Here is a 57,671-nt window from a genome sequence, read left to right as displayed (position 1 = left end):
CAAAACTAATTTTTGCGGTTGTTTGTGGGCTTTGTTGTTCACTATCATTTGCGATAAAAAAACTATCGAACCATTGCGCAGATTGATAAACAGAGTCTGAAACCGTTTCATGCAATCCTTGCATCCAGTGATCATCTTTTTCTTCAGCAGGGGCTTTTACTTCTTGCGAAGTATAAGCTTGTGCTGAATTTGCAAATGCAAAGTAAAATAACACTAGGCAAAAAAGCCAATAACACTTGTTTTTACAATACATTTTCATCAAATTTTACTTTACCTCATCATTTAGCATATCAGTTGGTGATTTTTTTTCTATAAACTTTATAATGAAATCAATTAAATTATAGGGGTTTTTTATGGGCGGTATAAGTATTTGGCAATTATTAATTATTGCAGTGATTGTTGTGTTGTTATTTGGCACCAAAAAATTACGTAATTTGGGCACTGATTTAGGTTCAGCAATCAAAGGTTTTAAAGGCGCTGTAACTGATGAACCAGAAAAAAAAGAAGCGGCTACAGAAGAAGATTCAGTTAATGGCGATAGCTTAGGCGATAAAACAGCACAAAATAGCAAGGTGTCTGAAAAAGAGAAAGACCAAGTCTAATGTTTGACATAGGTTTTTGGGAACTATTATTAATCGCTATTATTGGCTTAGTCGTACTAGGCCCCGAACGATTGCCTGTTGCAATTCGTACTGTGCGTACCTGGATATCTAGCGTTCGCACCTTTAGTGAGGGCGTTAAAAACGAGCTTACTGAAGAACTGCGTATCCAAGAATTGCATACGAATTTAAAAAAAGCGGAACAATCCGGCATGAAAGGTCTGTCGCCAGAAATTGAAGCTTCAGTGAAATCGTTAAAAGAAGCGGCAGAAATGGTAAATAATCCTTATAAAATAGCTGAAAAATCAATTGATTCTTCTGAAAAAATTGAACAACCAGCTGATAATAAAAATGAAAAGCAGAGCAAATGAGTTCAGCCGTTAAGCAAAATTACACATTATTTGATCATTTGTTAGAACTGAGAACACGATTATTGCATGCTGTGTTAGGTGTGTTAGTTGTTTTTTGTTCACTGATTTACTTTGCGCAAGATATCTACCAATATGTTGCGCAACCGCTTTTGGCCGTTATGCCTGAGGGGACGCAAATGATCGCTACTGACGTAGCATCTCCGTTCTTTACGCCATTTAAACTGACCATAGTATTATCTATATTTATCGCAATGCCGTTCATTCTGTATCAAGTATGGTCTTTTATTGCCCCTGGTTTGTATAAAAATGAAAAGCGTTTAATTGCACCCTTAATGTTTGGCAGTACCTTATTGTTTTATGGTGGTATTGCGTTTGCGTACTACATAGTATTTCCGGTTGCTTTTGCATTCTTTTCATCGGTCGCACCTGACGGCGTTACCATAGCAACTGATATAAGTAGTTATTTAGATTTTGTTTTAAAACTGTTTTTTGCCTTTGGCGCGGCATTTGAAATTCCAATTGTTATTATATTGCTATGCTGGACAGGAGTTACCAGCCCGGCTAGCTTACGTACTAAGCGCCCATATATTGTGGTTGGCGCATTTATTGTTGGTATGTTGTTAACCCCACCAGATATTATTTCTCAAACTATGTTGGCAGTACCTATGCTGTTGTTATTTGAGTTAGGTATTATTATCGCCTCTTTTTATTACAAAGAAGATGACGAAGACAAAGAATCAGAATCAAAGGATGAACAATCATGAAATATAATTCTCTCTTAACCCTCGCTATTTTGGCATTGTTATCATTGACGTCACAAGCAGGCACTAGCCATAACAGTTTGGAAAAATGTGCAAAAATTGAAGATAATTTAGTACGCCTAGCTTGTTTTGACGACTTAGCTCAGCAAGTTGAAGTTTCAGCACCCGTAAATATAGTTACAAAGTCTAGTCATAAAGTCGCAACAGCTAAAGTAAAAACCATTACAGCACCAACGACGAAAAAAGCAGAAAATTTTGGTGCAGAACATTTAAAAGCAGCTGAGGTCGCTGAAGAAGATCTACAGATTGTGTTTACTATTGAGCAGCTCAGTAAAGTTCATTACGGTAAATGGCTTTTCACTTTCACCAATGGTCAACAATGGAAACAGGCTGACAGTGAGTATCTTAAACTTAAGGTTGGCGATAGCGTAATGCTGACTAAAGGTTTTTTGAATGCGGTTTATTTGAAGAAAAATGAGCCCGATTCAAATAAAAAAATTCGCGTTAAGCGTCTGAAATAATAAGTTTATAATTTCTTGATTGATATAGGTGTTAACTTAACCAACGCACGCTTTGATAAAGACCGTGCGGAGGTTTTAGCGCGATCTAAGCAAGCAAACATTAGTGCATTGTTAGTTACAGGTACCAATATAGAAGAAAGTAAACAAGCAATTGCTTTATGTCAGCATTATCCTCATTATTTATATAGTACTGTGGGCATTCACCCACATGATGCCGATAATGCTGCGAAAAATTTTCAAGAACAATTAGCTGATTTAGCAACAAATAACTGCGTTAAAGCTATTGGGGAGTGCGGTTTAGACTTTAATCGAAATTTCTCTAGTGAAGTAAATCAGAAAGATGTTTTTAGTCAGCAAGTAGCATTAGCAGAGCAACTTCAATTGCCGTTATTTTTACATCAACGAGATGCCTTTGAGCCTTGGTTTGAAATTCTAAAACCATATTTTGCCCGTATTCCAGCCATGGTTTCTCATTGTTTTACTGGCAACCAGCGAGAATTACAGCAATGTTTAGATGCTGACATGTATATCGGTATTACTGGTTGGCTATGTGATGAACGTAGGGGTCAACAGCTGCGTGATATCGTACCGCTTATTCCACTTGAGCGACTGATGGTCGAAACAGATGCGCCTTATTTAACACCACGAAACATTCGCCCTAAACCTAAAAGTAGCCGAAATGAACCCAGCTATTTACCTTATATTGTCACCGTATTAGCCGAATTAATGGGTTATAGCGAGCAGGAAATCATTAAGCAAACTACGCTCAATAGTGAAATCGTTTTTGATTTAAGAGCTAACAATGCGTAATTTACTTATCGCCATTATGGGCTTGTTGATGACATTTTTAATGTCTACAGTGGTAAATGCCCAAGGTATTCCTGTGATGGCAAAGCCAAGCTTACTATTACAGTTGCACATACAACATATATTTATCGGTAGTAGCCTAATTTTGTCTTTGATGTGCTTTACTTGGGCAAGAGCTTCACGCAGCTACAATATGGGAATTTTAGCGTTGTTTTTTGCTATAAAGTCACTGGGTATTTTAGTGGCTGGCGACATTTCACTTTTTGCATTATTTACTAACAATATTCATCTACTTAATACTGAGGGCGTGCTACTGGCGAACTTGTCAAACATGCTGTTTTTTATCTTTACGATTAAGTTGTTTTCTCTAAAAAATCATGAATCAAAAAGCTATCAATTATTACTGCGTTTAGCAATTATCATGACGATTTCCGTGCCTTTAAGCTTTGTACTTAGTCACAGTCATACTTGGTTATTAACGCAAATACCGATCAGTATTAGTTTGTTGGCGCTACTTTATGTCAGCAGAACGGTTAAAAAAAGCGACGGCCGATTACCAAAAATATACTCATATATTTTATTGGTGCAATTGAGCTTTAATGTTATCGCTTATTTACTGTATTTCGGGAGTTTTTCTGCTCAGATCATTAATTACTTGGACATGCTGGCTTTTTGGTTTATGACCATTATGGCGACCTATTTGATGGGACATACATACTATTGCCATTTACGTGATGAAAAGCTAGCTCAACAACAGGCTTTGGATAGCGCAATAAGCTCTAATAGAGCACAGCAAAAGTTATCTGCCTTGCAGGATGAAAGCCAAGAGCAACTAGAGAGCAGAGTGCAAGAAAGAACCTTAGAGTTGAAGATTGCCTTACAAGAATTAGAAACAGTCAATCAAGAATTAAAAGAGAAGAATACGCTTGATGAATTATCAGGGCTTTATAATCGTCGTTACTATGATCAAAAAATATTGGCAGAATTTAGACGTAGTCGCCGTAATTTGACACCACTAAGCCTAATTTTGGTTGATATTGACCATTTTAAAAGAGTGAATGATAACTATGGCCATTTAACAGGTGATAAATGCATTGTTGAAGTGGCGAGTTTACTGAAATCCTTATTGCGCCGGAGTACTGATGTGGGTTGCCGCTACGGTGGCGAGGAGTTCTGCTTGATCCTGCCTGAAACCGATGAAAACGGCGCATTAGCTTTGGCGCAAGAAATTTGTCAAAGTGTGCGTCAGCAAAAGATTTCCAATAATGAAAGCGTAATAGAATTAACTGTAAGTTGCGGTGTAACAACGTATCAGCAAGAGAAAGAAGTGACGCCTGAAATTATTTTCGAGAATGTAGATAAAGCACTATATAAAGCGAAACAAGCTGGTCGAGATCAAGTACAAGTAAGTAAATTTAAATTATTATAGGAAATCAGTATGAACAACGTCTTTGGCCAATATCCCGCCCGCCGTATGCGCCGTATGCGCTCAGATGACTTTTCAAGACGTTTAATGTCTGAACATCAACTCAGTGTTAATGATCTGATTTACCCTGTTTTTGTGCTTGAAGGTGAAAACCAGTGCGAAGAGATTGAATCTATGCCAGGTGTTGAACGTAAAAGTATTGATCTGCTGCTAATCGAGTGCCAAGAGTTGGTTGATTTAGGCGTTCCAGCAATTGCTATTTTCCCGGTTACACCGGTTGATAAAAAATCACTTTTGGCTGAAGAAGCTTATAACATTGATGGTTTAGCTCAGCGTGCTGTGCGCGCGGTAAAGGCAAAATTTCCAAGCTTAGGTGTGATCACTGATGTTGCCTTAGACCCATTCACCACCCACGGTCAAGATGGCATTATTGATGATAACGGTTATGTGCTAAATGATGTAACCAAGGATATTTTAGTCAAACAAGCCTTATCTCATGCACAAGCTGGCGCTGACATCGTTGCTCCTTCCGATATGATGGATGGTCGTATAGGCGCAATTCGCCAAGAACTAGAACATCATCATTTTGTTAATACTAAAATACTGGCTTATTCTGCCAAATTTGCCTCTAGTTACTATGGCCCGTTTCGTGACGCTGTCGGCTCCGCAGGCAATATTAAAGGCGGCAATAAATTCTCTTATCAAATGGATCCGGCCAATAGTAATGAAGCATTGCATGAAGTCGCGCAAGATATTCACGAAGGTGCAGATATGGTGATGGTTAAACCAGGTATGCCATATCTGGATATTGTTCGCCGGGTAAAAGATAATTTTCAAGTGCCGACTTATGCCTACCAAGTCAGTGGTGAATATGCCATGCATATGGCGGCAATTCAAAATGGCTGGTTAGCTGAAAAACCTTGTGTAATGGAAGGTTTGTTAGCGTTTAAACGAGCGGGTGCTGACGGCATTTTAACCTACTTTGCTAAGCAGGTAGCCCGTTGGTTAAAAGAAGAACAAAAAGCGTAAATAGTGCTTAAATATTTGTAGATGTAGTGAATTAACAACATATTGCCGCGCTGCAAAGCACGGCTTTTTTATGTCAGCGTTTTAAACTTTATTGTCGACTTGCTACTAGGCGAGAAACTATTTAATCGTTGGAAATCTGAATTTTATTATTTTTGACACTGTGTTGCTACGCTAATTAATTACTTTTCACATTCTATGTTCAAGCGATACCCTAGTCGGGCAATATGAGCATTTTCTTGCTTTAATTCATCATGAATAAGGGCGTGCTGCATTAGCCAAGCTTTCGGTAAACCCAGGTATATAGTTTTATCATTTAGTGAGATTCGATAGTCTGGTAATTCATCGTCTTTGCGGCGACGGCACAATTTTATTGCTAAGCGTAGAATAATTAATAACTTCTTGGCAGTCTCATCGTCTATAGCTGATTGTTGCTCAATAAGTGCCAAGTTGATGTCTCCCTTATAAAGCGAGACAAAACTGACCAGTAGCTGCCTATCTGATTGACTAAAACCCGCCAAATCTGCATGAGTAAGAATATAGGCACTATGCTGTTGATGATATTTGTATTCAAGTAACAGGCCTATTTCATGTAAGTCACCGCTGGCTAGTAGTAGCGCAAATGCGTTATCGTCAGATAAATTCCAAGTTGATTTTAGTTGGGTAAATATAGTATTAATTTGCCGCTTTACACTATCTGCATGTTGTTGATCAATATGAAAACGTTGGCTTAAAGCGCGAATAGTGCGTTGGCGGATATTAGTGGTATGGCTATCGGGTAACATCTCGTACAGTAAGCCTTCACGTAATGCACCACTAGAAAGAGTTAACTCTTGGATAGAAAATTGCTGAAATAAGGCAATTAAAATAGCTAACCCACTGGCAATAACCGGGCTTCTTTCTGTTGATAAACCCGGTAAATTAACATTGTTAATATCATCAAAAGTGAGTAATTGTGCTCTAACTTGATAGAGAAAGTCTAACGAAAGCACACTGGGCTTATGCTGATAATTTAACATTTCGGCTAATGCTTGCATGGTACCTGAGCCACCAAGAACACATTGCCAACCAATATCACAAAAATCTTTTTTTATTAAGGCAATAGCTAGTTCAGCAGCGGATATTGCACGGTTAAAGTTTTCAGCCGTGAGTGTGCCATTGGGAAAATATTGTTGATTATAAGTAACACAACCCATGTTAAGGCTATGGGCTTTTTTAACAGTAAAGCCTCTGCCAACAATAACTTCTGTGCTGGCACCACCAATATCTAAAACTAAGCGTTTATTGGCACTAAAACTGGTGTGGGCAACGCCAAGGTAAATATGTTCAGCTTCAGCAATACCGCTTAATAGGGTAACTTTATGGCCTAATATGAGCTCAGCTTTAGCGATAAAATCTGCGCGATTTTGCGCTAATCTTAAAGTAGCGGTGGCGACAATTCGAATATTTTTTTCAGGGATATCTTGCAGGCGCTCGGCAAAAAAACTTAAACATTCTAAGCCTTTTGCCATGGCTTGCTCAGACAATATGTTTGCTTCACTCAAGCCAGCAGCAAGGCGTACTTTACGCTTGATTTTGTCAACAACTTGCACACTATCGGCAAGTTGTCGAGTGATTAACATATGGAAACTATTAGAGCCTAAATCGACCACGGCATACAGAGGTGATAAAGTCTCCATTGAAGTGGTCGTCATGAACTAACTGTTCCTTTGAGGCCTGCTATTGCCTGCACTACGGCTGCGGTTTTGGCCACCATTATGAGGCTTATGACGACGCGGGCGCGGCTTAGGTCTTGGTAAATCGGTCAATAGCGCTTCATGATCATACTTACTTACAGGTAAGGCATGTTCAATATAGCTTTCAATGGCCGGTAAATTAAAGACATATTGCTCACAAGCTAAGCTAATCGCATGTCCAGTAGCGCCGGCTCGGCCTGTACGGCCAATACGATGAACATAATCTTCACAATCATCAGGTAAATCGTAGTTAAATACATGCGTAACGGCTTGGATGTGTAAACCACGTGCCGCAACATCAGTCGCCACTAAAACATCTAACTGGCCAGCGGTAAATTGCTCTAATATTTTCAAACGTTTCTTTTGAATAACATCACCGGTCAGCATGCCAACACGAATATTATCGGCTTCAAGGTGTGCATATATTTTTTCACAAACATGCTTAGTATTGGCAAAAATAATCGCTTTATCAGGCCAATCTTCTTCAATCAGTGTTTGTAATAAAGACATTTTATCTTCGTTAGAAGGATAGAATAGCTCTTCAGAAATTCGAATATTGGTTTTCTGATCTGGTTCTACTTCAACACTGTCAGGGTCGTTCATGTGTTCAAAGGCTAATTCTTTAACACGAAATGATAACGTGGCAGAAAATAGCATACTTAAACGTTCAGTTGCTGCAGGCATTTTGTCAAACATATAACGAATGTCTTTAATAAAGCCTAAATCGAACATGCGATCAGCTTCATCAAGTACCACAACTTCAATATTACTCAGGTTATAAATACCTTGTTTCAAGTAATCTAGTAAGCGACCACATGTGCCGATTAAAATATCAACACCTTGTTCAAGTTCTAAACGTTGGCTTTCGTAACCTTCGCCACCATAAACACATCCAAGGCGCAAGCCGGTACTTTTTGACATTTCAATGGCATCGCGATGAATTTGGATAGCAAGCTCACGGGTTGGCGCCATGATTAAGGCACGCGGTTGATTGTGGCTGACATCTTTTTTCTGTAATAAATGATGGAATGTTGCAGCTAAAAAGGCAATTGTTTTACCTTCGCCAGTTTGTGCTTGACCGGCTATATCTTTGCCTGTCATGAGTATAGGAAGAGACTTTGCTTGAATTTCAGTACAATATTCAAAGCCCATTTTGTCGAGGCCGCTAACTACGGTAGGCTCGAGTTTAAGTTCCGAGAACTTTATTTCTGTTAAGTGTGTTTTTTTCATACCGCTAGCTTAACAGGTTACGCTATTAATAAAAATTAGATTCACATAAAAGCGACAATAAAATGATGGCTTTAGTTGATTTTTAAATAAAATGACCATAACTGTTATATATGATTGTTGGTAATTAATTGTGATGAAGGTATAATCTTAACCAATTGGCGATAGGCCACCTTTAATGGAGATATAAATGAGCGATAAAATTGTTCAGTTAACTGATGATAGTTTTGACACCGATGTAATTAATGCATCTGGTCTTGTTCTAGTTGATTTCTGGGCTGAATGGTGTGGACCATGTAAAATGATCGCGCCGTTGCTAAACGACGTTGCAGAAGAATATGCTGGTAAAGTAACTATCGGTAAATTAAACATCGATCAAAATTCTAACACCCCACCTAAATATGGTATTCGTGGTATTCCTACCTTGTTGCTATTTAAAGATGGTGTTGTCGCTGATACGAAAGTTGGCGCTCTATCAAAAACTCAATTAAAAGAGTTTATTGATAACAATTTATAAAGAAAGGTCCGATTTATCGGACCTTTTTGTTATTTAGCCTTTGATCAATTAAGTGATCCTTTACTGGTTTGCTTTTTAATGCTAAGTTTAACGCTCAAAGAAAAAACATTTCAAAAAAACCATACTCAAACATCCTAAATAGCCAAACGGCACAGCATAACAACCTAAATAGTCTAAGAAACCCCCACTATGAATCTTAACGAACTTAAAGAAAAGTCGATCAGCGAACTGGTTCAGCTTGCAGAATCGATGAAATTAGAGCATTTGGCTCGTAACCGTAAACAAGACATTATTTTTGCTATATTAAAAGCCCACGCTAAAAGTGGCGAAGATATTTTTGGTAGCGGTGTTTTAGAAATTCTACAAGACGGCTTTGGATTTTTACGCTCTGCGGATTCTTCCTATTTAGCAGGCCCTGATGATATTTATGTATCGCCAAGCCAAATACGCCGATTTAGTATGCGTACAGGCGACACCATCACAGGTAAAATTCGTCCACCAAAAGACGGCGAACGATACTTTGCCTTATTGAAAGTTAATGAAGTTAACTTTGACCGTCCAGAAAACTCTCGCAATAAAATTCTTTTTGAAAATCTGACGCCTATTCACCCAACCGACCGTATGACGATGGAACGCGGTAATGGTTCGACTGAAGATATTACAGCGCGTGTATTAGATTTAGCTTCACCGATTGGTAAAGGTCAGCGTGGTTTGATCGTTGCCCCGCCAAAAGCCGGTAAAACCTTGTTGCTACAAAATATTGCCCAAAGTATTGCCCATAATCATCCAGATGCTGAATTGATGGTATTACTTATTGATGAGCGTCCAGAAGAAGTAACAGAAATGCAACGCTTGGTTAAAGGTGAAGTAATAGCTTCAACTTTCGATGAGCCAGCGAATCGTCATGTTCAAGTAGCTGAAATGGTAATTGAAAAAGCAAAACGTTTAGTTGAGCATAAAAAAGATGTAGTTATTTTACTAGATTCAATTACCCGCTTAGCACGTGCTTACAATACGGTTATTCCATCATCAGGTAAAATATTAACTGGTGGTGTTGATGCTAATGCTTTGCATCGTCCAAAACGTTTTTTTGGTGCAGCGCGTAATATTGAAGAAGGTGGTAGCTTAACAATCATAGCAACAGCCCTTGTTGATACCGGATCTAAAATGGATGAAGTTATCTACGAAGAGTTTAAAGGTACAGGTAATATGGAATTACACCTTTCTCGCAAAATAGCTGAAAAACGTGTGTTCCCTGCAATTCACTTTAACCGCAGTGGTACTCGCCGTGAAGAGTTGTTAACTAAGCCTGATGAATTACAAAAAATGTGGATATTACGTAAGATTGTCCATGAAATGGGTGAGATTGACGCGATGGAATTCATGATTGATAAACTGTCAATGACCAAAACCAATGACGAGTTTTTTGATTCAATGAAACGTCAGTAATATTTAGACAAACATTGATTAAAAGTGCCAGCAACTGCTGGCTTTTTTATGCCGACAATATAAGTACTTTTTCATAGCTGTTATAGAATGTGATCTACCCAGTTATACAAAGCAGATTAATTATTCCAATTTATATCATACGAAAACAAAAGAATTGTCATGATATTGCTATCAATTAGGGATTTTCATCTTTCTACCGTTATAATACATGACAAATTTTTGGTCGAATTCTAATATGAAATATAGTGATTTAAGAGACTTTATCGATCAATTAGAGAAATTGGGGCAATTGAAGCGTATTAACCAACCCATTTCTACTAATTTAACCATGACAGAAATCAGCGATCGTACTTTGCGTCAAGCGGGTCCAGCATTATTATTTGAAAACCCAACCGATGAAAATGGCAAGCCACATGGTATGCCTGTGCTAACCAACTTATTTGGGACACCTGAGCGTGTTGCTTTGGCGATGGGGCAAGATAATGTTAAAGCATTGCGCGATGTTGGTAAATTACTAGCCGCATTGAAAGAGCCTGAACCTCCAAAAGGTTTTCGCGATGCCATAAGTAAAATTCCACTGTATAAGCAAGTGCTGAACATGCCGGTTAAAGTCATTAAAAAACCATTATGTCAGCAGGTTGTACTTGAAGGTGATGCGGTTGATTTGACTCAACTTCCTATCCAAAAATGTTGGCCAGGTGATGTTGCCCCTTTGATTACTTGGGGATTAACGGTAACTAAAGGTCCGCATAAAGAACGTCAAAATCTTGGTATTTATCGCAATCAATTATTAGGTCGTAACAAGGTTATTATGCGTTGGTTATCTCACCGTGGCGGCGCGTTAGACTTTCAAGAGTTTAAAAAAGCCTTTCCTGGTGAAAAGTATCCCGTATCTGTTGCCTTAGGCGCCGATCCTGCCACTATTTTAGGTGCGGTTACACCCGTGCCAGATACACTTTCAGAATATGCTTTCGCTGGCTTATTACGCGGGAGTAAAACCGAAGTGGCTAAATGTATTAGTAATGATTTAGAAGTACCAGCCAGCGCTGAAATTGTACTCGAAGGTTATATCGACCCTGATGAGGTAGCGCCAGAAGGACCTTATGGCGACCATACTGGTTATTACAATGAAGTTGATGACTTCCCAGTAATGACGGTAACGCATATTACTCATAGAAAAAATCCTATCTATCACAGTACTTATACCGGACGTCCGCCAGATGAACCAGCAATACTCGGCGTGGCGCTTAACGAAGTGTTTGTGCCTATTTTGCAAAAACAGTTTCCTGAAATTCAAGACTTTTACTTGCCGCCAGAAGGTTGCTCGTATCGTTTAGCCGTAGTGACCATTAAAAAGCAATATGCGGGTCATGCCAAGCGCGTCATGATGGGAGTTTGGTCATTCTTACGTCAATTTATGTATACCAAATTTGTGATTGTTTGTGACGATGATATTAATGCCCGTGATTGGCAAGACGTTATTTGGGCAATGACCACGCGTATGGATCCAAGCCGTGATACGGTGTTAATTGAAAACACACCGATAGATTATTTAGATTTCGCGTCTCCTGTGTCAGGTCTAGGTTCAAAAATGGGCTTAGACGCAACGAATAAATGGCCGGGTGAAACTAATCGTGAATGGGGTGAACCCATTGAAATGACACAAGCGATTAAAGATCAAGTCGATGATATATGGGACGAACTCAATATCTCTAACGACACAAGTAACTCATAAATTATAATACTGCAGCCCCAAATAGCGAGCATGCAGTCATAAGGTACAAAATAAATGAAAGTGATCACATGTCAGGTAGCGTCGTTAACGCCATTAACGGAGCATGTTTATAAGGCGCTTTTAAAGCCGAATATGCCTGTTGATTTTTCTGCCGGACAATATTTAAATTTTGTTATGAGTGACGAAGACAAACGTCCTTTTTCAATAGCTAGTGCCCCTGGCGCTGAGTTTATTGAATTACAAATTGGTGCTTTTGGCTCGGATAGTTATCCGATGCAAGTAATTGAGCACATAAAAGCCAATACTCAAGTAACTATAGAAATGCCCTTTGGCAATGCACAGTTACGCGAAGAAAGTAAACGCCCGCTACTGCTTATTGCTGGTGGTACTGGCTTTTCATACATTAAATCTATGTTTGAATATTTAGCTTTGCAGCATTCTCAGCGAGAAGTATTAGTTTACTGGGGCTTGCGTGAGCCGAGTGCATGCTATGAGCTAGATCAAACCGCCTCGATGATTAATAAATTACCTAATGGTAAATTTATTCCAGTCATTGAAGCGCCAAATGATGACTGGCAAGGTTGCTCAGGCATGGTGCATAAAGTAGTAATGGCAGACGTTAAAAACTTAGTTGATTACGACATTTACCTAGCCGGTCGTTTTGAAATGGTCGCTGCCGTGCGTGGCGACTTTGTTAAGCAGGGTGCACTAATTGAACATATGTATGCTGATGCTTTTGCGTTTATCTAAGCGATAACAGCCAAGTTTTTAGGTGAGATTACTGATATTGGTTAATATTGATCTTGTTGGCTAACATTTTTAAGAGCTGTTTAAATTTACTGTTACGAGCAAACGTTTTATCGTCATAATATTTGATTGTGATGTTTATAAACACTAATGGCCGCTTTCTATTATAACGGCCATTACCTATTTATTTTGCAATCACTTATCGTTACTAATGAAAACTTTAACCCTTGACTGAATTTTACCTAGTGTGACACTAGAAGTGTAAGCTTTAAGGTTACAATGAGCAGAAAATTTGTAAAACTGATTTTCGTTATACACACTAGTTTGTAAACCCATATTCTGATTTATGTCGGTGGTACAGCGAAAAATACAGCCTGTATTATGCGTCCCCACTTATTAGGTTTATCGACTCGTTAAGCTTATATATCAAATTTTTTCGAATACAGTCACTCTCAACTTTCGATCTTCATTTTCATCAGGAAAGTCACACTCACTCGTAAACCTTTCTATCATTTTCAAGGTATTAGAAGATGATTCAACAATCTCAGCATCTGATTGGTCCCATGAAGCGTCATAGCGATGAAACAAGCATATCAACCAACCTCCTGGGCTTAAAAGCTTTGAGCATAGACTGACCAACCGCGCAAAGTCTTGCCCTTTAGGCTGATGATCTGAATAAGGAGATTTATACACTTTTGGGGGAGGATCTAAAATAATACCATCGAACTTCTGGCCATTCTTTATTGCTTTAGGTAAATGTTTATAGATATCACCTTGTATGAAACTACGAGTGCCAAAATCAAGGCCATTCTTTTCGTAGCTTTTTTGGATACGTGGCAACAAATCTTTTGATTTATCCAGGTGAATTGCTGCTTTTGCACCGCCTTTTAAGGCTGCAATACCCAGGCTTCCTGTGAATGAAAATAAGTTCAGAACACGACGGCCATCACTATTTTTAGCTAACCATTGTCGTACTGGGCGAGCGTCTAGATACAAGCCACAATTATGCATAGCATCTGGCAGTAAGCTGTAATATACCCCGTATTCTTTAGTAAATTCTGGTGCGTCGGAAAGGTCGCCGTGCAGCGTAAACATTCTTTGCTTTAACCTCAAACCTACCGATTGGTCTCCTTTAGCCAAAATTAGCGTAAAGGGGAAGCACTTTAATAGTGCATCTTTAATCGCATCAAGCTCTTCACGAATATCATCCTTATACTCAATCAAAGCCATAGCGCCAAACTTTTCAATGACAACACCTTTTGCTCCTTCGGTATAACCATGAAAAATCCGCCAACAATCAAATTCTTTAGATTCATGGAGTGTTTTTCGATCATTCCATGCTTTTTTAATCAGATCTTGCCATTTCTTTGTCAAATTTATGCTCTGCTCGTAAGTATATTTTTAGTCTTGATTATCTGTACTCGTTAACTTATTTGCTAACAAAACCAATACTATCGATTATATGTTTTAAGATTGGACTAATTCCGTAGAAATAGCATTAAAGATTCGTTAAGAATAATGGAAAATTTATTTACAAATGCCTATATATTAAGAAAAAAGCACGTATTTCAGCAAAAGTACGTGCTTTTTTGTATTTATAATTTAGTGTCTATAACAATGAGTATAAATGGCTGTTTGGGTTAGCTAGTTAATCAAAACTAAGTACTGCAGCAAAATACTTATGTATCGAGGTTTGTATCGTTACTTATCTGCTAATAGCTCGAATAATAATTAAGAAAATAAAATTGCCTTACTGGTAGCTAAAGCCATGTTTTCTTAGATTAGCGCCATCAAAGTGACCTACTCTGCAGTAACTAAAGTTGCCGTTACTGCTAGAAAACCTAAGTTTTATCTTTGCCAGTAGTGGCATTTTTAATTCGATAAAGTTGGCGAAAAACCAAAAGTTAATAATAGTCTAACTCTGCATTAGCTAAGTAACCGTTTGCCAAAAATACAAAGTCGTCAATTGAGCCATTTAAATTACTCGCGGAAATAAATATGTGCGCGCCAAGTGCTTGATGCAATACCTCACTATGATGTAAAAAAGCGGCCAATGGCCCTTTTAATACTTTGCCATCTTTCAAAACATAAGGCTCAAAATTTATTATTCCTTGTTCCATTGTCAGCAACTGCAACTTAATACAATAGTGAATAAGCGGCTTTTGCTCGTGGATCATACGGTTTGCTAATCGCAAAGATATACTCGTTGCTATTGTGTCTATCGAGGTTAGTTTGATACCAACGTAATTTAGCTCTTCACGGGTTATACCAACCGTATTTGTTACGCTATGTATGTTACGAATTTGCTGCCAATTAAACTGCCAACGACCAAGACGATGATGAAAAGTTAATGTTTCAGGTGCCACTATTAAGCTATAGCTAGGTTCAGTCAGTTTTAGTAATCCGATAAACATAGCAACTAAACAAGCGAGTATCATAAACATTAAGGGAAAGCGCGCTTGTTGCCAATAATAGCGGCATAGCCACACCACAATGAATAAAGCTATAACACCGGTTAAAGTAATAAATAAGCCATGATGACGGGCGATAGCCTTTATTTTTATTGTCTTATTATTTTTTGTCATAGTTTTTTTGCTTTAACAACTGCCCCACATAATGGAGGGAATATTAATTTTATTTAATATTTGTGTATAATTTTTTGATTAGTATATACTCTGCGCGTTTTCGCTACGAAGCAATAAATTTGTAGTAATGGGTATTCATCAACAAAGTAAAAGGTAGGATAAAATGACTAAGAATAAAGTAAAAAAACATCTGCAAAATCAAAATGGTTGTGAATTTGGCCGAGGCGTAATTAAAGATAATTTTTTCGCGGCTGTGGTAACGTCAAAGTTGTTTAAACAACAAATAATTGCGGCTAAAAAAGGTAAGGGTGCTTATCAAAGAACACAAAAGCATAAAGGACAAGAGTCCTATTTAATAGCGGTTTAACCCCTAGGGTGTAACCATTATTAAATAGGGCTTTAAGCTTTATTTGTCAAATTTCTACGCGTGAATTTTTCTCAGTACTTGATTGGCCCGATCTAAATGACCTTGTTGTTCAAGTACGAGTGAAAAAGCCAGTAAATCGACTTTATCGTAGGACTTATCTTCAAGATTAACTAAACTATTAAAGGCTTTTTCTGCCAGCGGCCATTGTTGAGAAGCCATAGCAAAATGAGCAACCAATGACAGCCAAAGCGCATTATGTGGCTCGCTATGCAAATGTTTTTGTGCTGCTGCCATAAGCCTGTCGTCTTGAGTAATAGGTAAGGTTCTTACCGCTTTTAACAGACTAATCGCATTACCTTTTTTTATTACAGGTAATAATAACTTTGCTAAGGGTTCGTTAACTTGGTTTTCTGCTAACACCTGACAATAAGCAAGCACAACCGTTTCTGATTGTTTAATTTTCTTCGGGAGTTGCTGCCAATATTCTAGCAAAGCATTTTTATCTTGTTGCTTAATTTGACTATTAAAGGCGCCATAAAACGCTTGTTGCTGCCATAGCGTGATAGTTTGTGTGGAAATAGATTTTTGTTTTTGCGCCGTATTCAGCTGTTTTATGACATAGTCAAAACGCTGCTCAACTAAGCTCAATTCAATTTCTAATCTTAGTAGGCGTGCATCATGACCAATATGCTTATGGTATTCATCAATTACAGTGCGTGCTTGTTGATAATTCTGCTGACCTATCAGTAATTTTATTTTAATTAACACGGCTTCTAAACCAGCTTCTTTAAAGGTGTTAGTGGTTTGTTCTAGCAGGCCTAAATAGTGATCAGTGTTTGGTTTTAATGCTTGTTTTTGCGCAGCATCAGCAGCAACAAGGTAAGCGATATGCTCAAAAGTGGACGCATCGGCAGATTTAGCTAATAAATGTTCTGCTTGTTTATAATCACCCAACACATAGGCTGCAATGCCTTTGTTAAAGTCTTTAAGTGCTCGTCGTCGACTGGCAAAAGCAATTTTATTCCAAGCCGCGAAACTAAAACTAATTCCGCCACGGAAAAACTTAATGGTAAGTGCTAATGCGAGGAAGCACAAAGCCAGCGTTATGATCGCCGTAATCACGGTTGATTCAATAGCGAAGTCACCAATTGAGACCAAAATGTAGCCTTTTTCTCCAATTAACATCGGCGTTATAACGACTACAACAAGAAATAAAGTCAGCAATAATAAGATTCGTTTCATTATAAATCCTCACCTTGCTCAGTGCTTGTTGGCTCGTCTTCAGATGTTTTCGGCATTTCTTCAATACTATTTAAGTTTTTTAAATTGGATGTTACAGGTTGAGTATTATCTGATAATAACTGTCGGATTGTTTTTAACGCGGCAAGCTTATTTGGATAAACAACGTTAATCTTAGCTGATTTTAACGAGTCGATAGTTTTGATGAAATTTTGATTTTCCAATGTTGTCATATCAAAATAATCATTTAGCCAACCCTGAATATCGTTCAGCGATTGCAAATAAATTTTGTTGTTAGCTTTACTTGCAGCCCAAATGGCGGTTTGTAATTTCAGACTGAGATTTTCGCGTAAATTTTGTTGAAATTGTGGCGACATTAAAGGTTCAATATTACCTGTTCTGCGGGTAATAGTGAAAAATTCAGTAGTAAACTTACGCCATGTTTTGGCCAAGTTTTCGCGCCAATCACCAGCGTTATCTGTTAACTCAAGTGTGGATTCATTTTCACTAATTTCTGGAATTTCAAAGATCGCTAGTGGTAATTGTTTGACTTGTTGATCAAGTGTCATCAACTTTAAAATAACGTTATCAGTTGCTAGTTTAGGTAGTGATTGTAGCTTGGCGATATCTTGCTGAATTATTTGGCGTAATGCTAAAAATTGCGGGTCATTTAATTCCTGTATACGTAAGTCAGCGTCATTCAGTAAACTAATAGCGGTGGCTGTTTCTTTTTCTAGCCACAAGCTTCTTGAAGCCACTCGAATAAGATATTCCGCTTCTTGCAACAACCAATCACTGGGTTGATTTTTACCTAAACTCTCAATTTGCTGTTGAAGTTGTGCAATAGTTTCACTGTTAGTTTTTTCAAGATTATCACGTTGTGCTAGGCTTCTACGTAGCGCATTTATTTCATTAGCACTGGCTTGTTTACTTTGCGAAAACTGCTGAGCAATGCTCTGTTTATTCCGTAAAATTTGTTGAGCTACCTGCTGCTGATTCTCAACTAATTGACGTTTTACAATATCATTTAGTTGCAAGCTATATTGTGCTTTTTGCTGTTCACTCCAATAATAATGACCGGCACTGGCAGCAATAGCTAATAGGGCAATAATTAATGCAACAACAGCTATTTTAGAAATTTTATTTTTACCTTTTTTGGCATTAGCTGCTGTACTTTTGTCTGGTGGGGTTATAGTCCCAGCAGTAGTCGACTTATTTACTGTGGTGGAAGTAGTATTTTTCAAAGGTACTGTGCTCTTATCAGAGTTGTTGTTCGATGATGGCTTAGTTTCGTTTTTGTTATCTGAAGCAGCTGCCTTTACTTTATTTTGAGCTTTGTCTTGAGTATGTTCTGAAGTTTTTTCAGTTGCGGCAGATTTATTCGAAGGCGTTTCTAGCGGTGAGCTAATGTTAATTGAAGCAGACAAGCCTGCTTGTTTTTCAACATGGCTGTTGTCAGCCGAAGTATCATCAGGTTTTGTTTGATCGGGTTTTTTTTTATCGCTCATGAACTGATCCTATCTTACATGTTGGCGCTACGCACACTGAATTTATTAGGTTAATATGCTGTTTATATAACTTGGTATTACTTAATCTTGGTCACAGGCAAGCGCATTAATAATGGCTTTGGTACTGGCGCCATTAGCATTTATTATTCGGCTAATACCCATCTCTTCTGCTTTGATGGCAATTCTATTACTCGCCACAACCCACAGACATTGTTCTTGCCAGTAACTGTCTGACTCTTTTATTAAGTTTACTATGAATTCTAATAAAGCGTTACTAGTGATTAAGATACAATTTATCTGCTGTTGATGCCATGTTTTGATGACATCAAGTGAGTAATTTCGCCAAACGCGTCGATAACTTTCAAAATAATGCACAGATGCACCACGGCTTCGTAAATCTTCAGCGATAAGTTCTCGACCGCCATCACCGCGCACAATCATCACTTCTTTTGCTTGTACATTTTGAAGTGGCGCTAGTGCTAACAAGCCTTCGCTGTCATGTTTTATAGGAACTAAAGCGCTTACGCCCAAGGTTTTCAATACTTGTTGAGTCGCACTACCAACCGCAATTATTTCTTGAGTAGGCCATAATGATATGGGCATGAGTTTGTTGGCAAACTCTACTGCAGCAACGCTAATAAATATCACGATAGGGCAAGTAAGTTGGCTTTGTAGTGTCTGTAATTGCTCAAGATCAGCACCATCTTGATAATCAAAACAGGGTTGGCAATAGCTCTTGTAACCCTGTTCTTGCAGGCAATTTTGCAGATCGCGTCCAGATTTTTCAGGGCGCGTGATTAGTAACTTAAGTTTATGCTTGCTCATATACCTGGCGTAGAATTTTGTCAGCGCCTTTTGCCAATAGTTGCTCGGCTAGTTGGTTACCTAGTTGTTCTGCTTCACTGATGTTGCCGCGAACTTCACTGGTTAATATTTCGCTGCCATCAATAGCTCCAACTAAGCCACGTAAGTAAATTTGTTGATTTTCAAGTACGGCATAACTGCCAATAGGGACCTGACAACCACCTTCAAGGGCACGATTCATGGCACGTTCAGCGATAACACGAATACGCGTTTCCTCACAACCTAGTGGAGCTAATAATGCTTTGATAGTGGTATCATCATCGCGACATTCGATGCCAACAGCACCTTGCCCATTTGCCGGTAACATAACCTCTGGAGCAATATATTCGCGAATGCGTTCTGGCATTGCTAAGCGAATAAGGCCAGCTGCGGCTAAAATAATCGCGTCATATTCACCATTGTCGAGCTTCTTAAGGCGGGTGTTTACGTTGCCACGCAGATCGCGAATTGTTAAATCGGGGCGCATGGCTTTAATTTGACATTGACGACGTAAACTTGAAGTACCCACCACTGCGCCTTGAGGTAAGTCGGCCAAACTATTAATGGTATTAGAGACAAAAGCATCACGGGGGTCTTCGCGCGGGCAGATAATTTCTAAGCCTAAACCTTCTGGAAACTCAACTGGCACGTCTTTCATGGAATGCACGGCAATATCAGCACGATTTTCTAACATGGCTACTTCAAGTTCTTTAACAAACAAGCCTTTGCCGCCTACTTTTGCGAGCGGCGTATCGAGAATAATGTCACCTTTGGTGGTCATTGGCACTAATTCAACATTGATGTTCGGATGAAAATGTTCAAGTTGCGCCTTAACATATTCTGCTTGCCACAGTGCTAGGGCACTTTTTCGCGTTGCAATTCGTACGGTTTGATGCGTCATTTAAATTACCTTAATTAATATTTATTGCGCAGAAAGGGCAATGGTTTCATCTGCTTGTTTACTGACCGCGTCGGATAAAAATTGCCATAGCTCACTGCCACCGCGTTTATCAAACCACTGGTCATTTTCGAAATGAAAGTGATGGCCGTTAAATTTCGTTGCTACCCAAATTTCATGCAAGGGCGCTTGCTTGTTAATGATGATTTTACTGGCATTTTTAAATGTGAGGGTTAACATTCCACCAACACCTTCATAATCGATATCGTAACCGCAATTTTCGATGGCTTCTTCTACCGCAAGTAAGATGTTTTCTGCGGCTAAATTGTATTGACTATCATTCATTAACTGTTCCTTTATACCTACGCTTTAAGATTGTTTAATCTTTGCTTGGTAATTGTTGGTCAAGGGATTATAAAACGTCTATCATGGGAAAAAAATCGAATAAATCCATTATGCGTAAACAAATTGTAATTATTTTCTTCAGTTTGCTTAGTTTAGCAATTATAACAGGCTGTGGCATTAAAGGTCCTTTATACCAAACTCCTGAACAACAGCAAGAGAACTTACCGAAAACAAGCCAAGAAACTGATAAAATCACTGATAAAACCAGTTTAGAACATTAGGAAGAACGGCATTGGACTTTTTTAATCGTAAACAACATTCATTATACGCCGAACAATGTCCGGTCTCTGAATTAGCAAAGCAATACGGTACACCGCTTTATATATATTCTCGAGCCACAATTGAGCGCCATTGGCATGCTTTTGACCAAGCGGCTGGAGAGCGACCACATCTTGTTTGTTATGCCGTTAAAGCCAATAGTAATTTAGCTGTGCTAAATGTTATGGCCCGCCTAGGTTCGGGCTTTGATATTGTCTCTAAAGGCGAGTTGATGCGGGTTATTGAAGCCGGCGGCGATCCGAAAAAAGTGGTTTTTTCAGGCGTGGGTAAAACCTCAGACGAAATTGCTTACGCACTAAACCTTGATATTTACTGCTTTAATGTTGAATCGGCAGCAGAATTAGCTCGTATTCAATCGGTTGCGCAAGGACTAAATAAAATTGCGCCTATTTCATTGCGAGTAAATCCTGATGTTGATGCCGGCACACATCCTTATATTTCAACCGGTTTAAAAGAAAATAAATTTGGTATCAGCATTGAGCAAGCACCTAAGCTCTATCAATATGCGATGACATTATCGCATATCAATATTCAAGGTGTTGATTGTCATATTGGTTCACAGTTAACCGAGATTTTACCGTTTTTAGATGCCCTAGATCGGGTGTTAAAGTTAGTGGATGAACTAGCCGAACAAGGTATTGTACTCTCGCATATCGATGTTGGTGGTGGTTTGGGTGTTTGTTACGATGATGAACAACCACCTCATCCTAAAGAATACGCTGAAGCTATTGCACAGAAGTTAATTGGTCGTGATCTAACACTTATTTATGAACCTGGCCGAGCTGTGATGGCTAATGCGGGTGTTTTAGTAACTGAAGTTGAATACATCAAAGTGAGTGAAGACCGTAATTTTGCCATTGTTGATGCGGCAATGAATGATTTGATAAGACCGGCATTATATCAAGCTTGGCAAGCTATTATTCCTGTTGAGCAACGTGATGATGTGGCCAGTGCGCAATACGATGTGGTTGGCCCCATATGTGAAACTGGAGATTTTCTAGGTAAGGATCGCACGTTGGCGATAAGTCCCGGCGATTTGCTTGCTATTCGCAGTGCCGGTGCTTATGGCTTTACCATGAGTTCAAATTACAATAGTCGACCACGTGCCGCTGAAGTTATGGTTGACGGCAGTGAGAGTTATTTAGTTAGAAAACGCGAAACCTTAAGCCAATTGTGGCAAGGTGAAAGCTTGTTACCTTTATAGTGTGAGATTAGGTGTAGATGTTAGTAAATTTTTCTAAAATGCACGGTTTAGGTAACGACTTCCTCGTGCTTGATAACGTGACACAAAATGTTTTTTTGTCGAATGAGCAAATCAAGCTACTCGCCGATAGAAATTTTGGTGTTGGCTTTGATCAAGTGCTGGTTGTTGAACCTCCGTATGATCCTGATTTAGACTTTCATTACCGCATTTTTAACGCCGATGGCAGTGAAGTGGGGCAATGTGGTAATGGTGCGCGTTGCTTTGCAAAATTTGTGCGCTTAAAAGGCTTAACTAATAAACATAAAATTAAGGTTTCAACGCAATCGGGCAAAATGACCTTATTTATTGAGCGCGACGGTAATGTTTCGGTCAATATGCCGGTACCGCAATTTGAGCCGGCGAAAATTCCGTTTACCGCGCAAAAAGCCGAAGGCACTTATATTCTACGTAGTGAAGACGAAACCGTACTTTGTGGCGTGGTTTCAATGGGTAATCCGCACTGTGTTTTAACGGTAGATGATGTTAAAGCAGCGCCAGTAGCCGTGTTGGGCGAAGCTTTGTCACTGCATGAACGTTTTCCTCAACAAGCAAATATTAGTTTTATGGAAGTAGTGTCACCCGAATATATTAAACTACGTGTTTATGAACGAGGCGCAGCTGAAACACTGGCCTGTGGTAGTGGCGCCTGTGCAGCGGTTGTTGTCGGCCAAATGCAGAAGAAATTGAATCGACAAGTGTTAGTCGATTTACCTGGGGGGCAATTGAAAATTTTTTGGAAAGGCCCTGGAAATTCAGTCAAAATGACAGGTCCCGCCGTGCATGTGTTCGATGGGCAAATAAACTTATGAATCAAGACAAAAATAAATCTATGCAATCAAGTGATCAAAACCTAATGTCAGATGACAAAATAAAATTAACTGATGAATTAATCGTTAGCTATCTGCAAGAGTATCCTGAGTTTTTTAATCGTCAAGCTGAGTTTGTAACTAGCTTGAGGCTACCTGATCATCAACGTGGCACTATCTCTTTAGTTGAGCGCCAATTGTCACAGCAGCGCCAAAAAATTCACAATTTGGAAGAAGAAATCACCCAATTAATGGTGATAGCAAATCAAAATGAGCAATTGTTTACTTTATATAGCGACCTATATCTTCGCTTACTTGATTGCACGACCGCAGCAGAATTACTTGATTGTTTGCATCAGGCAACCACTCAATTATTGTCATTAGACGCTTTGAAATTATGGTTAGTAAAGCCAACAGATATTAAGCATAGTTCTTTAATCAGTCATGATTGCGCTGAAATCATTGAAAATCGATTAAGTAAAGATGACTATTACTTTGGGCGCTTACAACAAAGCGAACAAGAATTAATATTTGCTGAACCTTCTACAGGTTCAGTAGTTTTAGTGCGACTTACTCATAATCAAGAAGATGTTGGTTTTTTAGCGATTAGTAGCCAAGATGCTAAACATTTTGATCCACGTATGGATACTTTATTATTAAGCCAATTTAAAAAATTGGTAGCAAAACTTTTACATCAACATCTTTTCTAGGTGAAAACATTGTGAGATTTTATCGCAGACTATTGCCTTTTGATGCCATTAGCTTTGATTTAGATGACACTTTATATAGTAACCAACCGATCATGTTGGCGACCGATGCGCAGATGATCATTTATTTTAAACGCATTTTCAGCGATTATGGTCTTGATAGTAGTTTATACACTTTTGATTTTCGTTTTTGGTGGCCTTTTCGTCAGCAAGTTATTGCACAAACTCCTATGCTCAAGCATGACATTGGCCTGTTGCGAGAAAAAAGCTATTACCTAGGGGCACTTTCGCTAGGTTTACCGAGTACTGATGCCCAGTCAGTTGCCGATTTGGCGTTAGGTTATTTTGTTGAGCAGCGCAGTAATTTCACTTTGCCGCAACAAACTCACGATCTTTTAAGCTATCTGAAGCGCAGAGTGCCATTGGTGGCGATCACTAACGGTAATGTTGATACGAACAAAATCGGGATCGCCAAGTATTTTAGCGCACACTTTAATGCCTCTACTGAGCATAAATTAAAACCTGACCGCGATATGTTTGATAAAGCTTGTATGGCTTTACAACTTCGCTCTTCGCAGCTACTCCATGTTGGTGACTGTGGTAAAAATGATGTGTTTGGCGCTATTAATGCTGGCTGTCAAACGGCTTGGTTAAACCCATATAAAGTCGGTAAACCTTTGAAAATACTACCCACCCTTGCGCTTGATAATATTGAGCAACTCGCAAAAATATTGCCCTAAATTTTATACTTGTTTATTTAAATTGAAAAACCCATCCTTGATATAATTTAATTGCTTACTTGGAATAAGGATAGCGTTATCAAAATAGTGCTGAACTTGTTATGATAGCGGCATATTTTTGTTTTTGATTTTACCTTGCTATGGATGTTTCTGAATTACTTGAATCGTTGAACGATAAACAACGAGATGTTGTCGCCGCACCACTACAAAATATGTTGGTACTTGCCGGCGCAGGAAGTGGTAAAACGCGAGTTTTAGTGCAGCGTATTGCCTGGTTAATGAAGGTTGAGCAAGCATCACCCCATAGTATCTTAGCCGTTACCTTTACCAATAAAGCTGCGGCAGAAATGCGAGCCCGCGTTGAGCAAACTGTAGACGGCAATGTGCACGGGATGTGGGTTGGCACTTTCCACGGTTTAGCGCATCGTTTATTGCGCATGCATTTTCAAGAAGCCAAGTTGCCACAGACCTTCCAAGTGCTTGATTCTGATGACCAACTTCGTATGGTTAAACGTATTGTTCGCTCATTAGAACTTGATGAAAAACGTTGGCCACCCAAGCAATTTCTATGGTATATCAATGGTAAAAAAGATGAGGGCTTACGCCCACAGCATATTGATACCCAACATGATGTTACCGAAGAAACTTTTGTTAAAGTGTATCGGGTTTACCAAGACACTTGTGATCGTGCAGGCTTAGTCGACTTCGCTGAACTATTACTGCGAGCTCATGAGCTTTGGTTAAATAATCCTGAGTTGTTAGCCCATTATCAGCAACGCTTTGCCCATGTGTTAGTCGATGAATTTCAAGATACTAACGCTATTCAATATGCTTGGTTAAACTTGTTAGGCAAGAAAAGCGGCAATGTCATGATTGTTGGTGACGATGACCAATCTATTTATGGCTGGCGTGGCGCAAAAATTGAAAATATTCAACGCTTTTTACAAGATTTTGATAGCGCAAAAACGATTAAACTTGAGCAAAATTATCGCTCATCTGCCAATATTCTTAATGCAGCAAATCAGCTTATTGGAAACAATAACAATCGTTTAGGTAAAGATTTATGGACCGAAGACGATGCTGGCGAAAAAATCTCCATTTATACCGCATTTAATGAAATTGACGAAGCGCGATTTATTGCCGGACGTATTGCTGACTGGCGAAATAAAGACGGTTCACTGGATGATGTTGCTATTTTATATCGTAGTAATGCGCAATCACGCTTAATGGAAGAAGCGTTAATTCAAGCGAAATTACCTTACAAAATTTATGGTGGTTTACGATTTTTTGAACGTCAAGAAATTAAAGATGCGCTGGCTTACTTACGTTTATTAAACAACCGTGATGACGATGCAGCATTTGAGCGAATTATTAATACGCCAACCCGTGGTATTGGCAATCAAACACTGAGTTTAGTGCGCGATGGTGCTAGAAGCTTGGAATGTACTTTGTGGCAAGCATGTCAGCATATGGTTCAGAATAAGGAACTTAAAGGTCGTAGTGCCAAGGTTATTCAGCAATTTATTAATGTTATTGATCAATTAGAAGATGACTCAAGCCAGTTGAATCTTGATCAGCAAGCAAACTATGTGATTCAGCACTCAGGTCTAAAGGCAATGTATCAAGCCGAAAAAGGTGAACGTGCTGAAGCCCGTATAGAAAACTTAAATGAGCTGGTAACGGCTTGTCAAACCTTCGAGGTGGATCCAGAACTTGAAGAAGAGCAAAGCCCACTGACAGCATTTTTAACTCATGCAGCTCTAGAATCAGGTGAATCGCAAGCCGATGATTTTGAATCTGCTGTGCAGTTAATGACCATGCATTCGGCTAAAGGATTAGAGTTTCCACTGGTTTTTATTGCTGGATTAGAAGAAGGCATGTTCCCTTCGCAGCAGTCGGTTGAAGATATTAGTCGTTTAGAAGAAGAGCGACGTTTATGTTATGTCGGCATGACACGCGCCATGCAGAAGTTATATTTATGCCATGCAGAAAGTCGTCGATTGTATGGACAGGAAAAAAATCACAAGGCAAGTCGCTTTTTAAGAGAGCTACCAGAAGCCTGTACGGAAGAAATACGCATGCAAAATCAAGTGAAGAAGCCAGTAACCACTGGGAAGTTTTCATCAGCTCTAACCTTAGAGACCTTTGGTAATTCAGGTTTTAAATTAGGCCAAAATGTTCGCCATAAAAAGTTTGGTGATGGTGTGGTATTAAACTACGAAGGTAGTGGTCCACAAAGCCGCATTCAAGTGAATTTTGCTGATGTTGGTTGTAAATGGCTAGTGGTTGCTTATGCAAATTTAGAAACACTGTAATAAATTTTATAAGGGCATATTAATGTCGAGAGGCATGTACTTACATGGATGTAAGTACATAGGTTAAGTCTGAAACAAAAAAACTGATTGTTCGTTAACGCGCAAGAATGTACTAATGCCTCAATAGACAGGAGGCCTGAGCGAGACCAGCACATAACAGGCTTCTTAACTCGACTATCGCTAAGGTATTACTATTTTTCTTGCTTGTTTTCTAGCCTTTACTGAATCAAAACTGAATATTGCCAAGGCGGTCCAGAGACAGGCAAATGTGATCAATTTGGCAAAATATAATGGCTCTTGATAATAAAATGTTGCCAAGATAAACATAATACTTGGGCCAATGTACTGGAAAAACCCTAACGCAGATAAAGTCATGCGTTTTGTGGCTGCGGTAAAGCATAGCAAAGGAGCTGTTGTGACAATACCAGCACAAACCAAGAGCATATTTAATGACATGACGTTGTCTAACATATTGGTGGTACTAGTTTTTAAAAACAATAACCAATAAATTAAGGCTATTGGTAGCATCATAAGAGATTCTATAAGTAAGCCTACGAATGAGTCTAAAGGCATTTTTTTTCGCAATAAGCCATAAGTACCAAAAGTGGCGGCTAATGCTAAAGAAATCATCGGTAGCGATCCAACCATAAAGAGTTGAATCATAACTCCTACAAACGCTAATCCAACAGCAAATAGCTGCCAAGGCCTTAAGCGTTCACCTAAAAATATAACCCCTAATGCGACACTGAAAAGTGGATTAATGTAATAGCCTAAGCTGGCATCTAGTAAATGATCATTGTTGACCGCCCAAATGAACATAAACCAATTTACCGCTAAAAATGTTGCAGATATTGTTAGCTGCATCACTATTTTAGGCTGTGAAATAGTATCAACAAAATTGCGCCACCTTTTGGTGAGCAACACAATCAACAGTAATAAAACAGTAGACCAGACAATACGATGTACTAGAATTTCATCCGCATTAATATGATCTATCAGTTTAAAATATAATGGGGCAATACCCCACATTGTATAGGCACTAATAGCGAAAATAATACCACCACGTAGGGCCGTTTTTTCAGTCGTTGGCATGGAATAAACTTGCAGGCTAGGATTGCTAAAGAATGCTAATAATAGCATTAATCATTTAAACAACCTATCGACAAGTGCAAAGGTAGAAGTGATTTTTACTTGAATATAGCGTTTTATATTCAAGTTTTAGGGTACTTTTCATCTTAAGTCATCTGTACAAATTTTTAACCTAATCTCGTAAACGCGCTTTTTTTGTTTTGATAAGCTAGAAATAACAATGAAATTTCCACTATATTGAAAATAAATCTCCGCACAAAGGCGTTACTACGGTAAAATGTTGGTTGATTTCATCCAATGAAGATTGTCTGTTGCAAGCCATTTCCCCCACGACATTAATTGAAGCACTGAAACATCATTTTGGTTATCAGGCGTTTCGTTCTGGCCAAGAAGAAATTATTAATCATGCGCTGCAGGGCCGAGATAGCTTAGTGTTAATGCCAACAGGCGGCGGAAAATCAATGTGCTATCAGTTGCCAGCAACCTTAATGCCCGGTGTTACTATTGTTGTTTCGCCATTAATCGCGTTAATGAAAGATCAAGTGGATGGTTTAGTTAGACAAGGTATTTCAGCCGCTTATGTTAATTCGTCACTTGATACTGAGACCATAAATGATATTTTTCGACGCTTAGGCCAAGGTGAAATAAAGCTACTTTATGTCGCCCCTGAACGTTTAAAAAATTATTATTTTATTCAAGGTTTATCGCAACTACAAATCAGTCTTTTTGCTATTGATGAAGCTCACTGTATATCGCAATGGGGGCACGACTTTCGCCCGGCATACACGCAATTACATTTACTAAAGCATAATTTCCCTCATGTACCTGTTATGGCACTAACCGCAACTGCGGATGTGACAACTCGACGAGATATTTTGCAACAATTAGCCTTGCATGACCCTTATATTCACCTTGATAGCTTTGATCGGCCTAATATTCGCTTTACCTTGGCTGAGAAATATCAGGGAGAGCAACAAATTATTGGTTATATCAACAAGCGCAAAGATGAATGCGGCATTATTTATTGCAATAGTCGCTGGCAGGTTGAAAAGCTAGCAAAACGCTTAGCAGAAACGGGTATCAATTGTGCGGCTTATCATGCCGGGTTAGAGTCTGAAATTCGTAATATTATTCAAGATAAATTTGCTAAAGATGATGTGCAAATTGTTGTGGCAACTGTGGCTTTTGGGCTCGGTATTAATAAATCCAACGTGCGTTTTGTTATTCATTATGAGCCACCAAGAACACTAGAGTCGTACTACCAAGAAATAGGCCGTGCAGGCCGAGATGGTTTACCGGCAGAAGCGCTTTTTCTTTATGATGAAAAAGATGCTGAACGCATAAGTAAACGTATAGGGGAAGGTGAAAACGAACAACGCGTTAATGTTGAATTACAGCGTTTTCAAGCGATGCGAGGCTTTGTTGATGCGCAAACTTGTCGACGTAGAGTGGTATTAAATTACTTTGCAGAGTTTACTGAAAAAAGTTGTGGTAACTGTGATATTTGCTTAGACCCACCGAGTCAATTTGATGCGACTCAGGCAGCGCAAAAAGTACTGTCTTGTGTTTATCGTATCGAGGAAAATGGTGATGTTGAGCATGTCGTCGCGGTTTTACGTGCTGAACACAATGAGAAAATCATCCAATTTGGTCATGATAAAGTCTCGACTTTTGGCATCGGCAGAGACAAAACGCCCGGTTATTGGTTTTCAATCGTGCGGCAATTAATTCATTTAGGTTATTTACAACAAGATATCGCAGCCCAGTCTAACTTATGTCTTACACAAGCGGCCGGTGTTGTTCTGAAAGGAAAGCAGCCGCTGATGTTGGCCGCGCCTCGCTTACAAAAAGCCAGCTATTGGCAACGTAATAAACGTGAAAAAGTTTATGATAGAGCATTATTTGCTAAGCTGAGATCGTTACGTAAAGAAATAGCTCGGCTTGAAGATATAGCGCCGTTTATCGTTTTCAACGATGCAACATTATCTGAGTTAGCACGAGTAAAACCTTTAACTTCAAGGCAAATGCTCAATGTCAGTGGTATTGGTGACACCAAACTCGCACGTTATGGTGAACCGTTTCTATCTTTGATTAAACAGCATCAAAGCTAGCAAGTTTAATAATAAATAGAGACAAAAAAAGCGCCTAATAGCGCTTTTTTTTAAAATAACGGATTAAGGTTATTTAAGGCCTGCGTAATATGCTGAGATGTTTGCAATATCTTCTTCAGATAATGCCATAGCCATTGGCGCCATTACTGGATCTTTACGGTTGCCCGATTTAAAATCTTTTAATTGTTTAGCCAAATAAGCTTCTTTCTGGCCAGCAAGATTTGGATACATAGGAACAGCGGAAATACCAGCAGCACCGTGACAAGCTGCACACATAGCAGATTTAGCTTTACCGGCAGCTGCGTCGCCAGCGAATGCAGGTGAAGCCATCATAAGAGTAGCAGCAACGGCTAAAGTAAGTTTTTTCATAGATATTATCTCTCTTTGGTAAAATTTTTAAAGGATCCTCACTTGATTATATGTAAAAAGTATACTGTTGTCGTTGCTTTTTTTAGGATCGTATCGGTATGAAAAATTATCCAATATTTTTCTGCCCTAGCACACGTTTTAAACAATTATTTTCATTTACGTAAACTAAGAAGAAAGTCGTATGCCATTAACAAATAATATAGAAATTATTAACGTCGAGGAAATAAACTCAACAACATTACAATTGAGCTTTAATCTTGATTGGACAATGGATGATAAAGCGGCAATTATTGATCACCTTTTACTAAGTACAGCTGCAAAAGTATTAGAGGTGTTACAGGGTGCTGACCTGTATGGTTTAAGAATAAAGTTTGGCGTATATGAGTTTTTATTAAACTTCGAAGAATATAGTCATGCTTGTTGGCTTGAGTGTCTTACAGATCAGGATATGCAAGGATTACAGGAGATTAAGCTGCTTTTATCATAAAGTGCAACCGGTTTAGTCCTAGATTGATTTTAGGTTAAGTCATTATTTAACATCGACGTGGCTATTAATGAGCTTACTCATTAATAGCCTATTATTTAATGAAAATTGACAGGAAGTGACGCAAAGTGATGGAAAAAATTCTAATCAGTAGTTGTTTCTTAGGCAATAAAGTTAGATATGACGGTGGTGACAATCTATTAGTTAATTCTACGCTTAAGCGCTGGAAAGAGGAAAATCGCTTAGTGGTTATTTGTCCTGAACTAGCCGGAGGATTAAGTACACCAAGAGCACCGGCAGAGATTCAAGTTATTGGCGAAAAAATAAGGGTTAAAACGATTACAGCTCAGGATGTAACAGGCGCTTTTCAAGCTGGGGAAAATCAGGCGTTATTACTTTGCCAAAAACATAGTATTCGTTATGCCTTGCTCAAAGAGTCTAGTCCGTCATGTGGTAGTTCAAATATCTATAATGGTGAGTTTAGTCAACAGAAAATAGCAGGGCAAGGTGTTACGACTGCAGTTTTGCGAGCAAACGGTATAAAAGTATTTTCAGAAAAAAATTTGCAGGTATTAGTTAATGAGCTTATAAGAAGTTAATGACCTAATTATTAGCAACTTTAACATGATTCGTTTGGCTATTAGTATTATCGCTAAGCAGTGCACGAGTTTGGTTTATAATATTATTAGCACTTGTAGCGACATTATAATCGCTAACACCAATACTGAGGGTTATTTGTGGTAAACGAGTACCTGATTTGCTGGTGATAAATCTTAATTTCTCTACGCTTTGTCGAATTTTTTCAGCAACCTCTCCAGCAATCATACGCTTAACATCAGGTAGTAATATCAAAAACTCATCACCGCCAGATCGTATTGGCAAGCCACTTTCATCAACATAATTACTGACTTTTTGGGCTATTTTTTTCAGTAATACATCGCTGATTAAGGGACCTAAGCTTGCATTCATCTGAGAAAATTGATCAATATTAATAACGATTGCCGCGACCTGTTTATTTGGATCATCAGACAACCAAAGCTCTAAATGCTTCGTCATGGCTTTACGATTATATAGTCCGGTTAAAGGGTCTAAATAAATTTCTTTTTTTACATCGTCTAATTCTGAACGTAATACTTCTGTTGATTTTTGTGACAAGAGAAGTTGCTCAGCGAGTTTTTCTTGTTCAAGTTTGAAGTGCTGAGTCGTTTGGCGTATTTGTTTAATTGCGGTCAATATTTCGTGTTTATCAGTAGACTTTAAACTGGCAATATTATTGTCTAATTGAGTCATTAGACGCCTTGTGCAAAGGGAAGATTTTTTACTGTTGGCTTGCAAGTCGATTAATACTTCATCGAGATCGTCAATTAACTCGCCTCTAAAGGCGCTTTGCCCTAAAACATATTGTTTATATACTTCTTCTAAAAAGAAGTTATCAAGTTTTTTGCCGGTGGCTAACTGTTTTTCAATCGTGGCATTAAGCAGTTTTGAGTGTTTATTAAGATAGCCGTAACTTACCGCGTAATTAATAGGCGTCGCAGGTATATGCCATAACTGCAATTGTTTTATGGCGGCGTGCATTTTTTGTTCTGCTTGTTCTATGGAATCATGGTACTTCACTATTCCAACCTTTCACCTACGGTATTCGCTAATAATAGCTGTTGCGCTATTCTCTAATAATTTGAGTGAAAGTGCTACATTAAATAGTATTAAAAATAGCGCTAAAACTGTCAAAACACTGCAACTTCTAAGCTATCTTTCTGTTTTCGCACCGATAAATGCAGATCAGCTGTGTTATTGATTTAGCAATGTAATAACGACTTTTGGCGCTAACATTTTACTTCGTTCTAAATTTACCAAGCATTGTGTCTCTTGAGTCCATAACTTGTCTGCAATGATTTTAATACAAAGTTTAAGTTTGGAACCATGTGGCTGAGTAACTAATCTTTGAGTGGAATAACTCTGTCGCTTGAAATGGCAGGCACAAAAGTGCGTAACTGTAAAATTATTGTGTGAGATAAATATTATCTTTATAAATACTTATCTTTTGTTATGGTATTTAATTACTGCGTTTTCTATTTAAATTAATATTTGAGATTTTGTCATGAAAGTGTTTTCAATCACGATTTTTGTACTATTTTTTATTATATCTTGTCAGTCTCCTACGCTTAAAGTGGCATCAGTGAGCCATGATCTTGAGCAGGTAATTAAAGACTACCAGCACTTTAAAGAGCAGCAAAGTCCGTTTAATCAAGATATTGCTGGCGAGACTAACAGCCAATTACCTGATTTATCCCCCAATACACTCAAACAACAGCATCAAGCTTTGTTTGCTATTTATCAACGTTTAGCACTGATTTCAGCTCAAAAGCTTAATCAGAGTGAGAAAATCAATCACGCTGTATTGTTGTATACCATGAAGAATCAACTTGATAGTTATACCAACAAAGAGCATTACATGCCGCTAACAGCAGAGTCAGGCTTTCATGTTTGGATCAGTCGCATTAAAAGCCAAGTCAGCTTTAAAACAGAACAAGATTATCGTGACTATCTCGCTCGACTAAATGCGTTGCCAACATATTTTTCGCAACAAATGTATTGGATGGATAAGGGCATTGAAGAGGAAATAACACAACCTAAAATTGTATTACAAGGTTTTGAAGAGTCGATTAAAGCTTTTATACAAACTGATGCAGCGTCAAGCATTTATTATCAACCATTTTTAGTCATGCCTGAGTATTTTTCTCAAGCACTTAAATCAGACTTACAGGCACAAGCCACTAAGACAATTTTACAGGTTGTTATGCCAAGCTATCAAAAATACTTTGATTATATGTTGCATCGTTACCAGCCAAATGCGAGAACGAATATCGCTGCCAGCTCTTTACCTAATGGCGACAGTTATTATTTCAACAGGTTGCAGCATTATACTACTTTGCCCATTTCAGTTGATGAAGTACATAACACAGGTTTAGCAGAAGTACAGAGGATCAGGCTTGAAATGGACACTATTATTAAGCAATTAGGCTTTACAGGTAGTTTTGCTGATTTTGTTCATTTTTTGCGTACCGATAAACAGTTTTATGCGACAAGCCCTGAAGGTTTACTAAAAGAAGCATCCTTTATAGCCAAAAAGATGGACGCTCAATTACCTAAATTATTTAAAACCTTACCTCGTACACCTTATGGCGTTATTGAAGTACCAGCCAATATTGCGCCTAAATACACCACAGGACGATATTCTGGCCCCTCACGCGATGATCAGGCAGGCAACTATTGGGTAAATACCTATCGCCTAGATCGTCGTCCATTATACGTTTTAGAGGCGTTAACTTTGCATGAGGCAGTGCCAGGTCATCATTTACAAGGTTCCATTGCTCGAGAAATGGAGAATGTTCCTAAGTTTAGAAATAATACTTACATTTCGGCGTTTGGCGAAGGTTGGGGACTTTACTCTGAATACTTAGGTTTAGAGGCCGGATTTTATCAAAATCCTTATAGTGATTTTGGTCGGTTAACCTATGAAATGTGGCGAGCTTGCCGACTAGTGGTTGATACCGGCATGCATGCAAAAGGTTGGAGTCGTGAGCGAGCGATGAATTATTTAGCAGATAATACGGCATTATCACTGCATAACGTAAAGACTGAAATTGACCGTTATATCTCATGGCCTGGCCAAGCGTTGTCTTATAAAATGGGTGAATTAACCATTAAAAAGCTACGTAAAATGGCTGAGAAAGCTTTAGGTGAAACATTTGATTTAAGAGAGTTTCACGATCAAATTTTGAAAAATGGTTCAATGCCCCTTTCCATGTTAGAAACAGTGATTATTGAATATGTTGCAGATAAAAAGGTTGAACAGAAAGCGTTATTAGAAATAACACCAAATTAATTTTTGCTATGAATTTTAGTGTGTTTGGTATGATTTAGTGCAGGAACAAAGGATGGCACGCAAAGTTACCAGAGATTATAATGGCGAACCGATAAATTAAGATAAGCCCCCACTATATCTAAATTTGGCAGTTCCGCTATCATAGGTTTCCCCTTAGATCGGTAACTTTGCGTCTCCAGTTTTCACTGGATTTGCCCTTGTCGAGCTTTAGAAGCTCAACACCGATTATAGGCAAAGTATTTCATTTGTAAACTACTTTTAATATGCTCAGTATGAAATTTGCGTTAACATATTAAATAGTAAGTGATTTATTCGTAGTTGTTGTTTTTACTAAATGACTTTTACAGTAGGATTTTGATATTTAAATCGTTAGCTAAGCCTGTTTTTACAGACTATTTTATGGCCGCTCTAGGTTTTGCGAATCAAGCAAAAAAGCTGTTTTACAATTAAACTACTTTATATTTAATTAACTTTAACCCTAAAAGATAAACTGTCTTTACCTACAATATGGAAATAAACCTGCAATGAAGCGAGTGCTGCTGGGTATTTTAATAAGTTTTTTTATCACCCTTACCGCTAAAGCGGATTCGGTTAGCGGTGATAAAAACTATCAACAATTGCTTAAAACTTACTATCTTCAAGATAAAGAATTATTGATTACCCAAGATGTTGTCGATATTGCTCAAGCCGTTATAAGCAACCGTAGCCAGTATAGTCAAAATATGATTGCGAGAGCCTTTTCCTTATTGTCGGATGTTGCCTTTAATCGCGGCAATTTGGTCGTGGCATTTCAATTTGCTCAATATGGTAGTGAAACAAATAAAACTGATGTGGTTATACAACTAGATCTATTATTGAAAATTGCGCGCGGCTATTATGCGCAAGGTGAATACATTCAGCTAAGAGATACCTCTCAAAAAGCAGCAAGGTTGGCTGAGCAAGCAAATAATATGAATTATCATTTGCAGGCACTTGCTTATTCTGTTGTGGCCTATGCCCTAAGTGCTGATTATGGCCGAGCAGTAAAAGAGTTGAGTAAAGTTGAACGCCTACTGAGCCAAAACCAACAAAATGTCGATCAGATCACCTTATTAGAAATTATTGCAGAAGCGCATTTTTATTTATCAGAATATGACAATGCTGTTGAACTGCTTAATCGCGTTTTAAAATTACGTACAGATATGTCGAGAACAGAAGGTATTGCTCGAAGCTATCATTTAGTCGCAAATGCCTATTATCAATTACAGCAATATGATGACGCCTATAATGCTTTTTGGCAGTCGTTACAATTCGCCAAGCAATATAAACTCAATATTCGAGAAGCCTATGCAGAGCTTGGTTTAGGGCAAGTACTATATAAACAACAGCAATTTAGGCCGGCAAAAGCGCGTTTACTTCATGCCCAAGCAGTGTTTAATCAGCATAATTTAGTACGGGTTAAATTATCAACACAAATTGCCTTAGTAAAAGTTATGTATGCATTAGGTGAGCATGAAGAAGCTGATTCTATATTGCTGACAGCTGAATCTGTCGCCGAAAATTTAGTATTATCACCACAACAAATAGAATTGTTTTTATTGCTAACAGAATATTACAGTGCGCAAAAGCAATTTGAGCAGGCCACCGAAGCACAAAAGCATTACTTGGCCTTGTATCAAGGGTTATATCCAAATATTAGTGTAAAAAATTCATTCGTTTCTACTGCAACATCAACACGTAATAAAGCAAAAAATTTGGCCTTGAATTTGGTTGAACAAAGTCAATTGAGTTTGGAGTTTAGTGAAAAATATAATCAACAAAGAATGTTGATTATATTGCTAAGTGCAATATTAAGTTGCAGCGTAATTTTTATAATTTATTGTCGTTTTCAAGTGCACCGTCAAAAACTTCATCGTAGCTACGATGAAATAGAGTTACCTAAAAACCAGTTAGCACAACCCGTTCAAACTAAGCGTTGGTATAAACAGCAATATAAAATGGCAAGAAAGTATCAATATAATATTTCTGTAGCATATTTAAAAGTTGAAAACTGGCAAGACCTCAGTTTCCGTTTTAATCGGAAAATTTTAACCGATGTCAGTCAAGTGATAGCTATTATTATTAATGAAAATATTGATGAGGAAGACTATGCAGGCGTTATTAGTGCTGGCGAGTACTTGTTTTTATGTCCACATCAAACGCCAGAGCAGGTATTAATTAAATTTACTCGAATAAAGCAGGCAATAAAAACTCGGTTTTTTGCTAACCTGGGAGATTTTTCGGTTAAGGTAAATTTTTCGATTAATTCACCAAGCATCCAAGATATTGACCCATACGTTTTTCTTTCTCGATTGAGTGAGGGCAGTGGAACTAAGATATAGTAACTAGAAGAGTTATTATGGTTAGGTGAGTTAATTTATTAAACCAAGGTTATAAAGTATCTTCTTACCATTTCCAATAACAATAAAAAAAGCCGCTATTATTAGCGGCTTTTCGGAATTTGAATAACGATTTATCTAAGGTCTAACGATAATATTTGGTGAGGTATTAATTTCACCATCATCAGAGATTGTTGCTGCATTGCTATCGCACAACAAAATTGCGATATTACCTGATTTACTACCACGAATAAAAGAAAGGTCATAGCCGAACTGGGTTAAACTGCTTGTGGCAAATTTTTGCGCAAGCGACAGTTTATCCCACAAGTTAGATTGCTCAGGGATATATTGGCGTCTTTCTAGTAATACTTCTCGTTCAAGAACTGCGTGCACAATGGCCTCTTTTCAACGTTAATTATGCGTAGTAATTTCATACAATACGTCTGATGCTAGCAACATAACTTAGATCTTTGTTAAGATCAACAGTTAATGCTATTTTTTGCCACCTACTTTATCGCTAAGTTTAGATGGTTTGTTACTGATGTTCTGTCAAAAGTATAGGTTTAAAGATTTATTACGTTATTTTTAAAGCCATAGCAGGTTATAATACGGTTAATTAGTCACGGTTAATTAGAGTGAATATTTTTATGAGTCAGGTGTTAAACGATCTTTCTGCGTTGTTAAAATTAGAAGTAATAGAGCAAGGAATTTACCGCGGAGAAAGCCAAGATTTAGGCTTTAAAGCTTTATTTGGTGGTCAAGTTATGGGACAGGCATTGTCAGCAGCGCAAGAAACTGTGGCAGCAACCCATAACGTTCATTCATTACATTCATATTTTCTCAGGCCAGGGGACGCTACTAAACCCGTGGTTTACCAGGTAGAAAACATACGTGATGGCCGTAGTTTTAATACTCGACGTGTAAACGCTATTCAAAATGGTCAGGCTATTTTTTATATGACCGCCTCATTTCAGCAGCAAGAGCAGGGCTTTGATCATCAAGATGTTATGCCACAGGTGCCTGGACCAGACGAATTAAAGTCATATACAGATTTCATTTTTGACAACCAAGAGTCTATTCCAGAGGAAATTCGCGGTAAGTTTTTATCTGAAAAACCGATAGAAACAAGACCAGTAGAGCAATACAATTGGCTGAAACCTGAAAAAACTGATGCTAAATGTCAAATGTGGATAAAATCTAATGGTAGCTTACCTGATGACCTTCGTATTCATACTTATCTACTAGCGTATACTTCGGACTTTTCTTTTCTGCCAACCGCTTTGTTTCCTCATGGGGTAAGTTATTGGCAGCCCAATTTTCAACTCGCCACAATAGATCACTCTATGTGGTTTCATCGACCATTTCGTATAGACGAATGGCTACTTTATTGTATTGATAGCCCATCAGCGAGCGGTGGGCGAGGCTTAGTAAGAGGCCAAATATTTAACCAAGCAGGTTTATTAGTAGCCTCTACTATGCAAGAAGGGGTTATGCGCCAGCGCTAGCCTTTTCGCTTTTCCAATCGAAGCCACTGGGGTGTTGAAATACTCTTAAGCCAAAAAGTGGTGCGGCTGCATATAGGTGGTCGAATATATCAGCTTGTATCGCTTCATAGTTAACCCAATTTTGGTCGCTACTGAAAAAGTATAATTCTAGCGGCAAGCCAACCTCAGTTGCAGGTAATTGCCTGACCATACAGGTCATCTCATGATGAACCTTGGGGTGTTGTTTTAAATAGGCGTTTATATAAGCTCTAAAGGTGCCAATATTGGTCAATTGCCGCGTGTTGATGGTTGATGCTGTAATGGTACTATCGCTTACCACTTCACTCGTTTGTTTTAGAATTTCAGCTTTTTTGCCAGCAAGATAATCAGTAATCAGTTGTACTGATGCGAGTGCTTCAAGCTGTTCTTGGTTATAGAATAGAATACTGCTAACATCAATCACAATAGCGCGCTTAACTCTTCTACCACCTGAGCTCAACATGCCCCGCCAGTTTTTAAATGAGCCGCTGGTTAAGGCATAAGTGGGTACTGTTGTGATGGTATTATCAAAGTTTTTAACTTTTACGGTATTTAAGCCTATCTCGATAACATCGCCGTCGGCGCCATATTTAGGTAATTCAATCCAATCGCCAGGCGCAACCATTCTGTTTGCCGATATTTGAATGCTGGCAACCAAACCTTTAATAGTGTCTTGGAAGACTAGAATCAATACCGCGGTTAGAGCACCTAAACCACTGAGTAAGTAGAGTGGAGAACGGTCTAATACTTGCGAAATTGCTAATATAGTTGCGACCAAATACACCACAAGTTTAATAACCTGCAAGGTGGAATTTAGCGGCAGGTAGCGCTCGGTAGCTGTTTGTCGATATAGATTATTTATCACATTAAGCACTGAGCTAATAGTGCGTGCAATCTGAAAGCAGAGGCCTATTTTGGCAAAAGTTATCAGTATATTGGCGAGTAAGGAGTCTGCTGCTAGGAAATACGGTGTCAGTAATAACAATAATATAAATGGAACAAGGAGCGAGAATCGGGAAAAAACTTGATGATCAAATAATACATCATCCCAAGTGTTTTTTGATGCGGTGGTTAATTTGTGAATAAGCACAAGCACATAGTTTTTAGCGATATAAAAGCTAATACTGCATAATATAAAAATTAACAGACAAGCAATAATAACGCCACTCAACGCTATGTATGATGCATGAACACCTTGCTCAGTTAACCATGAGGTGATTATTGCCTGCATTAAATATCCTTGTTTGCTTGTTCTTCAAGCTGTAGCATTTTTTTATCTTTATCAAGCCAAAGTTGGTTAACCCACTTTTGAAATTGAATTTTATAAGCACGGTCATTGACATAATCACCTTTGAGAGACTCGTCAATGTCTTGGGTTTCAATGGTAATGTTTACCTGTTTGATTCTTCCACAAAGAAAGTCTAAAAAATTTGGCTCGCCATCAGGGTAGTAAATCGTAACGTTAACTACTTTACTCAAATTACCTTTCATTGCCTGCAGTACAAAACCGATACCGCCAGCTTTGGGTTTAAGTAACCTTTGAAATGGCGAATTTTGTTGGTTGTGTTTTTCAGTGGTAAAGCGGGTACCTTCAATAAAGTTCATCACACTGACAGGTTTATGCTTAAATTTTTCGCAGGCTTTTATTGTTGTTTCAATATCTTTGCCTTTTAAGTGAGGGTTTTTCTTTAGAAAATGTTGGCTATAACGTTTCATAAAAGGAAAATCCAGCGCCCACCAAGCTAAGCCAAGTAATGGAACATAAATTAATTCTCTTTTGAGGAAGAATTTTAAAAACGGAATTTTACCGTGAAAAATACGTTGAAGTACTAAGATATCTGTCCAGCTTTGATGATTACTGATCACTAAATACCAGTCTTTCATTTGCAACTTCTCTAAACCTGAGGTGTTAATTTTTGTTTTGGTGAATAGTTTTTGAATAAAAGTATTGAACAACACCCAGTTACTGGCCATTTGATCAAGTAAGTAACTGAACAATTTTTGCCATAAATTTAACGGCACCAATGCCTTAAGCAGTGAGCATATAAGTATGGGTATTAGCCAAAGTACTGTGTTGACGATATATAAAATAACAGAGAGACAGCCAATAATTGGACCAGGTAAAAAATGTAGCATATAAAAAACCAAAAATTTAGGACTATAATTACTGGTTATAATCTTAATGTGTTTCGACCTTATTTTCAGTAAAAATCGTTAAAAATTTGACGGGTAGAGAATGATAAATTAACAGCGTATTTATTTGTGGTGCAGCTTGAAATTGTACCTAAAGTGAAAAAAGCAGCATTTAATCTCAGTTTTACTCAGCAATGCTCAGTTAAGGCTGAATAAATATTGGTGTTAGATGAGGAAAATTAAGTTGGGTGAAAACGCATCATAAATTTATTGCTAAGGGCTTTTGTCGAGTATATTGCACTTTTAACATAGTAAAATAAAAGCTTAAGCGCACTAATTCCATAAAACATTCGAAAATAACTAATAAGTCTAATGTTATTGAGAAAAGTTGTTTGCAAATCCCCCTCCTTTCAAGGCAAGCTAAACAAATATAAAATAGGGAGTTGTCATGAAGTTTAATCGTGTGGTGATAAAGGTTGGCAGTGCGTTGGTTTCACCTGATGCCAAGGGCTGTAGTGGTAAGTACATACTTGCCATTGCGCGTTTTATTACTCAATGCCAACAGGCCGGCAAAGAAGTTATTTTGGTGTCATCTGGCAGCGTTGCTGCAGGTAGAGGTTTAATTGCGCACGGTTCACCTAATCCTTCAATTCCCACTAAACAGGCAATGGCTGCTGTTGGGCAAATGAAAATGATGGCGAATTGGCAGCGTTTTTTTGATGTGCCTTGCAGCCAATTATTGATTACCCATGGGGATCTAAAAAATCGCCAAAGTTACATTAGTATTAGAAACACCTTAAGAATACTATTAGAAAATGGCGTTATCCCTATTGTTAACGAAAACGATACAGTAGCAACCGACGAGCTAAAAGTGGGTGATAATGATAATTTAGCGGCCCTAGTAGCCGTAGTGAGTGAAGCTGATAGTTTATTTATTTTAAGCGACGTTGATGGCGTTTTTGAAGAAGATCCTCGATTAAATCCCCAAGCTAAATTAATTTCAGTAATAAACAAAATAGATGAATCAGTTTATGCCATGGCTGGGGCAACCCATAATCATATTGCTACCGGTGGCATGAAAACAAAAATTCAAGCGGCAGAAAAAGCGGTAGAGAATGGTATTGAAACGTACATTTTAAACGGTAGCCGTGGTGAAGTATTTGAACAAATTATTCGTGGCGAAAATCCCGGCACGCATTTTGTTGCTAAACAGGGAGCAACACGGGCACGCAAACATTGGCTAAAACACACCTTGAAAAGTAACGGCACAGTGTTATTAGATGCTGGCGCTGTTGGTGCCTTAACTAATAAAGGTGCATCTTTGTTACCTTCAGGAGTGACTGACGTTACCGGAGAGTTTGACGTCGGCGATTGTATTGATATTTACAATGCTAAAAATGGTCAACATATCGCGAAAGGCATCAGTCAATATAATACGCGTGACCTTAAACGGATTAAAGGCTGTAAAAGTGATGCAATTTCTGAACTCCTTGGTTGTTGTCCAAGTAAGATGGTTGTTCATCGTGACGATATGGTGATGTTAATTAATAACTAAAAATCCAGCAGGTATTAGCTTATCATTACACTAATATCTGCTGAATTTTACGCTAATAACCTGTCTCAATAACGCGTAACAGAAGTGGTAAATGTCGTTGATAAATGGTGGTAGGTTGTAAAAAACCAGTCCTAAAACTCCACTCTCAAACCCTCCTCCACTATGCGTAAACTGCTTGGTGAAAATTGAAATAATTCATTGCTAATGTGATTGAAATCAATAAGGACTGATATAGGTAAGTGCTGTCCCACTGTATTTTTTATGGAGTTAATAGAGGCTTCAGATTTTGGAAAAGTATTATCGATGACTTCAAATTTGGTTATTAAAGGATTGCTCACTTTTAAGGCGTTTGTTGCTTTATCAAAGATTATTTGACCTTTAAACGTTGCGTCGGCAATGAGTCGACTGCCGTTATTTATTACATTAATGCGGGCGGTAATGGCAACAGATTGAGTTGCGGCATAAAGCGCTAAATAAGGGTCAGATGCCTCTAAATTATATTCCATATAAGTTTGTGTTATTGGAAACCTTAGGTTCAAAATACTATTGAGTTGACGCTCCGACATGGTCAAACCTATAGCGAGTACTTGTTGGCTGAATAAAACATAGGTTAAAACCAATACACATATTTTTTTAATCATTACTACCTACCTATTTAAATATTACTTGTGATTACTTTTTAGAATTAGACCTATCAGTAGCCCTACCACTAACATTAAACCAATGAGAATAGCTCTAGGCATTGAAAACTCCCAAAACAGGAATGAAATGCTGACGGTTGCCATATTTTGAAGCACAATAACTAGACACAAAATTGATAATACTAAAATCAAATATCTATTTAGCTTACTCATGTTTTCCTCCTAATATTAGGCGTTAAATTTTGTTAATACGGGTATACCAAATGGCTCAATCAATGAGTCTGAGGCATGACTTATTAAAAGTATAGATGCCTTGATAGAGATAAAAGTCACACTTGGAATGAAGTATATTTAACTGATGTAAAGTCTGCTGATATTTTTAGCTATATTAGTCAGTAATTACTTGAAGAGAGCTTTCAAACTCTGTGGTAAAGCGTTGAAGTTTATTTTGGTGTATAAATTCAGTTACTTTTGCCACGTAGTGCTGACCTTCTTCAGAATATTCAGTCAATGTTTTTGCTAAGGTAACGCCGGTAAATGACGCTTCTTTTGCGCGTAAAAGTGCACGGTTTTCTCTTAGTTCAGTATAAGAGTCATGGGTGTTTAGGTTTAGAATATAACTACGAACCGACATGTTAACGGTGTCGAACTTTGCAACTTCATGGCCTTTATCAGAATCTCGTGACGATGGCACCATGCCGCAACCCGCTGAGAAACACCATTGACCAAATAAATTATTGCCTTGTTTTGAAAATCGAGAAGATCCCCAACCAGACTCTATAGCCGCTTGAGTTAAGGCTAAAGAAGGCGGTACATAGTCGACTCGTTTGAGTAGTTCATCAAAGGTATTGTTATCAATAACATCACTTTCTAATTTATAGCTTTTTGAAATGTTAAGTAACCAAGTTTGTTGTTTTTTACTTAGCTTTGCTACGGGGACATTTTTAAGCATGTTAATGAGTTTTCTTAACTGTAATACGTGATTGTTTTCTGCTTGAATAATCGGATATAAAGTAGAAAAGAAAGCTTCTTTTTTTTCTTTTACGTCTATAATTTTGGAAAAGTCAGGTAGTCTTTTCAGACTGCCCGGTGTTTTTGCCTGGGCCTTTGGTAGTAATAATGCTGAATTATCATCCAAGATAAAACCGTCAATGAGTACCAAGGTAAAAAACGCATATAAAAACATCATGGGTGCTTTCAATTTGGTTGTACTCTTCATGTTGTATCCTAAGATTTATTTAAAAATATGCATCATGCCATTAGCGCCGCAATTATATATTTTTATAAATACGACGCCAAATTTTACACGATTAAAAATTTACATATTTTCGTGATCCAAGATATTTTATTTGTTTAAAAGGTTTGATTTTTTATCTCTCGTGATCCACAGTGCGAGCACTGACAGCCATTTTCTCTAACGCACGTTTATAGCGCATTTTTACTGTGCTTAATTTTTGTTCCACCACCAAAGCTATATCGCTAAAATCAAGATCACCAGCGATACGAAACACAACAATTGAACGTTCTTCTATGCTCAATAGTGCTAACAGATGGTCAATACCTTCTCGACCTTCTGTTAAACTATTTTGTGATTCATCAACCGCTATATGCTCAGCTTCGTCAAGGTCGACTATATCGAGTTGTTTTTTCCTAAGCCGAGTTAAAGCTTGGTTATGGGCAATTCGATAAATCCACGTTTTAAAGCTGGCTCTGTCTTCAAATTTAGCAAGACTGTTAAACACATTCAGCATAGTGTCATTAACAGCCTCTTCAGCTTCTTGAGTTGAGCCTAAGTATCGATAGCATACTTGTATTAGCTTGTTATGATATCGATGAAAAAGCACTTCATAGGCCGTTGTCACATAAGGAAGTTGTAAGCGAGCAATTCGCACCAGCTCAGCATCATCTTTTTGTGACAAACGATCAGAGACACGGATGTTATCGCCCTCTGATTTTGTCATTATGTGCTCACTTTTCTTTAGTTGTTTTACTTAGCTTAGTCGTTTTAGTCGTTTTAGTCGTTTTAGCTGTCTTCGTCGATTTAACCGGCTGACTCATTTGCGTGGTGAGATACTTTTGTGTCAACAAATCCTGATTAGGAATACTCAAACGTTGGCCTGCTTTATTTTCTATCAAGGTATTAACGGTTGAAACCGCCACAACATTGCCGATAAAGCCATCAAATTCAACTTCGTCACCCGGCGCTAATTGTTCTCTGGCATAAATGCCTGAAACAATACTGTTCGCTATCGTTTTCGTGCCTAAACCTAAAGCTAAAGCCAATGCGATACCAAGGCTGGCAACTAGTACGGTGAAAATGGTGTTAAGTAACGCCATTTCTAGCTCGAGTTGGCCTGTAACCAGTGAAAAAGTGATAAACAGTACCAGTAGCTGAAGCACACGACCTGCAGCGGCACCATATTCAACACCCAAGCTATCCAGCGAACTTTCAACTTGCGTTTTTACCAATTTGGCTATAAATAAGCCCATAAGTGTAATAACAACCGCACCCAACAGTTTTGGAAGATACAATACAAATTCGTCTAGAATTGATGAGAATCTGTCGAGGCCAAGCGTGTCTGCACCGGCGACAAGGATGATCAAGACAAAAAAGATATGCAGTAATTTACCGATCATCTCTGATGGCGCTAACTTTAATCCCAATGTTTGAAGGGCTTTATCTACACTCAGTTTTTGACAAAGTGTGTCAAAGCCAATTTTTTCTAAAATTTTAGCCACCCACTTGGTGATCACTTTTGAAATGAATAGCCCAATAAATATAACCATTATTGTGGCAATTAGGTTTGGTAAAAACCCCGCTATTTCTGTCCAAAAACGAGACAATGCATTACTGAATGACTGCGCCCAAACATCTAAATTCATTTTAACTCTCCAGTGTAATTATTATTTTGTTGTGGTGTTTTATTTATTTTTTTAGGTTTTGTTGGTGGTGGAGCTCAAATTTTCGCTTTGCTGAGTACATTGATGCCCCAAACCCTAGAAATACTACCCAAATCCATCCAACAAAAAGGCCTGTAACGTCTTTGACCGCCGTGATATTTGACGATGTCGACAAGACTTTTTTTAATGCTTCATCTTCATCAGATTGAGCAGTGTCTTCTTGCCACATTGTTCTCAACTTATCTTCGTCAAAACTCATTTATGTTCTCCAAAAAGTAGAGGAGATGCTGTTAATGAACACAGCATCTCGCTTGCTAACTAGTTAATGATTAGGATTTCTACGCGTCTATTTTGCGCTCGACCTTCAACGGTTTCGTTACTGGCAACCGGCTTACCTTTACCAAACCCTGTTGACTCTATGCGATTAACATCGATATTGCCGACCTGACTCATAAAGTTTGCCACGGTTTGTGCTCTATTTTTAGATAATGCAAGATTTAACTCTGCGCTACCTGTTGAATCCGTGTGCCCTGAAACCACTATTTTAGAATTAGGGAATCGGCTAATAGCATCATTAATTTTATTTAATAAAGGAAAGTTAGATGATTCAATTTCACTGCCGCCCGGTTTAAATGAAAAACCTTGTGCACGAATTAATACATTATCTAACTGTCTGTATACCGCAGCTTCATCTTCATTAAACAGTGATTGCACACCGGCAAATCTAGCATTGTCTTCACGTTTTGCTTTTTGTTCTTGTTCAAGTTCCATTTGTGCAGACAAAATGGCTTGGTCTTTATCTCGTGCCAAGCGAGCTTCACGTGCTTCCAAGGTGACTAATTCACTGTTGAGGTTATCAGTACGTTGGCTAGTTTGTGTTAACGTTTTGTGCGCGTAAGCTACAACTTCCTTGTTAGACAGATTAAACGGTAAGCTCGTTGCGATTGGAGATAAAGCATATTCAAGTTGTTCTTGATACCAAATCAGCTTTTGTTCTTCAGTAAATTTAGCGTCTTTGAAATACTTATTCATTTCAACAATACCTTGAGCTCGCTGAATTAACCAAATTGCGCGATTAGAATGGACATTGGCTTTTTGCGTATTAGATCTATCGGCTTCTAAGGTATTTAAAGCAAGTTGGTACTCATCTTGTGCTTGAGCAAACAAGATAGGGGCAACATCATCCAAATCCTGTTTAGAAGCTGTACTGATAGTATTTTTAGCGACGCTTAACATATTGGTTTTCAACGCTGTAAGTTCAATGGCTAAATATTGATTTTTTAACTCATTGATATCGCGCTTAGCACGTTCATCTTCGCCTAACTCAAACCAAGCAAGCATTTTCTTAAACTGTTTTTCAGCATCATTAAAGCGGTCAGCTACCAGTGAGTCGGCATTAACGCTAAGTGCTTTTTGGCGCGCATTAAATGCTTCTTCAAATACGTATTTCGCTTTATTGCTTTGTGCGATAGCTGCATTAACTCTATCCACCGTTTCTTTAGCGGTAATATCGGTAGAATTTTTTCCTGTTTTAGCCTGCTTTAACGCATCATCATAGGCGCGTTGTGCCGCTTTTATTTGTTCTGGGGCATAAAACGCTAAATCGTCTTGCTCAGCTTTCACTAATAGTTGGCTGGCTTGATTCAATGTTGGGAATTGCTTCATCATTTCACTTTCAGATAATGTAGCGTTCGAGGCACAGCCTGTAATTAATACTAGAGTCAGTGCGCTGGCAATTATTGTTTTTTTCATTTTAGTTTCCTTTATATAACTGATTACGATTTCCTTTCAAGAAAGGCAATTATGACGTTTGTAGGTATAGACGACAGGGCGATTTGAAAAGTCACAAAAAATAAATTTATGTGTAATTTTTATTCATAGATTTTTGTGAGCGTGACTTTTAGTCGGCTAGATAGACTAAAAAATTAGAGGAGATAAGAACAGCGTTTAGGTTTTAACTAGACTTGGTTAATAAAATTGCTTTACTTAGAATAGTATCCGCAGTTCTATAGGTAAAAAGCGAAAAGGAGATATAAAAAGTGCGCTAACCGATCCCAGATAGGTGTCCATCAGCGCAATTGTTTATAATTATTCGGTTGATATAATTTTTCGACTCATAAGTAATAAATTACTCAGCAATATAAGTACAGCAATAATCGGCTAATTCAATGACTTTAATATCAAACGATGCATTGGCTGGAACATTAAAAGATTGATTGGCGGTAATAGTTTGCCAAGTATCACTGCCTGGTAATAATACGCTCACAGTACCTTGTTGGATTTCCATCAACTCTTTTTCAGCGGTTGCAAAGGTATATTCACCCGGCATCATAATACCTAAGGTTTTAAATGAACCATCGGCAAAAGTTACTTTTCTGCTAGTAACTTGGCCATCAAAATAAATACTTGCTACGGTTGAGATAGTGACGTTATTAAATTCTGTCATGAGTTTTCCTTTTTTACTTAATCAATTGTGCGCCATAAAAAAAAGCGGTACCAGCCAAATGTGCCAACACCGCTTACAATAAACTGTCTATTTTTTAGCTATTAAGCATTGGCTTCCACGATACGTTTCATATCAGTCATATAACCGCGTAGTTCTTTACCAATAGATTCAACGCCATGGCTGCGAATGGCTTCGTTAACTTCGATTAAACGCGCATTATCAACACCGTTAGATGCAGATTTTAAGCCTTCGCCAAGTTCTTCTAAGGTTAGTTTGCTGGTAAATTCTTCTAATAAAGGAACCGCAGCGTGCGAAAATAAGTAGTTGCCGTATTCGGCCGTATCAGAAATAACCACGTTCATTTCGTATAACATGTTACGGGCGATTGTGTTGGCAATTAACGGCGTCTCATGTAGCGATTCGTAGTAGGCTGAAGCATTGATGATGCCTGAATCTACCATGGCATCAAACGCTAATTCAACACCGGCCTTAACCATAGCTACTACGAAAATACCTTTATCGTAATATTCTTGCTCAGAAATTTCGGTATCACATGTTGGTGCTTTTTCGAAAGACGTTTCAGCGGTTTCTTCACGCCATTTTAATAGGTTAGCATCACCATTGTCCCAATCTGCCATCATACCTGCAGAGAAACGACCTTCGATGATGTCATCCATGTGCTTTTGAAATAAAGGACGTAAAATTTCTTTTAGTTCCAAAGACATATCAAATGCTTTGATTTTTGCAGGATTTGATAAACGGTCCATCATGTTAGTGATGCCGCCGTATTTTAAGCCTTCAGTAACACCTTCGATACCGTATTGTAATAATTTACGTGCATAGCCAGCGTCAACACCCTGAGCCAACAATTGCTTGTGACCTAAAATAGCAGCTGTTTGCAACATACCACATAGGATGGTTTGCTCGCCCATTAAGTCTGACTTAACTTCTGCGATGAATGATGAAGCTAAAACACCTGCGCGATCGCCACCCGTTGCTGAAGCGTATGCTTTAGCGATAGCCCAACCATTACCTTGAGGATCGTTTTCTGGGTGAACCGCAATCAATGTTGGCACACCAAAACCACGTTTGTATTCTTCTCGTACTTCAGTACCAGGGCATTTAGGGGCAACCATAACCACTGTGATGTCAGAACGAATCTGCATGCCTTCTTCAACAATGTTAAAACCGTGAGAATAAGCTAAAGAAGAGCCTTCTTTCATTAGCGGCATAACCGCATTAACCGCAGAAGTATGTTGCTTATCAGGTGTTAGGTTTAACACTAAGTCTGCTTGTGGAATCAATTCTTGGTAGTTACCTACGGTAAAACCATTTTCTGTCGCCCATTGATAAGATTGGCGTTTTTCAGCAATAGCAGCGTCACGTAGTGCATAGGAGATGTTTAAACCAGAGTCACGCATGTTCAAGCCTTGGTTCAGACCTTGAGCGCCACATCCAACAATAACAATATTCCAATCTTTAATGAAATTACAACCGTCACTAAACTCTTCACGTTGCATGAAGCGACATTTACCCAACTGCGCTAATTTTTCGCGTAAACTTAATGTATTGAAATAGTTAGACATTTTTATCTCCTGAACTTGGTTATAGACCAAGGTAATTAGTGATTTGGTCAGTATGTTGACCTTGACGCTATCATATAGAAAATATATCGTTGCTTAAAATGATATATTTGCATTGCAGTGTTGCATAATTTGCAATACAGTTTCTAGAGGCTGCTTACTGTTAAGGGATCATTGTGGAATTAAAGTCATTGCGGATGTTTGTCGATTTAGCTAAATCATTACATTTTGGCAAAACTGCTGAACTACATCATGTCAGTCCTTCAACCTTAAGTCGGGTAGTCCAAAGGCTAGAGCTTGAATTAGGTCATGCATTATTGCATCGAGATAACCGGACTGTGGTACTAAGTGAGGCAGGAAAACAGTTTTATCAATTTGCTGAGCAGCAACTTGAGCAGTGGCAATTACTGCAACTTTCGTTAAATCAAAAACAAGCTGAGCTACAAGGTAAATTACATATCTATTGTTCAGTTACCGCCGCATATAGCCATTTACCTCCCTTACTAGAACGCTTTCGGCAACAGCATCCACTGGTTGAAATAATGTTAACTACTGGCGATGCCGCCGACGCCTTAGAGCAAGTTGAAAAGCAAGCGGTAGACTTTGCCATTGCCGCAAAGCCCGAGCAATTATCACGCATTTTTACCTTCCATCACCTAGCAACAATACCAGTTTCTATCATTGCACCCACTATGGTGTGTCAAGTTCAACAGCAAATTCAGCAAGATTTTATTTGGTCTGAAATACCGATTATTTTGCCAGAATATGGACCCGCACGTAAAAGATTTGAATATTGGTTTCGTAAAAAACAACAAGGCAAAGCTAATATTTACGCAACAGTTTCGGGTCATGAGGCATTGGTTAGTATGGTGGCTTTAGGTTGTGGTGTTGGTATTGTGCCGCGAGTGGTGGTTGAAAATAGCCCAGTAAAAGACCGGGTGCAATATTTAGAAAATTTTGGCGAAATTGAACCTATCGACCTTGGTGTTTGCTGTTTAAACCAGAGCAAGGATAAACCCTTAATTCAGGCATTTTTTGAGGCGATCAAATCATATCAATCAGATCAATAATCAATTTTATACCGTAATAGCGTCGGTTAAATGGCGTAATATTCTATCCATAGCACGGTAAGATAATGCTTCGATTAAATGTTTTCTCTCAATATTATCGGCGGCTTCCATATCAGCAAGTGTTCTCGATATTTTAAGTATTTTATGATGAGCTCTTGTCGACAAGTTAAGTTTTTCAATGGCTAATTCTAAAAACTCATTATCCTCTTTAGCGAGTTGGCAGAAGGTTCTTACTTCAGCGCTGCCAAGTTGAGCATTGGCTTTACCTTGGCGCAAAATTTGTTTTTGGTGGCAAATACTAACCCGTTTTTGAATTGTGCTACTCGACTCACCTTTACCATCATCGTTAGCCCACATGCCTCGAGGTAATCTTGTTACTTCAATTTGTATATCAATACGGTCTAAGAATGGTCCTGAAAGTCGATTGAGATAGCGTAACACCTGCTCTGGACTGCTGCGTTTGTCATTGTAAAATCCGGTGGGACTTGGATTCATCGCGGCGACTAGTTGAAATTGTGCCGGAAACGTTTGTTTGATCAGGGCACGTGAAATGGTTACTTCGCCAGACTCCATGGGTTCACGCAATACGTCGAGCACTTTGCGCTCAAACTCAGGAAGTTCGTCAAGAAAAAGTACGCCGTTATGGGCTAAAGAAATTTCACCTGGCTGTGGATGACTGCCGCCACCGACCAAAGCTGCTGACGATGCGGTATGATGTGGTGCGCGAAAAGGCCTTGTTAGCCATGATTCTGGGCTAATATTTTTATGGCAAATAGATTGAATGGCGGCGCTTGATAGTGCTTCTTGTTCAGTCATGGGCGGCAAAATGCCAGGTAATCGGCTTGCCAGCATAGTTTTACCCGTTCCGGGTGGTCCAATGAAAAGGTTATAATGCACGAATAGACCCATAAATTTTTGAGAACAAATTACAATGAATAAAGCATACAGTTACATACGTTTCAGTACTAAAGGTCAAATTGAAGGACGGAGCCTCAAACGCCAATTAGAAAGTGCTGAAACATACGCGAGAAATAATGGGTTAGCACTACAGAGTCTTTCATTCAAAGACCTAGGTGTTAGTGGTTACAAAGGTAAAAATACAACAGACGGAGAGCTAGGTAAGTTTATTCAAGCAGTTGAAGGTGGCTTAATAGAGCCTGAAAGTTATTTACTCATTGAAAGCTTTGACCGTATGAGTCGTCAGCCTGTTGAGACATCGCTTCTATTGCTGATGCGTATAGTAAACCTTGGTATAACCGTCGTTACACTCATGGATGGCCAAGTTTTTAAAAAGGGTTCCATGGATATGCAAACCCTAATGATATCCCTTATATCAATGAGTAGGGCGCATGAAGAGTCTGCAGTAAAGAGTAGACGTGTAGGGGATGCATGGCATAAAAAGCAAAGCAATGCTGCCACAGAGCTTTTAGGTTCTCCTTTACCTGCTTGGCTGCATTATAACGCTGATAAGACAGAAATAGGGGTCATAGAAGAAAAAGCACTCATTGTTAAGTATATCTTTTTTCTTTCTGCTGATGGGTATGGACGGGCAGCTATAATTAGAAGACTCAATGAAGAAAAGCTCCCCCCTATTGGCTCTCGATCGACTAAGTGGCATTTATCCTACATCACTAAAATCCTTAATGGTCGTACAGTTTTAGGGGAATATCATCCGCATATAACTAACGCATTAGGTAAGCGTGAACCTACAGGTGATGTAATCGAAGACTACTACCCTTCCATCATTGACGAGAACTTATGGTTTAAGTCTCAAGCAGGTATTAATAGTAGGCGTATTGGTAGTACAGGGTCTATTAAAAAAGGTGTTACAAAGAATATCTTCTCTGGCTTTGTGTCTTGCGAGTGTGGCTCATCAATCCAGTTCGTTAACAAGGGGACATCTGATAAAGGTGGTTACTATCTAGTGTGCAGCCTAGCAAGGTATGGAGGCGGTTGTAAGTACGTTAGTCACCGTTACTATTCAGTCCAATGGGCTGTACTGATAGCACTCCAGCAATTACTTACAACATACGTTAGAAAGCCTGAAGATAACGCCAAAACTGTGAGGCTCGAAGGTGAATTATCAGCTCTTCAAAAGGGAATTGATAAATTAGTTCAAGATATTGATGAGCACGGTTTTAGCAGCACTATTAGTAAAGCTATTCGCACCAAGGAGAGTCGTATCGATGAGATAAATAAAGAACTAGTTGATATACAATCGAGCAAGGTAGTTGATGATGAGCCAGTAGACCTTAATGAGCTTACAGGTAATATCAATGAACAGTCTGAACGCCTTAAGCTTCATCAATACCTTAAGAGGCAGTTAAAGACGATTGTGCTGCATTCAAATAAAACAACCATAGATATCTTAGTAAATAACGGTAATAACATTCATCTAAATTATAGCAAAGATGAAAACCTATGGACTGCTAACAATGGTATGAGCTTTAGAGTTGAGGTTTGACCATTACGATGTTTATTTGATGTCTAGGGGGGTATAGCAGGGGTACTAGATGACCTCTGCGATTGCATCGTTCCATTATTTGTACAAAAACCGTACTTTTTAAAAGTTCATTTTTGATTGTTAACCTTATTTTAATATTTCCCTCTGTACACGGAATTTAACAAAATTTCATGAATATTAGTTCAATCATTTTCACAGAGAAGACACAAACTTTTAGTTAAAACTTCAGTTTAGATTAGATTTTGAATTTGAAGCTTTGCCTTGGAGTTCTTTCTATAGTTTGTGGAGCAGTTGACTACCACCTTGGTAGCTTCTTAGAAGTTTATAGAATGCAATAGATAGGAAATAATGGTAATGCAGCTATCGATCTTTTTGAAATCGTCAGAGTATTTAGGAAGAAAGCTTATTAACTATGAATACTTTCACTGCATTTAGTAGTAATAATAACTTTAAGTCATTAGTTCTTCTTCACAACCTGGGTTTAAAGATTTCATTATTTCAGAAAAAGTTATATCCCCTGAAACCCAATCATTGACAACCTCAATATCATGCTCAGCAACTAAATCCTTAACAACAGTTTTTGTGATTATCCCGTAATAAGAAGTTCCACGTCTACTCTCATACAAATATCCAAATAAATGTTTTTCACCTGACTCAAACTTTTTAAAATAGGAACTACGGTGCTGATTGATGACAATAACCTTACCGTTGCTTGATATTAAATCACTGAAAATTCTAAATATATTCTGTATAGTCTCCGGGCATGGGATGGCTGAAATAACATTAGTACACACAATCAAATCAAATTTAGTCTGAATTTTGTCTACATCTTCATAAGGTACGCAATCACAATTAAGGTAATTATTACTGACATAATTGGCTACAGATGTTTTTTCATTTTTAACCATTTGCTGCCTGGTAAGTTGTATTTTTGAATCTAAGAATGTCACGCTTTCAGACATTTCAACAATTGAGTCCGCGTACCTTAGCTTTCCACAGCCAAAATCAAGAGTCTTATTCACTTTACCTAACGATATTAAATAATCATGAACATCCTTTGCTTTTTGAGAGTGAGGTTTTGCTGCATTCTCAGATTTCACTACATTATCATTGAGAAGATATTGCATCGAATTCATCCTTAATTTCTTTTCTTCTTGGTGGATATTCCAAAATTTTTGAAACTTCCCTTTTTGTATACTTAGAACAACCATTTTGAATAGTTTTAGCGAAAACAATCAAACCTAAACCAATATAAAAAACAACATGAACGTGGTCAAAGCACTTTAAATATAAAAGAATAATAGTAGCGATAAATATCGATAACGAAGACTCTAGTACAATCCAATACCAAGATAATTGATCCATGACTAATTCTATTAGATGTTTATCTACAACCGAGTTTGGATCTTTACTTGAAGCGTATTTATAGAATACTTTTAACATAATTGAGCCGCGGTTATTTAATATAACCTTTTTAGACTGTTTTGATCCTACCTCTTTTAGCATTGGCTCAAGAATGTATATCCAATCGTACCAAGGCCTAATTCTAAATAAGTCTGATATTCTATCGTGTAGTTTAATGATGCGCCCAAATAAGGCGGCAACAAAACAAGGAAGAAAATAACCAATAGGTATTTTTAATGAAACTACAGTAACTTCCCAACTGTATCCATCAAGAAATTTTTGCACTACTTCTGATTGTGTGGAAATAAAATGTAGCAGTATTAGTAAAACGATAAAATTAATAGAAGCGAGCTTATTTAGCATAGCTCCGTAATTGTCTATTGTTTTAAAAGTATTCAGAGGCATAAACTATCCGTGTCTTAAGTTTTTCTTGGCGTTTCAATCATTTCCATTACTATATAATATTATACAATTTCAATAAATTAGATAGCTTTATTTAGACGTATAAATAAACTAATAGAAATAAAACCATCGCGTTTCTATTTTCTGATGTGTTTAACTTATGAAATAATCAGAATTTGTAAGATAGTTATTAAAAAAATCTGGTACAAACAAAATAGATGGCTAATTTCCGTTTTTCGCAAAGCTTTGACATTATTAACCCCCCCCCTCATTCACTTCACTTTTAAAGCCTTTATTCATAAGTAAGATGTAACTATTAGGGCATACTAATAAAGGAACATTAAACTGTTGTGTACACCCTAAGTTCGCCCACAGTACACATGTGTACACCTGCAACAATATGAGCCTGATAGTACCTCAGTGTGACTTATCAGGCTCATTCACAAAGACTCTAAAAGTCGTTATCGATAACAGGAACTACAGTACCATCCCAACCTTCAGGTACTTCATCACCTTTAACAGAGCCAGCTTGTTCTAACCAATTATTACGTTTAGTGATAGATATACCAAGGCCTGTGCCTTTAACATACTTCCTGAGAGCTTCTCGAAATAAATCATCACCATAGCGTTCAATAAGACGACCAAAATCTTTGGTTGCTGTTTCTATTTGAACTTGCTCCCATGCATCATCATCCATATCAAATCCAGTAAATTCTTTACCAGAGGCTATATCTGACAATCGTCTAATCTTAGGAAATCCTTTTGAGTCCCAAGTGCTATCAGGGCAATAGAATTGATTTTGTAATCCATGTTGAAGCTTATCTACATATACTGCTAAATCAGTGAATTCTACATCAACAGGATTAGTAAATGCTTTACCACAAGCTTTGAGCCCTTTTGCGATATGAGCCGCTTGCCCTTTACTGCACCCAACTTCTTTCATCACCGCAGATACACTTAAGTTAAACTTCCCCTCTACGATTAACTTACGAAACTTTGATTGCATAACTTCGTCAACAGTGACACCAACGCCATGGTTTTGGTTTGCATCTTGAGCTGTCGCAACAGCTTCTCTATATGTACGATTCTTTATTACTAGTGCTGGTATTGTTAAGTTAGCTTTAGGGTTTTCTCTTAGGTACTTTAAACATGCCCCCGTACGATGAAAACCATCGACCACATAATTTACATCACCAACAACAAATACAGTTATAGCTTGTCTTATCTTTACTCCATTACGTAGGTCTTCAAGTATCGCTTGGTCTTGCGCTGCTTGCTTAATTTCCTGTGATGAGCGTAACCGTTTATCTTTAATCAACTCAACGTCTCGAGCTTGCATAGCGTGGTCTAACGTCAATGTTCTAGGGTCTAATTCTTTAAGACAGCTATCTGCCATAAATTGTTTCACTTATTTTCCTCTGATATAGCCAATACACGTTGCACGGTAGATAGTGATACTCCAACTAATGAAGCCACTTTACGAAGTGAGTTACCCTCAGCGCGTAATTGACGTATTTGTTTATGTTTTTTTAGGTTAGCTTTCCCACCAGTGTACTTACCTGCAACTTTAGCTTTAGCAATCCCCTCCCTGCGACGCTCTTGGATCATGGATAGCTCAAACTGGGCAACAGCACCTAGCATTTGGAGCATGAGTTTAGACATAGGGTTGGTGTCACCTGAGTCAAAAGTAAGGGACTCTTTATGGAAAAAGACAGTAACGCCAGCACTATTCCAGTCATTGACTAATTTAGAAAGGTCGTCAAGGTTTCTAGCCAGACGGTCAATACTATGAACATGAATTACATCACCTTCACGCACATACTCTTTCATTTGTTCTAGGGCTGGTCGCTGAATTGTACTACCGCTGCACTTATCAGTGAATACCTTATCGAAAGTGATTCCAGTGTCTGTTAATTGTCGTGTAGTGTTCTGGTCTACCGTTGATACTCTAATGTAGGCTACTGAAGCCATAGGTGTACCCATCTAGTTCTAAGAGGTGGTGATTTTAGTGTGTATACATTTAAAAATCAACCCTGATAGGTACATGTTTTTATATGATTTGACTGAGGTCAGCAGGGTATACCTCATGGGTATATTAAGTAAGGGCTATATTTCGTTATTGTCTTTAAATTTTCTCCAAATATTTAGGTATGTATCATCTGCATAATATTGCTTTATCCTATTGTTTTTTACTTTTACAAACTTGAATAAATAATGGTAAATACATATAATTCATTTAGTTAATACTAATTCGCTGGTTAGCTTTCGACAACAATAATAGCTTTAGTCCCTCCCAAATACGGTGAGTAATTCATGGGCAAAGCAATTACTATTAAAGTGAAATATACAGGTTTAAAAATGGGACAATAAAATGAAAGCTTTAGTCACACTAA

Annotated in this window: 57 protein-coding genes, 1 pseudogene and 1 riboswitch (2 of these 59 running past the window's edge); of the genes and pseudogenes, 28 read left to right on the top strand and 30 right to left on the bottom strand. The window is 38.2% G+C overall.

Annotated features, from left to right (window positions below; translation table 11 throughout):
* Positions 1-214: the beginning of a hypothetical protein gene (locus tag H4J38_RS04605; protein WP_182129838.1), read on the bottom strand. The gene continues 719 nt to the left of window position 1, outside the view; 214 of the gene's 933 nt are visible here — the first part of the coding sequence; its start codon is at positions 212-214; its stop codon lies beyond the left edge, outside the window.
* Between the two features lie 139 nt (positions 215-353).
* Between H4J38_RS04605 and tatA the strand changes: the two genes are divergently transcribed.
* From tatA to hemB, 7 genes are read left to right on the top strand one after another with little or no spacing between them, the layout of a single operon-like run.
* A complete protein-coding gene (gene tatA, locus H4J38_RS04600; RefSeq protein ID WP_182129837.1) occupies positions 354-602 on the top strand; it encodes a Sec-independent protein translocase subunit TatA in 249 nt (82 codons plus the stop codon).
* Positions 602-970: a Sec-independent protein translocase protein TatB gene (gene tatB / locus H4J38_RS04595; RefSeq protein WP_182129836.1), complete on the top strand. Its 369-nt coding sequence runs from the start codon at positions 602-604 to the stop codon at positions 968-970. Before tatA ends, tatB begins: the two co-directional genes overlap by 1 nt.
* Positions 967-1,734 (top strand): twin-arginine translocase subunit TatC, encoded by a 768-nt coding sequence (tatC, locus tag H4J38_RS04590; RefSeq protein ID WP_182129835.1) that lies wholly within the window; start codon positions 967-969, stop codon positions 1,732-1,734. Before tatB ends, tatC begins: the two co-directional genes overlap by 4 nt.
* A complete protein-coding gene (locus H4J38_RS04585) occupies positions 1,731-2,252 on the top strand; it encodes a hypothetical protein (protein WP_182129834.1) in 522 nt (173 codons plus the stop codon). Before tatC ends, H4J38_RS04585 begins: the two co-directional genes overlap by 4 nt.
* A gap of 15 nt (positions 2,253-2,267) precedes the next feature.
* Positions 2,268-3,062: a TatD family hydrolase gene (locus H4J38_RS04580; RefSeq protein ID WP_182129833.1), complete on the top strand. Its 795-nt coding sequence runs from the start codon at positions 2,268-2,270 to the stop codon at positions 3,060-3,062.
* A complete protein-coding gene (locus H4J38_RS17135; RefSeq protein ID WP_259365383.1) occupies positions 3,055-4,488 on the top strand; it encodes a GGDEF domain-containing protein in 1,434 nt (477 codons plus the stop codon). The genes H4J38_RS04580 and H4J38_RS17135 overlap by 8 nt, the downstream gene beginning before the upstream one ends.
* Before the next feature lie 9 nt (positions 4,489-4,497).
* Positions 4,498-5,514 (top strand): porphobilinogen synthase, encoded by a 1,017-nt coding sequence (hemB, locus tag H4J38_RS04570; RefSeq protein ID WP_182129832.1) that lies wholly within the window; start codon positions 4,498-4,500, stop codon positions 5,512-5,514.
* A gap of 179 nt (positions 5,515-5,693) precedes the next feature.
* On the opposite strand, the gene H4J38_RS04565 is transcribed toward hemB, so the two are convergent.
* Together H4J38_RS04565 and rhlB are read right to left on the bottom strand one after the other, a co-directional pair.
* Positions 5,694-7,205 carry a guanosine-5'-triphosphate,3'-diphosphate pyrophosphatase gene (locus H4J38_RS04565; RefSeq protein WP_182129831.1) on the bottom strand — a complete coding sequence of 504 codons (1,512 nt, stop codon included), beginning with the start codon at positions 7,203-7,205 and terminating at the stop codon, positions 5,694-5,696.
* A gap of 3 nt (positions 7,206-7,208) precedes the next feature.
* Positions 7,209-8,477, bottom strand: coding sequence for an ATP-dependent RNA helicase RhlB (gene rhlB / locus H4J38_RS04560; RefSeq protein ID WP_182129830.1), 1,269 nt, complete (start codon positions 8,475-8,477; stop codon positions 7,209-7,211).
* Between the two features lie 187 nt (positions 8,478-8,664).
* Between rhlB and trxA the strand changes: the two genes are divergently transcribed.
* The 4 genes from trxA (at position 8,665) to fre (ending at position 12,925) form a co-directional block, all read left to right on the top strand.
* On the top strand, positions 8,665-8,991 hold the full coding sequence (trxA, locus tag H4J38_RS04555; protein ID WP_182129829.1) for a thioredoxin TrxA: 327 nt from the start codon (positions 8,665-8,667) through the stop codon (positions 8,989-8,991).
* A 189-nt stretch (positions 8,992-9,180) separates the two neighbouring features.
* The gene (rho, locus tag H4J38_RS04550; RefSeq protein WP_182129827.1) at positions 9,181-10,440 is read left to right on the top strand and encodes a transcription termination factor Rho; all 1,260 of its coding nucleotides are present in this window, start codon (positions 9,181-9,183) and stop codon (positions 10,438-10,440) included.
* A 235-nt stretch (positions 10,441-10,675) separates the two neighbouring features.
* A complete protein-coding gene (ubiD, locus tag H4J38_RS04545; RefSeq protein WP_182129825.1) occupies positions 10,676-12,175 on the top strand; it encodes a 4-hydroxy-3-polyprenylbenzoate decarboxylase in 1,500 nt (499 codons plus the stop codon).
* Between the two features lie 54 nt (positions 12,176-12,229).
* Positions 12,230-12,925: an NAD(P)H-flavin reductase gene (gene fre, locus H4J38_RS04540; RefSeq protein WP_182129823.1), complete on the top strand. Its 696-nt coding sequence runs from the start codon at positions 12,230-12,232 to the stop codon at positions 12,923-12,925.
* Positions 12,926-13,348: 423 nt separating this feature from the next.
* Here fre and H4J38_RS04535 read toward each other — a convergent pair whose 3' ends face one another.
* Both H4J38_RS04535 and H4J38_RS04530 read right to left on the bottom strand, forming a co-directional pair.
* The gene (locus H4J38_RS04535) at positions 13,349-14,296 is read right to left on the bottom strand and encodes a class I SAM-dependent methyltransferase (protein WP_182129821.1); all 948 of its coding nucleotides are present in this window, start codon (positions 14,294-14,296) and stop codon (positions 13,349-13,351) included.
* A gap of 530 nt (positions 14,297-14,826) precedes the next feature.
* Positions 14,827-15,507, bottom strand: a complete 681-nt coding sequence (locus H4J38_RS04530; protein WP_182129819.1) for a DUF2982 domain-containing protein — start codon at positions 15,505-15,507, stop codon at positions 14,827-14,829.
* A 163-nt stretch (positions 15,508-15,670) separates the two neighbouring features.
* Here H4J38_RS04530 and arfA point away from each other — a divergent pair, with 163 nt between their 5' ends.
* Positions 15,671-15,874, top strand: a complete 204-nt coding sequence (arfA, locus tag H4J38_RS04525) for an alternative ribosome rescue factor ArfA (RefSeq protein ID WP_182129817.1) — start codon at positions 15,671-15,673, stop codon at positions 15,872-15,874.
* A 54-nt stretch (positions 15,875-15,928) separates the two neighbouring features.
* On the opposite strand, the gene H4J38_RS04520 is transcribed toward arfA, so the two are convergent.
* From H4J38_RS04520 to cyaY, 5 genes are all read right to left on the bottom strand, one after another.
* Positions 15,929-17,116 carry a heme biosynthesis HemY N-terminal domain-containing protein gene (locus H4J38_RS04520; RefSeq protein ID WP_182129815.1) on the bottom strand — a complete coding sequence of 396 codons (1,188 nt, stop codon included), beginning with the start codon at positions 17,114-17,116 and terminating at the stop codon, positions 15,929-15,931.
* Positions 17,116-18,621, bottom strand: a complete 1,506-nt coding sequence (locus H4J38_RS04515; protein WP_182129813.1) for a uroporphyrinogen-III C-methyltransferase — start codon at positions 18,619-18,621, stop codon at positions 17,116-17,118. The genes H4J38_RS04520 and H4J38_RS04515 overlap by 1 nt, the downstream gene beginning before the upstream one ends.
* 81 nt (positions 18,622-18,702) lie before the next feature.
* Positions 18,703-19,446 carry a uroporphyrinogen-III synthase gene (locus tag H4J38_RS04510; RefSeq protein WP_182129811.1) on the bottom strand — a complete coding sequence of 248 codons (744 nt, stop codon included), beginning with the start codon at positions 19,444-19,446 and terminating at the stop codon, positions 18,703-18,705.
* A complete protein-coding gene (gene hemC / locus H4J38_RS04505; protein ID WP_182129809.1) occupies positions 19,433-20,365 on the bottom strand; it encodes a hydroxymethylbilane synthase in 933 nt (310 codons plus the stop codon). The genes H4J38_RS04510 and hemC overlap by 14 nt, the downstream gene beginning before the upstream one ends.
* Positions 20,366-20,386: 21 nt before the next feature.
* A complete protein-coding gene (gene cyaY, locus H4J38_RS04500; RefSeq protein ID WP_182129807.1) occupies positions 20,387-20,707 on the bottom strand; it encodes an iron donor protein CyaY in 321 nt (106 codons plus the stop codon).
* A 110-nt stretch (positions 20,708-20,817) separates the two neighbouring features.
* On the opposite strand from cyaY, the gene H4J38_RS04495 reads away from it, so the two are divergent.
* The 6 genes from H4J38_RS04495 (at position 20,818) to uvrD (ending at position 26,857) form a co-directional block, all read left to right on the top strand.
* A complete protein-coding gene (locus H4J38_RS04495) occupies positions 20,818-20,988 on the top strand; it encodes an LPS translocon maturation chaperone LptM (RefSeq protein ID WP_182129805.1) in 171 nt (56 codons plus the stop codon).
* Between the two features lie 11 nt (positions 20,989-20,999).
* A complete protein-coding gene (gene lysA, locus H4J38_RS04490; protein ID WP_182129803.1) occupies positions 21,000-22,250 on the top strand; it encodes a diaminopimelate decarboxylase in 1,251 nt (416 codons plus the stop codon).
* 17 nt (positions 22,251-22,267) lie between these two features.
* Complete coding sequence (dapF, locus tag H4J38_RS04485) at positions 22,268-23,098, top strand: diaminopimelate epimerase (RefSeq protein WP_182129801.1); 831 nt, start codon at positions 22,268-22,270, stop codon at positions 23,096-23,098.
* Complete coding sequence (locus H4J38_RS04480) at positions 23,095-23,805, top strand: DUF484 family protein (RefSeq protein ID WP_259365382.1); 711 nt, start codon at positions 23,095-23,097, stop codon at positions 23,803-23,805. The genes dapF and H4J38_RS04480 overlap by 4 nt, the downstream gene beginning before the upstream one ends.
* Before the next feature lie 11 nt (positions 23,806-23,816).
* Positions 23,817-24,542 carry an HAD-IA family hydrolase gene (locus H4J38_RS04475; protein ID WP_182129799.1) on the top strand — a complete coding sequence of 242 codons (726 nt, stop codon included), beginning with the start codon at positions 23,817-23,819 and terminating at the stop codon, positions 24,540-24,542.
* Between the two features lie 140 nt (positions 24,543-24,682).
* Positions 24,683-26,857 (top strand): DNA helicase II, encoded by a 2,175-nt coding sequence (gene uvrD / locus H4J38_RS04470; protein WP_182129797.1) that lies wholly within the window; start codon positions 24,683-24,685, stop codon positions 26,855-26,857.
* A gap of 180 nt (positions 26,858-27,037) precedes the next feature.
* Here uvrD and rarD read toward each other — a convergent pair whose 3' ends face one another.
* The gene (rarD, locus tag H4J38_RS04465) at positions 27,038-27,949 is read right to left on the bottom strand and encodes an EamA family transporter RarD (protein ID WP_182130159.1); all 912 of its coding nucleotides are present in this window, start codon (positions 27,947-27,949) and stop codon (positions 27,038-27,040) included.
* Between the two features lie 284 nt (positions 27,950-28,233).
* Between rarD and recQ the strand changes: the two genes are divergently transcribed.
* Positions 28,234-30,057: a DNA helicase RecQ gene (recQ, locus tag H4J38_RS04460; RefSeq protein WP_310733446.1), complete on the top strand. Its 1,824-nt coding sequence runs from the start codon at positions 28,234-28,236 to the stop codon at positions 30,055-30,057.
* Between the two features lie 69 nt (positions 30,058-30,126).
* Here recQ and H4J38_RS04455 read toward each other — a convergent pair whose 3' ends face one another.
* Entirely contained in the window at positions 30,127-30,426 is a 300-nt protein-coding gene (locus H4J38_RS04455; protein ID WP_182129795.1) for a cytochrome c, read from the bottom strand.
* Positions 30,427-30,607: 181 nt separating this feature from the next.
* Here H4J38_RS04455 and H4J38_RS04450 point away from each other — a divergent pair, with 181 nt between their 5' ends.
* Positions 30,608-30,913, top strand: coding sequence for a DUF3630 family protein (locus H4J38_RS04450; RefSeq protein ID WP_182129793.1), 306 nt, complete (start codon positions 30,608-30,610; stop codon positions 30,911-30,913).
* A 128-nt stretch (positions 30,914-31,041) separates the two neighbouring features.
* A complete protein-coding gene (locus H4J38_RS04445; protein ID WP_182129791.1) occupies positions 31,042-31,509 on the top strand; it encodes a DUF523 domain-containing protein in 468 nt (155 codons plus the stop codon).
* 4 nt (positions 31,510-31,513) lie between these two features.
* On the opposite strand, the gene H4J38_RS04440 is transcribed toward H4J38_RS04445, so the two are convergent.
* A complete protein-coding gene (locus H4J38_RS04440) occupies positions 31,514-32,527 on the bottom strand; it encodes a GGDEF domain-containing protein (RefSeq protein WP_182129789.1) in 1,014 nt (337 codons plus the stop codon).
* 484 nt (positions 32,528-33,011) lie between these two features.
* On the opposite strand from H4J38_RS04440, the gene H4J38_RS04435 reads away from it, so the two are divergent.
* Entirely contained in the window at positions 33,012-34,799 is a 1,788-nt protein-coding gene (locus tag H4J38_RS04435; RefSeq protein ID WP_182129787.1) for a DUF885 family protein, read from the top strand.
* 123 nt (positions 34,800-34,922) lie between these two features.
* A riboswitch (cyclic di-GMP riboswitch) is annotated at positions 34,923-35,005 on the bottom strand.
* 318 nt (positions 35,006-35,323) lie between these two features.
* Positions 35,324-37,159: a hypothetical protein gene (locus H4J38_RS04430; RefSeq protein ID WP_182129785.1), complete on the top strand. Its 1,836-nt coding sequence runs from the start codon at positions 35,324-35,326 to the stop codon at positions 37,157-37,159.
* 135 nt (positions 37,160-37,294) lie between these two features.
* Here H4J38_RS04430 and H4J38_RS04425 read toward each other — a convergent pair whose 3' ends face one another.
* Complete coding sequence (locus H4J38_RS04425; RefSeq protein WP_182129783.1) at positions 37,295-37,549, bottom strand: hypothetical protein; 255 nt, start codon at positions 37,547-37,549, stop codon at positions 37,295-37,297.
* Between the two features lie 254 nt (positions 37,550-37,803).
* Here H4J38_RS04425 and tesB point away from each other — a divergent pair, with 254 nt between their 5' ends.
* The gene (tesB, locus tag H4J38_RS04420; RefSeq protein WP_182130155.1) at positions 37,804-38,661 is read left to right on the top strand and encodes an acyl-CoA thioesterase II; all 858 of its coding nucleotides are present in this window, start codon (positions 37,804-37,806) and stop codon (positions 38,659-38,661) included.
* On the opposite strand, the gene H4J38_RS04415 is transcribed toward tesB, so the two are convergent.
* Positions 38,645-39,910 (bottom strand): mechanosensitive ion channel family protein, encoded by a 1,266-nt coding sequence (locus H4J38_RS04415; protein WP_182129781.1) that lies wholly within the window; start codon positions 39,908-39,910, stop codon positions 38,645-38,647. The genes tesB and H4J38_RS04415 overlap by 17 nt on opposite strands.
* Positions 39,910-40,815: an acyltransferase gene (locus H4J38_RS04410; protein WP_182129779.1), complete on the bottom strand. Its 906-nt coding sequence runs from the start codon at positions 40,813-40,815 to the stop codon at positions 39,910-39,912. The genes H4J38_RS04415 and H4J38_RS04410 overlap by 1 nt, the downstream gene beginning before the upstream one ends.
* 445 nt (positions 40,816-41,260) lie before the next feature.
* Here H4J38_RS04410 and proB point away from each other — a divergent pair, with 445 nt between their 5' ends.
* Positions 41,261-42,367 (top strand): glutamate 5-kinase, encoded by a 1,107-nt coding sequence (gene proB, locus H4J38_RS04405; protein ID WP_182129777.1) that lies wholly within the window; start codon positions 41,261-41,263, stop codon positions 42,365-42,367.
* Positions 42,368-42,498: 131 nt separating this feature from the next.
* On the opposite strand, the gene H4J38_RS04400 is transcribed toward proB, so the two are convergent.
* From H4J38_RS04400 to ilvC, 9 genes are all read right to left on the bottom strand, one after another.
* Positions 42,499-43,008, bottom strand: a complete 510-nt coding sequence (locus H4J38_RS04400; RefSeq protein ID WP_182129775.1) for a hypothetical protein — start codon at positions 43,006-43,008, stop codon at positions 42,499-42,501.
* Positions 43,009-43,029: 21 nt separating this feature from the next.
* Positions 43,030-43,152, bottom strand: coding sequence for a LapA family protein (locus H4J38_RS17425; RefSeq protein ID WP_404842587.1), 123 nt, complete (start codon positions 43,150-43,152; stop codon positions 43,030-43,032).
* Positions 43,153-43,396: 244 nt separating this feature from the next.
* Positions 43,397-44,227: a glucosaminidase domain-containing protein gene (locus tag H4J38_RS04390; RefSeq protein WP_182129771.1), complete on the bottom strand. Its 831-nt coding sequence runs from the start codon at positions 44,225-44,227 to the stop codon at positions 43,397-43,399.
* 151 nt (positions 44,228-44,378) lie between these two features.
* Positions 44,379-44,969 carry a sigma-70 family RNA polymerase sigma factor gene (locus H4J38_RS04385; RefSeq protein WP_182129769.1) on the bottom strand — a complete coding sequence of 197 codons (591 nt, stop codon included), beginning with the start codon at positions 44,967-44,969 and terminating at the stop codon, positions 44,379-44,381.
* Positions 44,970-44,976: 7 nt separating this feature from the next.
* Positions 44,977-45,891: a mechanosensitive ion channel family protein gene (locus tag H4J38_RS04380; protein WP_182129767.1), complete on the bottom strand. Its 915-nt coding sequence runs from the start codon at positions 45,889-45,891 to the stop codon at positions 44,977-44,979.
* Between the two features lie 43 nt (positions 45,892-45,934).
* Complete coding sequence (locus tag H4J38_RS04375; protein ID WP_182129765.1) at positions 45,935-46,168, bottom strand: hypothetical protein; 234 nt, start codon at positions 46,166-46,168, stop codon at positions 45,935-45,937.
* 59 nt (positions 46,169-46,227) lie between these two features.
* The gene (locus H4J38_RS04370; protein WP_182129764.1) at positions 46,228-47,661 is read right to left on the bottom strand and encodes an OmpA family protein; all 1,434 of its coding nucleotides are present in this window, start codon (positions 47,659-47,661) and stop codon (positions 46,228-46,230) included.
* Positions 47,662-48,037: 376 nt separating this feature from the next.
* Positions 48,038-48,355 carry a pyrimidine/purine nucleoside phosphorylase gene (locus tag H4J38_RS04365; RefSeq protein ID WP_182129762.1) on the bottom strand — a complete coding sequence of 106 codons (318 nt, stop codon included), beginning with the start codon at positions 48,353-48,355 and terminating at the stop codon, positions 48,038-48,040.
* 101 nt (positions 48,356-48,456) lie between these two features.
* Complete coding sequence (ilvC, locus tag H4J38_RS04360) at positions 48,457-49,941, bottom strand: ketol-acid reductoisomerase (RefSeq protein ID WP_182129760.1); 1,485 nt, start codon at positions 49,939-49,941, stop codon at positions 48,457-48,459.
* A gap of 173 nt (positions 49,942-50,114) precedes the next feature.
* Between ilvC and ilvY the strand changes: the two genes are divergently transcribed.
* Entirely contained in the window at positions 50,115-51,008 is an 894-nt protein-coding gene (ilvY, locus tag H4J38_RS04355; RefSeq protein ID WP_182129758.1) for an HTH-type transcriptional activator IlvY, read from the top strand.
* A 6-nt stretch (positions 51,009-51,014) separates the two neighbouring features.
* Here the strand turns inward: ilvY and H4J38_RS04350 are convergent.
* Positions 51,015-51,902 (bottom strand): annotated as a pseudogene (locus tag H4J38_RS04350) (YifB family Mg chelatase-like AAA ATPase); the annotation flags it as partial.
* A 37-nt stretch (positions 51,903-51,939) separates the two neighbouring features.
* On the opposite strand from H4J38_RS04350, the gene H4J38_RS04345 reads away from it, so the two are divergent.
* Positions 51,940-53,472, top strand: a complete 1,533-nt coding sequence (locus H4J38_RS04345) for a recombinase family protein (RefSeq protein ID WP_182129754.1) — start codon at positions 51,940-51,942, stop codon at positions 53,470-53,472.
* Positions 53,473-53,921: 449 nt separating this feature from the next.
* Here the strand turns inward: H4J38_RS04345 and H4J38_RS04340 are convergent, their stop codons facing one another.
* From H4J38_RS04340 to H4J38_RS04325, 4 genes are all read right to left on the bottom strand, one after another.
* Positions 53,922-54,599: a class I SAM-dependent methyltransferase gene (locus H4J38_RS04340; RefSeq protein WP_182129752.1), complete on the bottom strand. Its 678-nt coding sequence runs from the start codon at positions 54,597-54,599 to the stop codon at positions 53,922-53,924.
* On the bottom strand, positions 54,580-55,281 hold the full coding sequence (locus H4J38_RS04335) for a hypothetical protein (RefSeq protein ID WP_182129750.1): 702 nt from the start codon (positions 55,279-55,281) through the stop codon (positions 54,580-54,582). Before H4J38_RS04335 ends, H4J38_RS04340 begins: the two co-directional genes overlap by 20 nt.
* A 448-nt stretch (positions 55,282-55,729) precedes the next feature.
* The gene (locus H4J38_RS04330) at positions 55,730-56,686 is read right to left on the bottom strand and encodes a hypothetical protein (protein WP_182129748.1); all 957 of its coding nucleotides are present in this window, start codon (positions 56,684-56,686) and stop codon (positions 55,730-55,732) included.
* Entirely contained in the window at positions 56,683-57,249 is a 567-nt protein-coding gene (locus H4J38_RS04325) for a recombinase family protein (protein ID WP_182129746.1), read from the bottom strand. Before H4J38_RS04325 ends, H4J38_RS04330 begins: the two co-directional genes overlap by 4 nt.
* Positions 57,250-57,649: 400 nt before the next feature.
* Here H4J38_RS04325 and H4J38_RS04320 point away from each other — a divergent pair, with 400 nt between their 5' ends.
* Positions 57,650-57,671 carry the 5' portion of a hypothetical protein gene (locus tag H4J38_RS04320; protein WP_182129744.1) on the top strand. Its footprint extends 515 nt past the window's final position, so the window shows 22 of its 537 coding nt (coding positions 1-22); its start codon is at positions 57,650-57,652; its stop codon lies off the right edge, out of view.

It is taken from the genome of Colwellia sp. BRX10-3, from assembly GCF_014077505.1.
Lineage (GTDB): Bacteria > Pseudomonadota > Gammaproteobacteria > Enterobacterales > Alteromonadaceae > Cognaticolwellia.
Note: the sequence above shows the minus strand (reverse complement) of the source record. Positions and strands in the feature narration are given on the sequence as shown.

Coding starts and splice junctions, on each gene's coding strand:
- tatA (WP_182129837.1), top strand. CDS start 354: ATGGGCGGTATAAGTATTTGGCAATTATTAATTATTGCAGTGATTGTT.
- tatB (WP_182129836.1), top strand. CDS start 602: ATGTTTGACATAGGTTTTTGGGAACTATTATTAATCGCTATTATTGGC.
- tatC (WP_182129835.1), top strand. CDS start 967: ATGAGTTCAGCCGTTAAGCAAAATTACACATTATTTGATCATTTGTTA.
- H4J38_RS04585 (WP_182129834.1), top strand. CDS start 1,731: ATGAAATATAATTCTCTCTTAACCCTCGCTATTTTGGCATTGTTATCA.
- H4J38_RS17135 (WP_259365383.1), top strand. CDS start 3,055: ATGCGTAATTTACTTATCGCCATTATGGGCTTGTTGATGACATTTTTA.
- hemB (WP_182129832.1), top strand. CDS start 4,498: ATGAACAACGTCTTTGGCCAATATCCCGCCCGCCGTATGCGCCGTATG.
- H4J38_RS04565 (WP_182129831.1), bottom strand. CDS start 7,205: ATGACGACCACTTCAATGGAGACTTTATCACCTCTGTATGCCGTGGTC.
- rhlB (WP_182129830.1), bottom strand. CDS start 8,477: ATGAAAAAAACACACTTAACAGAAATAAAGTTCTCGGAACTTAAACTC.
- trxA (WP_182129829.1), top strand. CDS start 8,665: ATGAGCGATAAAATTGTTCAGTTAACTGATGATAGTTTTGACACCGAT.
- rho (WP_182129827.1), top strand. CDS start 9,181: ATGAATCTTAACGAACTTAAAGAAAAGTCGATCAGCGAACTGGTTCAG.
- ubiD (WP_182129825.1), top strand. CDS start 10,676: ATGAAATATAGTGATTTAAGAGACTTTATCGATCAATTAGAGAAATTG.
- fre (WP_182129823.1), top strand. CDS start 12,230: ATGAAAGTGATCACATGTCAGGTAGCGTCGTTAACGCCATTAACGGAG.
- H4J38_RS04530 (WP_182129819.1), bottom strand. CDS start 15,507: ATGACAAAAAATAATAAGACAATAAAAATAAAGGCTATCGCCCGTCAT.
- arfA (WP_182129817.1), top strand. CDS start 15,671: ATGACTAAGAATAAAGTAAAAAAACATCTGCAAAATCAAAATGGTTGT.
- H4J38_RS04520 (WP_182129815.1), bottom strand. CDS start 17,116: ATGAAACGAATCTTATTATTGCTGACTTTATTTCTTGTTGTAGTCGTT.
- H4J38_RS04515 (WP_182129813.1), bottom strand. CDS start 18,621: ATGAGCGATAAAAAAAAACCCGATCAAACAAAACCTGATGATACTTCG.
- H4J38_RS04510 (WP_182129811.1), bottom strand. CDS start 19,446: ATGAGCAAGCATAAACTTAAGTTACTAATCACGCGCCCTGAAAAATCT.
- hemC (WP_182129809.1), bottom strand. CDS start 20,365: ATGACGCATCAAACCGTACGAATTGCAACGCGAAAAAGTGCCCTAGCA.
- cyaY (WP_182129807.1), bottom strand. CDS start 20,707: ATGAATGATAGTCAATACAATTTAGCCGCAGAAAACATCTTACTTGCG.
- H4J38_RS04495 (WP_182129805.1), top strand. CDS start 20,818: ATGCGTAAACAAATTGTAATTATTTTCTTCAGTTTGCTTAGTTTAGCA.
- dapF (WP_182129801.1), top strand. CDS start 22,268: ATGTTAGTAAATTTTTCTAAAATGCACGGTTTAGGTAACGACTTCCTC.
- H4J38_RS04480 (WP_259365382.1), top strand. CDS start 23,095: ATGAATCAAGACAAAAATAAATCTATGCAATCAAGTGATCAAAACCTA.
- uvrD (WP_182129797.1), top strand. CDS start 24,683: ATGGATGTTTCTGAATTACTTGAATCGTTGAACGATAAACAACGAGAT.
- rarD (WP_182130159.1), bottom strand. CDS start 27,949: ATGCCAACGACTGAAAAAACGGCCCTACGTGGTGGTATTATTTTCGCT.
- H4J38_RS04455 (WP_182129795.1), bottom strand. CDS start 30,426: ATGAAAAAACTTACTTTAGCCGTTGCTGCTACTCTTATGATGGCTTCA.
- H4J38_RS04450 (WP_182129793.1), top strand. CDS start 30,608: ATGCCATTAACAAATAATATAGAAATTATTAACGTCGAGGAAATAAAC.
- H4J38_RS04445 (WP_182129791.1), top strand. CDS start 31,042: ATGGAAAAAATTCTAATCAGTAGTTGTTTCTTAGGCAATAAAGTTAGA.
- H4J38_RS04435 (WP_182129787.1), top strand. CDS start 33,012: ATGAAAGTGTTTTCAATCACGATTTTTGTACTATTTTTTATTATATCT.
- H4J38_RS04430 (WP_182129785.1), top strand. CDS start 35,324: ATGAAGCGAGTGCTGCTGGGTATTTTAATAAGTTTTTTTATCACCCTT.
- tesB (WP_182130155.1), top strand. CDS start 37,804: ATGAGTCAGGTGTTAAACGATCTTTCTGCGTTGTTAAAATTAGAAGTA.
- H4J38_RS04415 (WP_182129781.1), bottom strand. CDS start 39,910: ATGCAGGCAATAATCACCTCATGGTTAACTGAGCAAGGTGTTCATGCA.
- H4J38_RS04410 (WP_182129779.1), bottom strand. CDS start 40,815: ATGCTACATTTTTTACCTGGTCCAATTATTGGCTGTCTCTCTGTTATT.
- proB (WP_182129777.1), top strand. CDS start 41,261: ATGAAGTTTAATCGTGTGGTGATAAAGGTTGGCAGTGCGTTGGTTTCA.
- H4J38_RS04400 (WP_182129775.1), bottom strand. CDS start 43,008: ATGATTAAAAAAATATGTGTATTGGTTTTAACCTATGTTTTATTCAGC.
- H4J38_RS17425 (WP_404842587.1), bottom strand. CDS start 43,152: ATGGCAACCGTCAGCATTTCATTCCTGTTTTGGGAGTTTTCAATGCCT.
- H4J38_RS04390 (WP_182129771.1), bottom strand. CDS start 44,227: ATGAAGAGTACAACCAAATTGAAAGCACCCATGATGTTTTTATATGCG.
- H4J38_RS04385 (WP_182129769.1), bottom strand. CDS start 44,969: ATGACAAAATCAGAGGGCGATAACATCCGTGTCTCTGATCGTTTGTCA.
- H4J38_RS04380 (WP_182129767.1), bottom strand. CDS start 45,891: ATGAATTTAGATGTTTGGGCGCAGTCATTCAGTAATGCATTGTCTCGT.
- H4J38_RS04375 (WP_182129765.1), bottom strand. CDS start 46,168: ATGAGTTTTGACGAAGATAAGTTGAGAACAATGTGGCAAGAAGACACT.
- H4J38_RS04370 (WP_182129764.1), bottom strand. CDS start 47,661: ATGAAAAAAACAATAATTGCCAGCGCACTGACTCTAGTATTAATTACA.
- H4J38_RS04365 (WP_182129762.1), bottom strand. CDS start 48,355: ATGACAGAATTTAATAACGTCACTATCTCAACCGTAGCAAGTATTTAT.
- ilvC (WP_182129760.1), bottom strand. CDS start 49,941: ATGTCTAACTATTTCAATACATTAAGTTTACGCGAAAAATTAGCGCAG.
- H4J38_RS04345 (WP_182129754.1), top strand. CDS start 51,940: ATGAATAAAGCATACAGTTACATACGTTTCAGTACTAAAGGTCAAATT.
- H4J38_RS04340 (WP_182129752.1), bottom strand. CDS start 54,599: ATGCAATATCTTCTCAATGATAATGTAGTGAAATCTGAGAATGCAGCA.
- H4J38_RS04335 (WP_182129750.1), bottom strand. CDS start 55,281: ATGCCTCTGAATACTTTTAAAACAATAGACAATTACGGAGCTATGCTA.
- H4J38_RS04325 (WP_182129746.1), bottom strand. CDS start 57,249: ATGGCTTCAGTAGCCTACATTAGAGTATCAACGGTAGACCAGAACACT.